The organism is Vibrio sp. HDW18, from assembly GCF_011306175.1.
In the GTDB taxonomy this organism is placed as follows: Bacteria; Pseudomonadota; Gammaproteobacteria; order Enterobacterales; family Vibrionaceae; genus Vibrio; species Vibrio chanodichtyis.
This window is the reverse complement of the sequence record NZ_CP049913.1, coordinates 2421229-2478899: the sequence shown is the minus strand read 5'-3', so window position 1 is coordinate 2478899 and position 57671 is coordinate 2421229. Positions and strand designations below refer to the sequence as shown.

Genomic DNA, 57671 nt, shown 5'->3' with positions numbered 1-57671 from the left:
CACCGTTGGCCTGATAGAGTTCAAATTCTTTCATCTCTTGCCTAACTGAGCTAGGCCACGAAAACAGATTTAATGGCTTTCTCTGATCCGGACAAAGCGCGCAAATCTTGGCTTGCCCTCACTCGTTACCCCGTTATAACGATAAGTCACTAAACTACCAATTTCCGGAGGCGTAGCACGCTCCTGATCACTAAATCCGCTGCCGATATAAAACTCGATTCCATCCACAGCCCGCACCAAAATCGAGCCCATTTGACCATGATATTTACCCGCGCCTAAGCGATAACCGATCACGGTAGCTTCCGCATCTTGGTATTTTTTCAGTTTGAGCAAAGTATGACTACGTCCAACGTGATAACGAGTATCAATTTTACGCAGCATCACGCCCTCCCCCGACTGTTCAAGAATCCCATCCAGATAAGTAGTGAGATCATGCTCTGATTGGATGGGCGTCTGCGCCACATATTGAATGTAGGGCTGATTAAGATCGCGGACTAATGCCACCAAATGATCGTAGCGCTGCCGATAATCGCCGGCGGTTTGTGGCAAATCAAACAACATAAACTGAATGCGTCGCCAAGCAGCTTCCGCGGGTTGCTTATCTAAAACGGTTTGTTGTACCAATGAAAAATTGCCACGGCCCGCCCACAATTCACCTTCCAATGCATAAGGGGGGAGTGATTGGGTAAACCATTGAGGGGCCGAGATCGGTTTGCCGCTGCGGGTTATCAACTGCTGGCCTGTCCAAATCGCACGAATTCCATCGAGTTTTTCACTCTTCCAGTAATCGTCAAGATTGATGCCGGGTTGATAGTGTTTAGCAAAGGTGAGCGGGATAGCGGAGTGCGGCTCATCGTTAGCTGCAGTGTGCTGCGCCAGCAAGATTGCCGTAGCAATAAATGTCAGTCGAATTAGCATGATCATCTCCTTGATGAGTAAGCTAATTCATTCTGATCAGACGAGGAGATGGGTAACAGTTCGATCCACTCATGCTGCGAAGCAGTTCATTAAATTCCGCTATTGAGTCGCTTGCATGTTACATCTCAGCTTGCTCAAACCAGCAATTCTATACACCACTTGCCATCAATTAAAAGGTTGCAACTATCGTTTTAACCATTTGATCTAGATTGCGCTTGCCGCAAGTGAGAGAGATATTTAATCCATTGTTTCGCACTGTCGGAAGCTTGCAGAGTGTCGGCGCGCTTAGCTTGCACTAATGCAGCCTCTAACTGATTCAACTTATACAAAGCGCGGGTTTTTGCCAACGCCACTTGTGCTTGTTGGTCAGGCTCCTTGACCAGCTCAAACTCGGTTAATGCTTGCTGATAATGCCCTTCTTGCAATAACAACTGGGCGACTTGCCAATGGTATTTCGCCTCTTGCTTGGCCGCCAAACGCCAAGTGGCAATCGCTTTATCCCACTCTTTCGCTCTCTGCCAATAAATGGCGCGTTCAGTGATCAGTTGCTGATTACTCGTGGCATCCTCTAAACTGTCTAACACTTGCGCGGCACGTTCCGGCACGCCATGTTGAGCGTAGAGTTGGGCCAGTAAACGTAAGTCTTGCTGAGTCAGTTCTACTTTCTGTAGTTTCGCCAACGCGAGTGTGCTCAATGCATGTTTAGGCTGGCCGACACGTAATTCCAAACTGACTAATTGACGCCACCACTCGCTTTTTTGCGGTTCGAGCACCAATAATCGCTTTAAACTGCGAATGGCTGGCTGCCAGCGTTCTAAATTGAGTTCGGCACCCAATTGCAGCGAAAGCGGCAACACCGCATCTTGCTGCGCATACTGGGCAGTGTGTTCTACAGCTTTGAGTACCGCTGGCCACTCTTGCAACTGGAAATGTAGCTGCGCAACTCGCAGCCAAAGATCGGCGCCGTTTTGCTCACTTGGAATCGCTGCAGCCAGTTGATAATAATGTTGAAGTGCTGGGCGGAACTGTTGCTGACTCGTTAATAAATCCGCCAGCATTTTGCGCGTGGTCCACGCTTGCTGATCTTGCAACTCCTCGCTTTCAACCGCCAATTTGAGTGAGCTGATCGCGGCGGGGATCTGATCATTTTGCCAATGAAACACCCCGAGCATCCGCGCAACATAAGCTCGGTCATAACTTCGACTGATTTCAGTTTGTTTAAGAACTTGGATCGCATCATTGAGCTTATTCTGCTGGGCAAGTTGATTGGCTTGCATGACTCGATTAGCCGTATAGGGGCTTAATTCAGCGGCATAACTGGCAACAGATAAGCAAGACAACAATATATAACTTAAAATTCGTCGTTTCATTGATTGAGTTTAAACTCCAGTCGAACCGTCTGACCTAATTGACTAACCGCTTTACCATCCACCATTTTCGGTTGATATTTCCAGTTACGCAGTGCCATCATCGCTTCGCGCTCAAAATAGCGTTGTGGGTTAGCTTCCACCACTTCGATATCTCGCGTTTTACCGAGTTCATCGATACTAAAACGCAAAATCACATAACCTTCCACTCGACGTTGTAACGCTCTGGCTGGATAGTTTGGCTCGACGCGATGCAGCGGCATCACAGATTGATTCACCGAGAAATCACCAAATTGTGGGGCGTTGACCGCCACGCCTTGAATCGCGGTACTAAGGTTTAAATTGACCTGTGGAGTGAGTGATGAGATCGCTAACGCGGCCGTTTGTTGCGCTTTTGCGGGTGCTTGGGTGGGTATCTCAGGCACTGGCGGCGGCGGCGGAACACTGCGCTGTCTGCGCTGTACATCTTGCTCTTGCTCAACCATCACCATAGCAAAGCTCAGTGCCGCCGTCGGCTTGGCAATACTTTTTCCACCATTATCCACCATCCAAGCCATCAAACTAAACAGAGCTAGCGTGACAGCAAGGGCGATGGGGCTCGCCAGTAGTAAGCGTCCCATTAAGATGGCTCCGCCGCTAAGGCAATACTTTTCACCCCTGCACCTTTGGCGGCATCCATCACTTTAACCACAGTGCCATTAAACGCATGCTCATCCGCTTGGATCACTAAAGAGGCTTCCGGTTGATCAAGCAATAAATGCTCTAATGTCGCTTGCACTCGTTCAACATCCACTTGGCGTTTATCAATATAGATATCATTGGCCGCAGTAATCGCCACAAAAATCCCCGCTTGTTTTTGACTAACCGCGTGAGAGGCGGTGGGCCGATTGACCTCCACCCCAGATTCACGCACAAAGGAGCTGGTGACAATAAAGAAAATTAACATGATAAACACGATGTCGAGCATTGAAGTCAGATCGATCTGTGCTTCATCTTGCTTTGACGTTCTACGCCCGAGTCTCATGATTGGCTCCTTAACGCTTGTTCTAATTTCATTTCTAATCGACGACAGGTTTTACTTAAACGAGCGTGTACAAATAGTCCGGCTAATGCCGCGACCATACCGGCCATGGTCGGCAGAGTCGCTAGCGAAATTCCCGACGCCATTAATTTCGGATCGCTACTGCCCTGAGTGGCCATCACATCAAACACCGAGATCATTCCCGTTACCGTACCTAGCAGCCCTAACATCGGACAAATAGCCACCAGCACCTTAACCAAATTAAGGTTTTGATTTAAAGCGTTATGTGCCTCACCTAGCCACTGCTGGCGAATCGAATGGGCAAACCAACTGTGTTGATCCACGCGCTGCTGCCATAGCGTGACCCAGCGTTGACGCTGTTTTGGAAAGGTCAGGCTCAAAAACAGCAGCCGCTCAATCACTAACAACCAACACAGCAATACCACCGCTGCTAACCACCAAAGTACGGCTCCGCCTTGCGCCATAAACTCGGCCAGCGGTTGCCAGTAATCCAATAGCCATGAGAATGCTAAATTCATCGCTACCCCTTATGCGGCCGATCCAACTTGAACTGGCGATGAAGTCACACAATCGCGTTCAGCTTGTTGTGCAACTAGACCAATGCCTTGTTTTTCCAAAATATTACGAATCGCCTCAGCTTGAGCACTGAGAATATTGTGGGCCAGCAACAGTGGAATGGCCGCAATCAAACCTTCAACCGTGGTGACCAAAGCCATCGAAATCCCGCCCGCCATCACTTTCGGGTCACCATTACCAAATTGGGTGATCACTTGGAAGGTTTCAATCATCCCCGTTACCGTACCAAGCAGCCCCAACATGGGTGCTAACGCCGCGAGCAGTTTGAGCATGGATAAACCGGTTTCCAGATGATTTTGTTCATCAACGACCGCTTCTAATAAACGCAACTCAAGCGCTTCGACACTGCGTTGCTGCTCTTTGTTGTAAACCGCTAAGATGCGGCCGAGTGGGTTATTACCTAGCTCAGCAGGATTTTTTAGCTGGGCAGTGATTTTGTGGCGCAAAGTAAGCAGTACCATGCCACGATACAAGGCAATTATCAGTCCCACGCCGAGCAAGACTAAGATCACATTACCAATTACCCCGCCAGCTTGCAGACGCTGACTCAGTGTCGGCGTAAGAGCTAATTGATCTAAGAGTAAACCACGTGTGGGGTCAATATTCATAGTGACAACGTCACCATTAATCAAGGATTGAGTGCGCGATAAAGTTGGAAAATGGCTTGGTAGCTGTTGATAGCTTACCGCTTGTTGCCGTGTATGATCCCATTTGACATAACCTTGATCGGTGATCAGTCCAAATGAGCCTAAACGCAGTGCTGCGACAGATTGTGCTTGCCCTTGCCCAGTGAGCCAATTCATCTGAGTTGGCTGAACTTGACCACTGGCTTGGATTTCGGTGGTGAATGCTTGCCATAACCCACGCAATTGGGTCATTGAAGGCAAGGTTTTCGCCGCCACCACTTCCTCGATGGTTTGCTGTTCAGTACGAGTGTGAACGCCAGTCACTGATTGAGCTAATTCGCTTTGTAGCTGCTTGGCATTTTGGCGCACGACACCAAACATTTCCCCTAAGCTGCCGGTTTCTAGACGCAGCGTTTCTTCCAGTCGCGCCAAGCTATTTTCGTTAGTGCTAAACTGAGCCGCTAATGCATCGGCCTCTTTTTGTAAGCGAGTACGCTGGGCAAGCAATTCTGTTTTCAGCGCTTGTAACTGCTGCTCAGTGTGGGTAAAGCCCGCTTCGCGTTGCTGATTATGTTGTTGCTGCTGAGCTTTGCTCTGGGTGGCTTTCTGCACTAGGTTATCATTGGCGATAGCCGAGCTGATCCCCAGCATCAATGGCAGACTCAGGGCCAGAGCCAGTCTCGTGTGTTTCAACATCATTATTTTGTCTCCGCCACAGTCAAAGAGACCGGTAAATTCAATAAGGTAGGTGCAATTTGCTGCTGTGCCAATTGGTAGGCGGCGGTCAAATCACGCTTATGCGCCTCTGACAATGGTTGCCACTGCTGCGCTTTGGCATTCCAATTCCAAAACTGTTCACCATCTAAACTGCGCGCTAGCAGCACTAAACGGCCTAAATACAAAATATCAACCTGCACTTGCTGCCCCGAAGCTAAAGAGATGGGGGCAGAATAGGTACCGAGCTTATTACCGTAATCCAGCTCGATTTGGTACGCCTCGAGAATGCGGCGGTATTTTTCCGCATCACTCACATCGGCACGCGGCATCAGCGCTCGTAACGTTTCAATCCGTTGTTGACGAGCGGCGAGACGGATCGGTTTATCTTGCCCAACCCACTCCTCCAGTCCTTCAATCATGTCATACATCAAAGGAACTATGCCTTGGCGGGTACGTTTGATCTCTTCGGTCTGCAGAGCTAGGCTGGTCATCTCTTGTTGCTGATTGGCCACCAGAGATTGCAGATGATCGCGATACACCTGTAGATTTTTGACTTCCTCTTGCAACAGCTCAATATCTGACCGCAGCACTAGACTCTTTTCTGCACTGCGGTCAATTTTTTGCTGGCTGTTAGCCGCCGCTTGATGGGTACTGGTTTGAATCGCCTGCGCCTGATCGAGCGAAGCGGCCTGCACTGGCAAACATGCCAAGCTACAAGCAATTAAAAGACATCGTTTCATGAGTTGGGATTGGCCATTTAAGGAATAGTGGCAATTCTATTGAGAAGCGCTCTCATTATCAACCAGATTGAGCAATTGTTTGTCGTATCGGGGCAATTCAAGTGAAGAGAGGGAGCAAAATGCTCCCTCTCTTTATTGATTGGCTCGCCAGTGATTGACTTGCCTAGCTTGTTTACGGTTGACTTGGCGCTAACACTTCGCTGTGGATCACGCTATTGATACCGTCGGAAAGACTAAAATGTAGACTACCGCCATCCAATTGGCGCGGGTCAATCGCCAGTTCGCCGCCAGTTACATTCAAAGCAAGCGTTTGACGACTGCCCTCTTTCTTGGTGTAAACCAGCGTGAGCCAAGGGTACTGCTGATTATTCCAGTAAACATAATCACCCGTGAAATCGATCGTTGGCCCAGTAAAGCGGCGGGGGGCCTGCAACGATTGCTCTTTCAGTCCGTTAATCTCTAACGCCAGCTCTTGCTCACCATCAAAGAATTTGATGGCATTGATGTGAGCCGATGCTGGGATCTCGAGGCTAAACAGTTGGCTGTTACCGTGATCCAGTTTCACCATGGGGAGTTCGCGCATGATGACGCCATCATTGGCATTGATTAACATCGTATAGTTATGTTGACTACTTACCTCTTGGGCAAAATGATCTTGATTACCCAATGGATTGTTAGACGCAATAATTGGCTCTAGCAGTACTTTGTTATCAATAATTTCCCCTGAAATCAGTATCATGGGTTCAGCTTGCTGGATCATCTTACGGCGCAATGACTGATCGCTAAACCAAGATTTTGAGTTTACATAGCTCGCCAGACGCTGGTAATTATACTCGCTGAAACGATCGCCAAAGCAGTAGTTCATCGCATCAGAGTCAGCATGAATGCGCTGATCTTTTGGCGAAATCACACTGCGATCCGTTTGCTCAAATAGCGGAGCTGGACTTAAGGCCGCTCTTGATACTCCTTCCCAAACATTGGATGCCCAAAATGGATCGCTCGATCCAGTACCACAGCCAGGGGCATGCGGCAGCCCCAAGTTATGGCCAAGCTCGTGGACAAAGGTTGAACGCAGATACCAAGAGCAAGCAGCATCACGCCCTACCGCTGAGGCACCCGGAATATAGCCAAGTCCCACTTCCCCATAACAGATCCCCGGAACCAAACCATAGAAGTAGGTCAAGCCATCGGTTTCTAGCTTACGCAGTTGCTCGACCTGTTTCAGGGCTGGGGTGAGCTCGCTACCCAAATCCACCGCTTCACGTACCGAAATATTGGTTTTGCTCAATGGATAAACCTGACGCAAAGTCTGATCAAAGGCTTCTACATCTGGCGTTTTCGCAACCCCATTGCTATCCAATCCTGGAACCAGTTTTAAATTTAACATGCCGTGCTGGTTAACCTTGGGCTCACTGATTAATGCTAACCCATCATCACTGCTCACCGTCAGTTGCATGCCGGAAGTGATGAATGTTTCCGCATCCGCACCGTCAATAATCGCATAGCACACTTCATCGAGTTGGTAGCTTGGCGAGTCAAAGCTGCCGACCTGAGCGTTGCTAGGACACGTCATCGCTTTACTCAATTGCTGACCATTCGCCGTGATGCTGAGCATAAGTGCCGGCATTTGAGTCTGGCTCTGTTGGCGAGCATAGGCGTAAGCCCGTACCATGGTCGTACCTTTCGGCGACAAGATTTGGTGTGGCGCCCCCGGTGAAAATAGTGTTGCTTGACCAATTTCCAGACGCTGAAGGACGATAGGTTGCTCATCGCCAGCAACATTCACTTGATATTCTAAAATGTTCTCAACGTCATAATACTCTGGATTAGCGCGAACTTGAATGACGGCCTTTCCGACACCGATTAAGGTAATTTTTCCCGTATCATCAACGGTTAACACATTTTCATTAAGGGAGAGAAAATGAAAATCCGATGAATCAATCCATTGATTGTCTGAGCTGCGATACAGCGAAGGCTTAGGCAGGTAGTATTCAAAATTATCCGCGAGGGCCAAGTTCAGTTCGTCCTTGAGATTGGAGACTAAAGTTGCCTTGGTCATACAATCGATAACCACTTCCGCATCTTTACCGCCAGTGCGTTTATAGCTAGGCACGCTCGTGGTACACAATTGACCATTGAGCGGTTGGCCATAAATGGTTGCACGGTAGCGACCGCCATCAACGTGAGCGGCAGAGTAGATCTCCTTGTTGTAACGATAAAGATTGTCAGCAGAATAGCTCACGTTAGCACTAAACATCACACTCGGCGCATTTTCGGTGTGAACATTAATGCCGATAGACGCGGTGGTGGGATCTTTATGCTGCACGCGGATATCAAGTTTATCGCGCTCAGTGGTCGTAATCATCACGCTTTCACTCGGCTGCGAACAGCCATGCTCATTGCAAGCAAGCACTGCATACTCATACTGAGAGTTAATCTCTAAACGCGAGTCGGTAAAACTGAAGGTCGTCAGTCCATTTGAAAAGAAAAAACAGCGGCATGCTGTTGCTTAGGGGTAGCTCCGCTGCCATAGGAAATTCCCTTAGACCGGCGGCTTTGCGTCGCGCCCTTTCGAGTCACTTTGCCTTTGTCACCCAATTACCGCGAATGACCGATAATTAAGCGATTCCATAAATGGAAAATAAATACTATCTTTAACCCTATAGGATTCAATGACTCATGTGCATTTTTGGCACGAGGTCGGCATTTTTGAATTCACACCCTGCGTCCAAACTCGTCATTTGAGAGCCATAAATCTTTCATGATTTAGCCACAGCACTGTAACTTCATATCGCCACTATGCCTTCTAACGAAACACACATGGTATCGTTCGAAACTTACAAGGATTGAAGCAATGAATAAGGTATGGTTAACAGGCTTGCTGACAGCAACCGCTTCTGGCATCTTTTCCAGCGCAACCTATGCAGCAACCGAAATCACTTGGTGGCATGCCATGGGCGGACAATTGGGCGAAACGGTCAATCAGCTTGCCAACGAGTTTAATGGCTCACAAACAGACTATAAACTCACCCCCGTTTACAAAGGTTCGTATACCGAAACCCTCACTGCAGGTATCGCCGCATTTCGTGCAAAGCAAGCCCCCAATATTTTGCAAGTGTTTGATGCCGGCGCCGCCACCATTATGAGTAGCAAAGGCGTGGCTAAGCCCGTACAAGATTTAATGGTCGAATCCGGCTACTCTTTTACCCCGCTGGATTATATTGCTGGGGTGCGCAACTTTTATGCCGATAACACGGGAAAAATGGTCGGCATGCCATTTAACAGCTCAACGCCTGTGCTGTACTACAACCAAGATATGTTGGCTTCCGTTAACGCAACTGCCCCACAAACTTATGAGCAGCTAGAGCAAGTCGCTGCTAAGTTAGCCGAAAAAGGTCAAGCGGGATTTGCCCAATCCTTAACGCCGTGGATCATGTTTGAGAACTTCAAATCTCGCCACAACCTACCGCTTTCTGATAAGCAAAATGGCTATCAAGATCTCTCGACGAAAATCATGTTTAACTCTGACGATATGCTGATGCATGTGAAAAAACTCAAAGAGTGGTCAGATAAAGGCTATTACAAGTATTACGGCAGTGATTGGGATGCCAACCAAACGCCATTCGAGCGTGGTGAAGTGGCGATGTGGATGGGCTCTTCTGGCTCATTCGGTGGCCTACGTAACCGCGTGAAATTCAATCTCGGCACCACTTACCTGCCTTACTGGGAATCGGTCACCAAAAACCCAACCCATACCTTTATTGGTGGTGCTGCGCTGTTTGCACTGCAAGGTCACACTCCAGCCCAAGATAAAGGCGTCGCCGCTTTCTTTGCTTATCTGACTAAGCCAGAAACACAAATGTACTGGCATAAAACCACAGGTTATGTGCCCGTCACCAATGCCGCTTATGATTTAACCAAACTATCGGGCTACTACCAAGAAAACCCTGATGCAGAAGTCGGCGTAAAACAGCTTAGCTTGCCTGAGGGTGAATGGACCAAAGGCTATCGCCTCGGTTACTACCCGCAAGTGCGTGAAGTGATGCATCGCGAGTTCGATAACATTTTCTCTGGCCGCTCAACCGTCGAGAGCAGCTTGAATAAAGTCGAAGATGAAAGCGCTAAGCTACTCAATCGCTTTGCTCGTACCGTGCAATAACCCTAAACGCCGCCAGCATTATCCTGAGATGTTGCTGGCGGCTGGTTGTTTTTACTGTCTAATTTGAGTTTTCCTGTGCAACGTCGACAACATTTCGCTCACACTCCACTGCCCTATTTGCTGCTTGCGCCGCAAATCGTGATCATTGCTGTGTTCTTTATTTATCCTGCCGCACAAGCGATTTATCTCTCTTTTATGTTGGAAGATCCTTGGGGGCTCTCCTCAACTTTTATCTGGTTTGAAAACTATCAAACGCTGTTTAGCTCCGCCGACTATCTTGACTCACTCGGTTTTACTCTGCTGTTTTCGGTGGTTGTCTCTTTTCTTTCGCTGGCACTTGCGCTGTTACTCGCGGTAAAAGCCGACAACATCATTCATGGCCAAGGTTCGTATCGCGTGACTCTTACTTGGGTGTATGCCGTTGCGCCTGCTGTGGCTGGCATCATTGGCGGTTTTCTGTTTAATCCGCACATTGGTGTCCTGTCCGACTTTTTCCAATACATCGGCTGGCAATTTAGCTTTCAAACCGATCCTGTGGATGCCTCGCTGGCGCTGATTTTGGTCTCAGTCTGGAAACAGGTTTCGGTCAATTTCCTCTATTTTCTGGCCGGATTACAGTCAATATCTTACGCGGTACGTGAAGCGGCACTACTCGATTGCCAAAGCGACAGCAAACGCTTTTGGAGTATCACCTTCCCGCTGCTCGCCCCCACCGGATTTTTCCTACTGGTGATCAACCTCACTTACGCCTTTTTCGATACCTTCGGCGTGATTGATACCATGACCAATGGCGGCCCTGGCGGCAGCACAACCTCACTGGTGTACAAAGTCTATCGCGATGGTTTTGTCGGTGCGGATCTGGGTGGAAGCTCGGCACAATCGGTGGTGTTACTCGTGTTGGTACTGGCGCTGACTTGGTTGCAGTTCCGTTTTGTTGAAAAACGTGTTCACTATTAAGGGATTAGCATGAAAAGTAATCGACTCTCCGATCATTTGATCCTTATCGCTGGTGCACTGTTTATGCTAGTGCCGCTATGGCTGATTTTTGCCAGCTCAACCCATCAGCCAAACACCATTGTCTCGGAAGGTTTGCAATGGACTCTTGGCGATAACCTAAGCGCAGTTTATCGCGAAGCATGGCATAAAAGCCTCGGTTTTACCGGTAATGTCACCGCGCAAACCATGATCGTTAACTCGATGATCATGGGCTTGGGCTTTGCAATTGGCAAAATTATAATTTCGATGATGGCCGCTTACGCTTTGGTCTACTTTCGTTTGCCTTATGCCAGCGCGTGGTTTTGGCTAATTTTCATTACCCTACTGCTGCCACTGGAAGTGCGGATTATTCCCTCTTATGAAGTGGTATCAAAATTGGGCATGCTCAATAGTTACACTGGCTTAGTGCTGCCGCTGATTGCCTCCGCTACTGCGACGTTTTTCTTCCGTCAGTTTTTTAAAACCATACCGGATGAACTGTTGGAAGCAGCTCAGCTTGATAACGCAGGACCGGTGCGCTTTTTTATCGATATTTTATTTCCCCTCTCGAAAACCATGATGGCCGCGATTTTCATCATTATGTTTGTGGTGGGATGGAACCAATATCTGTGGCCGATCATGATGACCACGGATGAGCGCTACAACACTATCGTGATGGGGATTAAACAGATCCTCAATAACATCAATGAAACCAGCTTGCCGCGTTATGACTACGCGTTTGCCATGGTGATCCTCGCCATGCTGCCACCGGTTTTGGTGGTGGTAATTTTCCAACGTTGGTTTGTTAAAGGACTCGTCGAAAGTGAAAAATAATCAAAACACCAAAATTCATCTGCTACGCAGCGCCAAACACGCGGAGCCTGTTATGTTAGACATCAAACAGTTGGTCAAAACTTACGATAACGGCCATCAAGCGGTGAAAGGCGTGGATCTGTCGATTCATCAAGGGGAATTTATCGTCTTAGTCGGCCCATCGGGTTGCGGAAAATCCTCTATTCTGCGCTCTATCGCGGGCCTAGAGAACATTACTTCCGGCGAAATTCATCTGGCGGGACGCCGCGTCGATAACGAAAAGCCGGCTAATCGCGACATCGCTATGGTGTTCCAAAACTATGCGCTCTATCCGCATATGAGTGTGTACGATAACCTCGCCTACGGCCTTAAAAATCGTGGCGTGGATAAACAAACCATCGCAGCAAAAATTGCTAAGGTCTCGAAAACCCTCAAAATTGAAGAGTATTTAGACCGAAAACCGGCCAAACTTTCCGGCGGACAACGCCAGCGCGTGGCAATGGGGCGTGCGATTGTGCGCGATCCACAGCTGTTTTTGTTTGATGAGCCGCTGTCGAATTTAGATGCGGCGCTGCGCGCGCACATGCGCTTAGAAATCAAAAAACTACAACGTGAACTTGGCGTAACCAGTGTTTACGTAACCCATGATCAGGTGGAAGCGATGACGCTTGCCGACCGAATTGTCGTGGTCAAACAGGGCAAAATTGAGCAAGTCGGCACACCCGCCGAAGTTTACCATCAGCCAGCCAGTACTTTTGTGGCGAGCTTTATCGGCAGTCCTGCCATGAATTTCCTCCCAGCGTCCATCAAACAAGGACAACTGCAGATTGCGGGCAAATCCTGCTCGTTACCTCAGCTTGCATCGGAAGACCATCACACCATCACGTTAGGTATTCGCCCTGAACACGCCTCGCTGCAACCGCTAGCCAATGCGCTTGAATTAAAACTGGATATTCAAGTGGTAGAGCCGCTAGGCCCGAATCAGCTCGTGCATGGCAAAATTTTAGGCCTAGAGAGCGAACAGGATTTCATTGCGGTGACCGCGGAAATTCCGCTTGATGTGCATCAAACCCTGCCGCTTTGGATTGCCTTTGATCAACTGCATCTTTTTGATCAAAAAGGAAAAAGGCTTGCTACTCATCCGCACGCTTGTTCTTTAAACAGTAAAATAGCCACACGTTAATAGCGACAATAAGGAACCTTGTGAGCCTCTTATCGACCCGCCAAAAACAGATCTTGGACTATTTGCAACAAACCCACGGGGTGCTTTCGAGCGCCCTACTTTCGGAACGCTTTGAGGTGTCTGTGCAAACCATTCGCAAAGACATGAACGATCTGAGCGACAAAGGTATGGTACGCCGCGTACATGGCGGCATTTCTCTGCCCAGTCCGAATGACAATTTCTCGTTCAGCAATCGCGATCTGATCAACCTCTCGGCAAAACAGCGAATTGCGCAGAGGGTGGCGCAAGAATTACAGGAAGGATGCAGTATCTTTCTGGGGATTGGGACAACCCCGAAACAAGTGGCGCAAGCGCTGCTCGATCATCCCGGTTTGACTGTGGTGACCAACAACCTTAATGCCGCACTGACCTTAAGCCGTAACCCCAACATCAATTTGCACCTTGCGGGCGGGCTGGTTCGCCATTCCGATGAAGATACCGTCGGCGAAGCGACAACCCGCTTTTATCGTAGCTTTAATATTAAGGTTGGAATTTTTGGTGTGGGCGGACTCAATTCACGTGGTCAATTGCTTGATTTTACGCCAGAAGAAGCCAATTTAACCCGCGCCATCATAGAGCATAGCGAACAGTGTTGGTTAGTTGCAGACAAAAGCAAATTAGAGCGTTATGCTCCCGTGGTCAGTGGTGAACTGTCTGAAATGCATCGCCTCTTCGTCGATAAAAGTACGCCTGCTTTTCAACAGTTGTCCCTTTTGCACCACGTCGAACTTATTGAATCGTGATTTGAGCGTGATCCTCACTAAGGAAGCATAATGCCTTCTATCATCGTCGGCCACCGTGGAGTGGCTGGTAGCTATCCAGAAAATACCCGCGTCAGTGTACAGGCTGCAATCAACCTTGGATTATCTTGGGTTGAAGTGGATGTGCAACCGACTAAAGATAATATATTAGTGGTGTGCCACGACCATACGATTGACCGTTGTAGCAATGGCAAAGGCCGTGTTGATGAGTACACACTTGCTGAGTTACAGCAATTTGATTTCGGTGCTTGGTTTGATCCCCGTTTCGCGGCAGAACCTATCATGACGCTGGAAGAGCTGCTGGGGCTCGCCGCTGAGCATGATTTAGGGCTGAATATTGAAGTCAAAGTCGATAGACACGATGTGGCCATTGTAGTGCAAAACCTCAAAGTCCAACTTGACCAAAGCCCACTGGTTGCCGACAAAATCTTATTGTCGAGCTTTAGTCACGAGATTATTTTGCAACTGCATCAACACTGTCCGGGCTATAAATTAGCGATATTAAGCGAGCGGTTAACACAGCGCGATCGGCAGGTGCTGAAACAGGTTAATGCGTTTAGCTGTAACCTTAACTACCGATGGATCACCGAAAAGCATATTCGGGATTTGAAAAATGGCGGTTACCAGATCTGGTGCTACACCCTCAATCAAGTGGATAAATTTCGTTATTTGGACAAAGTGGATGCGATTTTTTCTGACTTTCCAGAGCGCTTTATCAACTAGTTTTCCCGCTGAATTAATTTCAGCAAAACGCCCATTTTAAATGGGCGTTTTTTCATGGTTTCACTTCAGCGACTCAACGTTTTATTCAAACAAAGCTTTATCCACCTTAATCACCACTTTGCGCACGGGCTCGCCCTCGCCTTCTACCGCTATCAATGGGCGATGGGGTTGACCCGGATAAAACACAATGAAATCCCCAGCCGCCAAATCGACAAACCGCTCTTCGGCCAACTGTTCACTGAATGCCAGATCGCGGCTAGCCAATTGATCATCATCCAATCCATTAAATGGAGCCAGACTGTAACCAAAACGCTCACGCCCTTGCAGCACAATTTGCACATCCAAATAGCGGGCATGGCATTCACTGCGACGCAGCGCCAGTGGCTGAGTATGATCTTCCATCACCAGAAAAAAGGCGGCATCACCTTGTAATTCATGCTTACCTGCCGCGAGCGGAGTCGCTACGCGCTGTAACACTTCACTGATCAAGGTTTGCAATTTGGGTGATAATGCAGCGCAAAATTGGCGCTGAGAGATCTGACCAATAAACATCATGTTTTCCTTATACTGAATACGATTCGAAGTTATTGATACTGCGCGCCAGCGGCAGCAACAAAGGCCATTTCAACCCGATAGGCCGGATCCGCCAATTCTGCTTTAACGCAGGCACGGCTTGGCGCGCAGCCGACCGGGAACCAAGCATCCCAGATTTGGTTAAGCGCTGGGAGGTCGGCAAAATCGGTGACATAAATCGTGACCGAGAGAATGCGTGTGCGATCACTGTCAATTTTGGCCAATTGGCGTTCTGCCTGCGCCAAAATCTGCTCGACTTGGCCTTGCATATCAGCCGAGTTGTCGCTATCGGCTACTTCGACAAAATGGGCAATACCATTAAAAACAGTAATGTCAGACCAACGTGGGCCAGGGTTAATGCGGTGTATGGTCATCAGTAATAATATTCCGTTGTTTTGGTTAATATTTTATCTAAGCTTACCCCGTTTACACACTAAGTGCTAATGTCGATTCACGGGTGATCAACTGCCCCTGATAGAGTCGATGCTGCGCTGGTTGCGGCTTCTTATTGGCAATTTCAATCGCCAGAGCCATCGCCTGCTTGGTTAAATCAACGATGGGCAAACTGACACTCGATAAACTTGGGATCGCGAAAGCGGCGGCAGGTTCGTTATCAATCCCAATGATACTCATCTGGATGGGAACCGCGATATTGTGCTCATACATGGCACGTAGCGCGCCAAGGGCCATATCATCGTTACAGGCAAACACCGCGCTGATCGTCAGCTGACGCTGTAACAATTGCTGCATCGCCTGATAACCCCCAAGCAAAGTATTATCCCCCTATACACTCCATGCTGAATTGAGGGTTATCTGATGTTTCGCCAATGTTTGTTGATAGATTTGATGGCGAATTTTGCCCGTTTCACTGTTCAGTGGCGAACTAATACAAGCGATATGACGATGGCCTAAGCGTAATAAATGCTGCATCGCTAATTGAGCAATTTGTGCTTGATCAAGCGCAAAACTGTGCAGTTGAGGATGCGTTAAATGACGATTAAGAATAACTAATGCCGGAGAGTGCTGTTGCAATTCCAGCAACTGCGCCTCACTTAAGTGACGACTGTAGTCATCGTTGATCGAGCCATCCGCTTCCAGCTCATCCACTGCGCCGAGGCCGTTTTCTACCCCACAAAAATCGGCTTTTGATAACGCTCGTATAACTCTGAAAGCGCATAGCGCAGACCTTGAGGGTCAATCTGCCAGCCCCAATCCGAAGCAGGAAGGTACGGATTTAAGCAGCTAGCACCAAATAAAGAAGTATTTTCACTCTCTGGCGCTGACTTGGCAGACACAATGTTGCTCATGTAATAGCTGATCGCTAAATAGTCGGCACAACCTTGGCGCAGGATCTGTTCATCGCCCGCTTGCATCGCAACCATCAGTTCAAATTATCAGCACTATATCGTAAAAAAACACAAGCTGTGACCGGTTTCTGTAACCGGTTTCTTTGATAAATGATAGAAATATGAACAAGATCAATATCGCCTATTACAACTATCGATGATTCTAATTAGTGTTACCGCAAAACAACGTCTAGACTCAAAACGTTAACCAAACATCCGTATTTATTCGAATACCCATCAATTTTACGTTTCGAATCAAACATTCAATAACGCTAAGCAAGGAGCAATAGAATGGATAACCATAAAACGGGTTCAAGCGGTCAATGTCCTGTGATGCATGGTGGCTTGACTTCGGCGAATCAGTCCAATATGGATTGGTGGCCACAAGCGCTCAACTTAGACATTCTTCACCAACACGATAGTAAAACCAATCCACTCGGAGCAGAGTTTAATTACCGTGAAGCACTGAAAACACTGGATGTCACCGCTCTAAAAAACGACCTCAAAGCTTTAATGACCAATAGCCAAGATTGGTGGCCAGCCGACTGGGGACATTATGGTGGCTTGATGATCCGTATGGCTTGGCACTCTGCTGGTACTTACCGTATTGCCGATGGTCGCGGTGGTGCAGGAACTGGTAACCAGCGTTTTGCCCCACTCAACTCATGGCCAGATAACGCCAACTTAGATAAAGCACGTCGCTTGCTGTGGCCGATTAAACAGAAATATGGCAACAAAATCAGTTGGGCTGATCTGATGATCCTGGCTGGTAATATGGCTTATGAATCGATGGGGCTAAAAACCTTTGGTTTTGCTTTTGGCCGTGAAGACATCTGGCATCCAGAAAAAGACATTTACTGGGGTTCTGAAACTGAGTGGTTAGCCAAATCTGGTGGTGAAAACAGCCGCTATTCTGGTCAGCGTGACTTAGAAAACCCGCTTGCAGCCGTGATGATGGGCCTCATCTACGTTAACCCAGAAGGGGTGGATGGTAATCCTGACCCACTCAAAACAGCGCAAGATATGCGTGTTACCTTTGCTCGCATGGCGATGAATGATGAAGAAACGGTTGCTTTGACGGCCGGTGGCCATACAGTGGGTAAAGCGCATGGTAACGGTAAAGCGTCTAACCTAGGGCCCGATCCAGAAGCGGCCGATCTGCATGAGCAAGGTTTAGGTTGGAACAACCACACTAGCCGTGGCGTTGGCCGCAATACCGTCACCAGTGGTATTGAAGGCGCGTGGACTACGCACCCCACCCAATGGGATAATGGCTTTTTCCATTTACTACTGAGCTACGAATGGCAATTAACTAAGAGCCCAGCCGGTGCATGGCAATGGGAACCCGTGAACATTAAAGAAGAAGATAAGCCAGTTGATGTGGAAGATCCGAGCATTCGTCATAATCCAATGATGACCGATGCGGATATGGCACTAAAATTTGATCCTGAGTATCGCAAAATTTCTGAGCGCTTCCACAACGATCCCGCTTACTTCTCTGAAACCTTTGCTCGTGCCTGGTTTAAGCTGACTCACCGTGATATGGGGCCGAAAGCGCGTTACTTCGGCCCAGAAGTACCCGCTGAAGAGCTGATTTGGCAAGACCCTGTTCCAGCAGGTCGTAAAGATTATGATGTGCATGCGGTGAAAGCGAAAATCGCCGCGAGCGGCCTAAGCATCAGCGAAATGGTCAGCACAGCATGGGACAGTGCACGCACGTTCCGCGGCTCTGATAAACGCGGTGGAGCCAACGGAGCACGTATTCGCCTTGCGCCACAAAAAGATTGGCAAGGCAATGAGCCTGTACGTCTAAACAAGGTGCTGAATGTACTGGAAAAAATTGCTGCTGAATCAGGCATCAGTATCGCCGATACGATTGTTCTGGCAGGTAACGTTGGTATTGAACAAGCGGCCAAAGCGGCAGGCGTCAATGTGACTGTACCTTTTGCACCAGGACGCGGTGATGCGACACTAGATCAAACCGATGTTGAGTCCTTTGAAGTACTTGAACCTCTTGCGGATGGTTTCCGTAACTGGCAAAAACAGCATTATGTAGTCAAACCGGAAGAAATGTTGCTTGATAGAGCGCAATTAATGCGCCTCACCGCGCCAGAAATGACGGTGTTAATTGGTGGGATGCGGGTGCTTGGCACTAACTACGGTGGCAGCCAACACGGCGTGTTTACCGACCGCATGGGTGCGTTGACTAACGATTTCTTCGTTAATCTCACCGACATGCAATACACTTGGAAACCAACGGGCCGCAACTCTTACGATATCGTGGAGCGTAAGAGCGGTAAAACCAAGTGGACCGCAACACGAGTTGACTTAGTGTTTGGTTCAAACTCCATCCTGCGGGCTTATGCAGAAATGTACGCTCAGGATGACCATCAAGAGAAGTTTGTTAAAGACTTTGTTGCCGCTTGGAGCAAAGTAATGAATGCAGATCGCTTCGATCTCATTTAAACATTTATCTTGATTGACTTAGCCTTGCGCAATGGTGCGCAAGGCTATTTTTTAGCTAACCATCCGCCCCTTGCTTGATTGGTTTCTTATCGCGCTACGCAAATTTGCTGCGAAAGGCAAAATACACAGCGCCAACTAAACACAATCCCGCCCACAGATAATCAAGTTTGAGCGGTTCGCGTAAATAGAACACCGAAAATGGCACAAACACCATCAAGGTGATCACTTCTTGCAAAATTTTTAACTGCCCAACGTTTAAAGCCGTATAACCAATTCGATTGGCCGGAACTTGTAAAAGATATTCAAACAGCGCAATACCCCAACTCACCAGCGCCGCAATAATCCACGGTTTATTATTTAACTCTTTAAGATGTGCATACCACGCAAAAGTCATAAATACGTTGCTGCATACCAGCAACCCGACACTGACCATTAACGGATTCATGGCTTATTTTGTCCTATTTAACTAACTGGTAAGTAATCATATAAAGCTGATCGATATTGGGGTAAATCTGTTTAATTAACGATTTCAGCTTAGGCAATTCCATCGCTTCCTGCTCGGCATGAAATTGATTGATATCATCAAATTTCAATGGCTCAACCGCGATGATCTCGATATCGCATACTTTACGATCGGTTTCTAGGGTAAACACTTCAACCCTGCTGCCCGGAACGTAATGGCTTTCTGCGTGATCACGGATAGTAATGGTCTTTTGACCAGAAGCCACTAACGGGGTCAAAAATTCAAAAAAGGTGATTTTGCTTGGGATGGATTGGCTAGGGATAGACATCGCATTAGGCCTCAATAACGGGCGGATCAGGGATGGGGTTTATGCCGGATTATCTGTTTTAGGTCAAGCTCAACACCATAGTAACTTTTGGTAGCACATCACATTAATACAATTGTCATAACAAACTACTATTGTTTGACACATCTAATACTTAAGTACCAATCGGCAACCATGAATGGCATTTCCTCCTACCCACGCGAACTGGATGATATTTTGCACCAGCAACGTATTACACCGCTATTTCAACCAATAGTCGATGTAGTACGCCATCGGGTTTTCGGTTATGAGTCTTTAAGTCGAGGCCCACAGCTCAGCCCACTGTATGGTGCTGGGCCACTGTTTGCAGCCGCTACCCAATATCAGCGTTTAGCAGAGCTTGAGCAACTCTGTGTGCAAAAAGCGCTGGCGGCATGGTCAACCTTTGAGCTTGAGGCACAGTTATTCATCAATCTCAGCCCCGATATGTTGTTGGATACACAGCAAGAACAATGGCAGCTGTCACAGTTAATGCAACGCCATCATTTATCGCCTCACCAGATCGTGTTTGAAATTTCCGAACGGACTCCGGTAGTGCAATTCAGCGCGCTGAAACAATCAATTCAGCATCTGCAAGCGCAGGGATTTTCCATTGCACTGGATGATATGGGTTCCGGTTATTCAGGACTTAAACTTTGGTCTGAGTTGCAACCTGATTTTATCAAAATCGATCGCTACTTTATCCATAACATCGACACGAACCCAATCAAATTAAAGTTTGTACATAGCTTAGTTACACTGGCACAACAGCTAGAGTGCCAGTTGGTTGCAGAAGGAGTGGAAACTTATTCAGAGTTGCAAGCCTGTATGGATGTGGGCGTTGAATTAATACAAGGTTTTTTCTTTGCACAACCACAAGCGATTCCGCTCTCAATATCGCAGCAGCAACTTGCTTGCAAAATCGCGCCGAATGTTAGCCAACATGCGCGGAGCGTTGCTCCCCCTCTTTTGTGCCAGCTTGCTCAAGGGTTTCGTTAAGCTTATGGAAACCGTTAACCGTTGGAAAATAGCGCTGCGCTCGATAAAGGGAGAATTGATCATCATCGGTATGATCATGGTCAGCATCGTGTTGATTAATACGCCCAAACTATTATTTGAAGATAAAATCCGCGCCTATGAAAAAGAACAATTACTGCTGACGGTAGCTTTGCAACAAGCTCGGATTGATTATGCAAGCCTGATGTTAGAACATCTACAGCTCAACGCCCCCACCGCTAGCCAGCAAGAGTTTATCGAACAATATCATGGCAACCTGTGCGTGATCGGCGCTTCTGTTGCAGCAAAATGTCCACCCAGTATTATTAATGCAGTGCACAATGCAGCCTCAAATATGGAATTGCCGCCCGAGTCCAAGGTCAAGGTCGCTTTTGCAGAAGGCTCAACCCTATTTTTTAAACCCTATTATCAACAGTTCCAAGTCTTGTGGTTTAACCACGCCTCATTTTGGCCGGCACCACAAAACAATATCAGCTTAGTCTTGGTTAGGGGCAATCGAGTACAATTCCTTGATAACCCGATTGCTCACTATAAACCGCTGCTCAACTACACCATTTTGAGCCATCGCAATAATTACGGCACGATTCAATTTGAAAATACCGAGATGAGCTTCTTACGTTGGAATATTAATAACCACCAACTGATCAGCGTATTTAGCGATAATGTTAGCCTATTCCATCTAATTTATTGGGTAATGTCTTTCTGCTTAACCATATTATTAGTATTAGCTTGGGTATTAACACGAATTAATTTGCAAAAATTAACCGAACAGCGACGAGTTTATCTAGATAATTTAACTCGGCTGCATAACCGCCATTATCTGAGCAAAATTAGTCACAAGTTTATTGAAGACCCACGCTCAGTTGCCGCGATGATTGATATTGATCACTTCAAAAAAATTAACGATAAATATGGCCATATCACGGGCGATCGGATCTTACAATCTGTCGCCATGTGCCTACGCAAAAATATCCGCGATAGTGATGTGATTATTCGCTTTGGCGGTGAAGAGTTTTTAATGCTATTTCAAGCCACTTCCCTTAATGAAGCTTGGCACACCTTAGACCGACTACGTCAGCGGATAAAAGACGATCATCAATTGTACGACACCACTATTTCCATCGGCTTTAGCGCCATAAACGGTAATTTATCCGCCGCCATTGCGCGAGCCGATAGCGCGCTTTATCAAGCCAAGCAAGCCGGACGTAACCAAGTGATCCATGATGGGGAGAATGCCACAGACTCAGCGACCGACTGTTCGGTATCCTACTAATCCCATCACCACAGCTTATACTCAGTATCAAGAGTCAAACGTGTAATCATCGAGCTGGATCCTTGGGGCGCGTAACGCATTTAATGCACCTAACAAGGCCAAAATAGCAGCTACCGCAAAACCGAGATGGAACGCCTGTAATACCTCATGCGCAGGCAAAGCAGCCATCGCTTGCAACTCACTGTGTGGCGAAAGCCCAGGCAATAACGAATAAATCAAAGTACCAAAAAATGCGGTTCCAACCGATGCTCCTAACGAACGGCTTAATGATGCCATCGCGGTAATGCGTCCCAAATTAGCCTTACCCGCCACAGTTTGGATCAATACCTGCGTTGAGGGCATTACCGTACCTAATCCCAAACCGCATAAAGCGGCAATCACACTCACCTCTAGTGCAGAAAGCGTAAACAGTGCCAACATAGCAAATGCCGCGCTGCTTAAACTCATGCCAAACACAGGCAAAAATTTTGGCACGCCAGTTTTAGCAATCACTTTACCGGTAATATAGGCTCCCGCAATAATTCCACATGAAAGTGGGATAAGCAGTAACCCCGATTGCGCGGCGTTCACACCTAAGCCTAATTGCAAAAAAATCGGTAAAAAGAAAATCAACGCAAATAAACAGGCGGCAAAAATAAAGGTTGAAAGCAGAGGTATATGAATCTCGCGGCGCACTAACAAATGGAGCGGCAAAAATGAGGCGCAAACGCGTCGTTGCTGCCACACCAGCAGCAGCGCGGTGCCAGCAAAGAGCATTATCAATGTCACACTGGTACTCGATAGCCACGCAAAATAGTGCCCACCAGCAGAAAGCCAGTAGATGATCAATGTCATCATGCAAGGAAATAGGATCAGCCCAAATACATCAATCGATGACTTAGATTTTGGCGAGCTTTGCCGCAATGGAAACCGCGCTAAGCGATACAAAGCGAATCCCACTAGCGGCAGATTAAACCAAAACAACCAGCGCCAAGAGAGATAAGTGACAATCACCCCACCCAACACTGGCCCACCAATACTCGCAATGGCAAATAACGAGGAGAAATACCCTTGAAAACGGGCACGCTCACGGGGTGGCACTAACTCACCAATCAAGGCTTGTGACAAGCTCATTAAGCCACCACTGCCAAGTCCCTGCACGATGCGCCCAGCAACCAACCACGGCATACTGGCCGCAAACGCACAAATTACCGAACCGAATGCAAAAATAATTAAAGAAATCATTAAGATCGGTTTTCTACCGTATTGATCACCCAACCAGCCATAAATAGGCACACTGGCGGCACTGGCCAACATATAGCCAATCATAATCCAAGATGAGAGTTGCAGATTACCAAGATGACCCACGATGGTTGGCGTCGCGGTCGCCAGCAAAGTTTGGTCGACTGCGGCCAAAAACATTGGTAAAAACACCGTAAAGAAAATCGCCAGAAAGGTTTTTCTATCCACCGTCTGTGCCATACATCCTCCATTTACGCTCTAATTCTGGCTCGTGATCGTACCGTAAATAGGCAAAAAATCATCACGCTAGCTGTTTCGCATCACAGCTTACTCTTTAACTTTGTGTAACTAAACTAAAAAAGCCAATCACCGCTAACGCTTTTCTGGCCTAGCGCTGGACCGAGCTTAGAGCGATAATCCCGCCTTTAACGAGCGTGAGGCTCGCCAAAAACCAACAGAAGTAGAATTACAGCGATGACAAGCAAACAATCAACAGTCATTATTGGACTACATAACCCGAAAAGCCCAACCAATGTCGGTGCCGTCATGCGCGCGGCAGGCTGTTATAACGCGACTCAGGTACGTTATAGCGGCACTCGTTATCAGCGCGCCGCAAAGTTTCAAACCGATACGCAGAATATTCAACAGCGAATTGAGTTAGTCGCGATGGACTCGCTCAGCGCAGATCTTGATAACAAGGTGGAAATCGTATGTGTTGAATTGGTGGTTGGAGCCACGGCACTGCCTGAATTTGTTCACCCAACCCACGCAATGTATCTTTTTGGCCCAGAAGATGGCTCACTGCCGCAAGATCTGGTCGATCAAGCTCAGCATGTGGTTTACGTGCCGACCTACGGTTGTATGAACCTCGCGGCAACCGTTAATGTCGTGTTGTATGATCGTTTGGCGAAAAATCTAGGTCCGATTGATGATCGCCAGCAAGTGCTGGCCAATCGTGATAACAAAAATCGCTTAAAAGTAAAATCTGGCCTGTCGATGCAAAATGAGGAAGAGACCGCGAATCACGGGATAGAATAAGGGAATGGCCAAAATAGCGACGGCGAACAGACGCTATTTCGGCCTTTTCAATCAAATGATTAATGCATGCTAATTCGATCGACCTTTAACGGATCGCGCTGTGGTTTTGGATATGAGAGTGCTTGTACTCGTTTAACCCCAGCATCGCTCACACCCCCTTCATAGTAGGGATGAGGATCGCCTGGGTATACAAACGCTCGACTACCGGGATTCCAAGCTTGGAAAAACTCACTGAGATCGGTTTGCGTCGCGTAAGAAGCGCACAGCATCAACTGATCACTTTTACCTAAGCCACTCAGTTGGCATAAATTGTCACCTTTTAGGCTGATCGCATCATCTTGCGCGTTGCGGGTCAAACGGTGCATCAGCTTAAATAAGTTCCAACCTTTCACGCCATCTTGCGCCGAGTAATAACTTGGCAGCTCTCCGGGATACCAATCGGCAATCTGGAATTCGCTTTCTGCCCACTCCTTAAGTTGGGCAAACATCACCAAGCGCTCCCCTGCACCACCGGCGGCCCACGCATGACCTTGTTCTAGTCGCACAAATTGCGGTGCAATTTGAATATCCTGCTCAACACGCGCCATTTTGCCTAAATGGCGATCTTGCATATACAGCGCCAATAAGTTGTTAACCACTTCGGTCGCCCCTTCAACATTAAACGGGGCTTCTGCGGCGTTGTGGCCAATTTCATGCCACAGTAACCAACTGTTGAGTGGGTTGGTATTCAGTTTATTACTCGCAGCATTAAAACTGGCATTCATCACCGGATAACCCGAGTGCGCCGCACCAATGCTAATCGCAATATCATTGACAAAATGGTGACGGTTATTCGGATTGCTGGCACTGGTTGCTTGGCGATTCAGTTTGCCTTCAATGCCTTCATCACGGGCGTAGAAATCGCTAAGATCTAAGGCAAACTGATCCAGATCTTGCGCAAATTGGGCAATTCCGCCTTCATAGCCATTGGCCTGCAAATTGGCTTTCGGTGCGGTAAAGATAAAGCTATCTGACACCACTTCACCGATCGGGGCCGGCGCATCCAGTCCGTTGATCCACTCTTCACCTTGATATAACGGTGCATCAATCGTACCTGCAAAAGTCAGCGAAACTTGCTCACTATTACCACCTTGGGCATAAATCAAACCACCATAAGGAACCGTAAAACTCTGGCTACTGTTTTGCCCCCCACCAATCACGAAAGATTTGGTCATGCGTGGTGGACGTTGCAGGCCCAGCTCATGTTTTTCACGCCCAGTGAGATCATCGGCCAGCGCAATCGTGATAGTCACTGGCTGGCTTTCGCCAGTCACGCTGACCTGAAAGGGTTGCTGAGCCACCGCCCATTGCCCCGTAGGCTGACGATTACCGGCAAACCAAGCGCTGGTTTGGTTACGCATATCAAGCTGCACCGTTTTGCCATTCGCTCCTTTGGCTTCACCTGGGAATTGGCGTACATCGACGTTCACATCCAGATCCCAGAACGAGCGACCGAGCATTAAACGCGTCAGAGGCTTTTCCATATAGTTGAGCGGATAGCTCGGGTTCATTTGCCCAGCATACTCACCCTCTTCAGCGCCATACACCATCTGCATCTCCGTCAACTGCAATTGCAGATCCTCAGGGCAGACCGTATTGCCGCCAGCAAGATTGCGGGTATAGCAGTTAAGAAACTCGGTAAAGCGTTTAAAACCCAGCTCATCGTCATAAGTAGATTCATAGCGATAATCGAGATCATTCCACAGCCACACCGTCATATTTTGATAAATGCGGTTGAGATCGACACTGCTTAAGCGCTCACCCTGCTTACCTTTGGTACGGAAATAACGTTCATGTTGATACAGGGCTTCAATATTGGTGCCTAAGTTAGCCGCTTTAATCATCGCTTGGGCTTCATCGTTACCCAGTTTTAGCTCAGTATAACGTGGGCGATACATTGACCCAGTCACGGGAATGCCGTTACCGGGACGATATTCCAAACAGTTAACTTCGTAATTGAACTGATCATCGCGACACTCTTGATACGCCAGACCCGTGGAGGTAGGAAACGCATTCAGAATGCGCTGCTTAGCCGTCGCTAAACTGGCCTGATTGAGCACTTCTACTCCATCGGCATCCTTTTGCAGGTGATCGGCTTCATCAATAAAAGCAACCTGTCGGCTTGCATTGCCTTCATCATCGACTTGCGTCCAAGTCGCCATTTCAAGGCTCGGCTTATCGCTCGGTTTGTTATGAAGAATAAAATACCATTCAACGCTACCGTCTTCGTTAATGGTGTAAGGCAGCATAGGTCCACCATCCCCATTCACGGCGGCATAACGCTCTAACACCCAAATACCATGTTGACGTTGGTTACGCACCCGATCAGGATAGCCACCACTTGGACCATTGCCATCGGCCACCACACTTGACCCCATGCCAAACGCAATGCCGGCACTGTCAAGCAAGCGATCAATCTCGCCCAAGCTGGTACGGTTGACCACGGTTTCCATCATTAAGACATTTCCGCCCCAAGTCACATAGTCAATCAAGTCACTAACGTCTTGTTGGCTCAATTTAGGACGGCTGAGATCAGCGCTCAGCGGTAGATCATAAGCACCCATTGCAGTATGGCCGCGATATTCGTACGCATTGATGATCACCACTGGTATGGTTACTGGATCTAAATGACTAAAATCAGTAAGTTGGACAGTCTCCGCCGCAAAGCGCGAGTCGAGTACAAATGGAGCAGAGCTACCCATCACTTGACCCGCACGTTTAAAATAAACCGACGGTATATTAGTACCGATGGTCATTTGTGAGCCCGTGCCAGCTTCACTTGATGCATTTTGCGTCAAATAACGCAGCACATTCGTGAAGAAATTGGCCATATCATCGCTATCACTACCCGCGGTACAATTGCCTTGCTGATCAACACTCCCACCCCAACTAAAGCCATTCGGGCAAACCAGTATGCTGTTATAACGGGCATTGCCCAGCACCATCACTTTACCTTGGCCAAGCTCACCAAGACTGATAAACGGCAAGTTAAAGGTCGCTGTTTCGGCGGAAACCTTTTCCGGCTCGACTTGGGAAGGCGCTTCGGTAATAAAGGCTAAACCTTGAGCATCCCACGCTTTGGGCTTACCAAAATCAATCCAATAGTTATTGTCATTGCGTGCCATCAGTACAGGAAAGGCCGAGTTGGCAATATTAACCGCCGCTTGTGCGCGTGCAGAACCCGTACTACCGTAAAAATTGGTACTGTCATGGAACACATGGAACCGTTCAACTTTTTTCCAGCCATCTTGCCAAGCGGTGCTCGTGCTGCCCCAAAGCTTTTCAATATCGGCTTGAATACGGCTCGCTTCTTGATCGACCGCCGATCTCGGCGTCGCCTGCGATCTCGTTTGGTACAAACTGGTCGGCTGTAATGCCTGATCAATCTCTGCCGCGATCCCTTGTGAAAATTGCTGGGCAAATTCACCCAGCACAATTTGGGTTTGCTCAGCACCGATCTTTAATTCCACGTCCTCATTGCTCAGCGAGAGCGAAATTGCCTCATTCACCACATTCGGGTACTGGGCAAAAACTTGGGTCACCTTATCGCTAATCGACACCGTATCCTCAGTTTGCTCAGCATAACGCAGCACCAGTGCTTGCGCATTTTTACCGGCATTCTCACTGCCAAGATCGGTCAGTTGAAATGTGGTTTTGTTGCCACGCAGTGTACCAAGCTCAAAAGTATCAATCGCAAAGCTGATCGAATCCCCCCACGAGAACTCAAAGCCTCCATCCCCCATCGCACGACCAGATTGAGAAACGCCCGTGACACCACGGCTGTTATTACTAAAGTAAGCAATGCCATTCACCGCACGGCCGTCACTATCAAGTAGTCGCCCTTGGCTCAAAATCACAGAGGTTGGTTGATACTGTAAACTCTCTTCCGCATTGGCGGAGACAAAACTGCTGTTTAAATCATTCGAGCTTCCAGTGGTTAGCGCTGGCGTAATATCCGGCACATGGGTGGATGGTTGCTTATCCACTTGGTTATCATTGCTGACTTTTTCAACAATCAGTTCACGAAACTCTGCGCTTGGCATATCAAGATGGTTGAGATAATTCTCAAAAGTTAATGCATCTCGAGATGAGGTAAAATTCAGTTCAATCGTTTTGCCCTGCACATTACCCATATTATTGATCAAGATTTGTAGATTACTCTGGCGCACTGCCGAGTCTTTATATTCATCGGCATCAATCAATTTCATTAATTCAAAAGAGCTAGAACGTTGATTAACATTCGTCGATTGACTCTCCTCTCCCACAAAAGGAGCAATAAACGTCGCCAGCGTTAGCCCCTCAACGGTACAGATCACATTGCCTTTTTGTGGCACTGTAAATTGATTGGCTGGCGCATCATTACACAATACTGAACCACCAAAGATCAGGTTACCATCCAAAGAGAGCTGAGCCGCAATAATCGGGTCATCAACCCCTATATCCGGTAATTCGCCACCACCCACACTAGGGGGGTCGATTGGCATGGAATCATGATTGCATCCAGACAGGGCCAACATAACCATTGCTGAGATCAATTTAAGCTTTGTATTTATCATTCTGACCTATTGTTTTTTAATAAGGGATTCAAATGAAATGGTTGATTTTTCAATGCGATATGTCAACAAGCAGAAACGTAGGAATTTCCTTACAAGAAAAAGGAGTCAATACCACAACCAATAACCATCAAGACAATCATAAGTAAGCTGGGCGGTTTTGCATGATCGGTGATAACAATGACCGATGTTACTTTCTAAGCTGCCTGTGCGGCAGTGAACTCAAATCAAGCAGAGCATGGAGCTAGACCGCATTTCTAAGCTGCCTGTGCGGCAGTGAACACTATGATAGGCACGGTAAAAACCGCACTGATTTTCTAAGCTGCCTGTGCGGCAGTGAACTCTGATCGTTTTGTGATCCTTTTAGCCTGTCCTTTCTAAGCTGCCTGTGCGGCAGTGAACAAAAACCGTGGCTTTGCGAGTGTTACCCGCAATTTCTAAGCTGCCTGTGCGGCAGTGAACCGCGCCTTTCATAGCTGTTGTGAGCGCCTTTTTTTCTAAGCTGCCTGTGCGGCAGTGAACAAAGACGTTTTCACGCTTTTCACCAACATCATTTTCTAAGCTGCCTGTGCGGCAGTGAACATAAAGCTTCTTCTGGTCTTTTGCTAATGCTTTTTCTAAGCTGCCTGTGCGGCAGTGAACACCAAGTATGTGACAGTGGTGTATGCCATTGATTTCTAAGCTGCCTGTGCGGCAGTGAACGTGCGGCCTCAATCGCTTTTTTAGGCACAATATTTCTAAGCTGCCTGTGCGGCAGTGAACCATAAGGCCACATTAAAGCATCATCGGGATCTTTTCTAAGCTGCCTGTGCGGCAGTGAACTAATCCGACCCTTCCGGCGCTGGGTCATAGTTTTTCTAAGCTGCCTGTGCGGCAGTGAACACATAACATTGCTGTGTCTGCGAGCGCGTTCTTTTCTAAGCTGCCTGTGCGGCAGTGAACGTGGATTTCCGTGCCAAGCATGGTCTATGGCTTTTCTAAGCTGCCTGTGCGGCAGTGAACTTCGCGTCAACCACCGAGGCTTACGATTGTGTTTTCTAAGCTGCCTGTGCGGCAGTGAACGTAAGGGCCCGGTGCTGTCAGCGGTTCGAGATTTTCTAAGCTGCCTGTGCGGCAGTGAACAGTTTTCCTCTGTATACTCAGAGCTATCTGCATTTCTAAGCTGCCTGTGCGGCAGTGAACGCAGTATTCGCCGCTTGGGGCTTTCGTGCTTTTTTCTAAGCTGCCTGTGCGGCAGTGAACGCGTCTTCACAAGCTGCGTCTCTTGGCGGGTATTTCTAAGCTGCCTGTGCGGCAGTGAACAGGAGTGGTGTTGATTCCTCTTGTGATTCTAATTTCTAAGCTGCCTGTGCGGCAGTGAACGTTTCCGCACCAATGCTAACCACTGTAGGGTTTTTCTAAGCTGCCTGTGCGGCAGTGAACCTGGCATTCAAGAATACCTAGCGTGCGAGCTGTTTCTAAGCTGCCTGTGCGGCAGTGAACGCGGTCAGGATTTCACGGTTGTTACAGCAGCATTTCTAAGCTGCCTGTGCGGCAGTGAAGAATATGTTATTTCAGCCATTGTGCTAGAGCTTTTTCTAAGCTGCCTGTGCGGCAGTGAACATAATCCGAAATATGAGCATGATTATGTAGGCTTTCTAAGCTGCCTGTGCGGCAGTGAACAAAAGCCCTAAAGGTATTTTAGGGCTTTTATGGTTTCTAAGCTGCCTGTGCGGCAGTGAACACTGACCGCCAAACCCATGAATGCATTGGATATTTCTAAGCTGCCTGTGCGGCAGTGAACCAATGGTGTGCTACGGCGCTTATGACAACTCATTTCTAAGCTGCCTGTGCGGCAGTGAACGCCTGCGTCCATCATAAACGATAGACCGGTTTTTTCTAAGCTGCCTGTGCGGCAGTGAACCACGGTAAATGGTTAATTTGGTGGCTATAGTTTTTCTAAGCTGCCTGTGCGGCAGTGAACATGTTATTTGATGACGAATCACCGACGCTACTTTTCTAAGCTGCCTGTGCGGCAGTGAACGCGAGCGCACCAGTGACGCTAATGCATATTGGTTTCTAAGCTGCCTGTGCGGCAGTGAACCGAACTTACCAAGTCGATTTGACCCCAAAGGCTTTCTAAGCTGCCTGTGCGGCAGTGAACCAGGCTGTCGAGCATCGGCGAAGCTACATACATTTCTAAGCTGCCTGTGCGGCAGTGAACGGCTTTGTGATCAGCGGCGTTGAGGTATTGCGTTTCTAAGCTGCCTGTGCGGCAGTGAACCGTTTGAATTCAGCGTGACTGACTTCCAGCGTTTTCTAAGCTGCCTGTGCGGCAGTGAACGCGTGTTTGTCGATGGCGGCGTGCTGCTGCTTTTTCTAAGCTGCCTGTGCGGCAGTGAACAGTCGAGAAATATCATGCCGCCAACACTGTTCTTTCTAAGCTGCCTGTGCGGCAGTGAACGATTCCCGATTGGAATTCCGACGCCATCTGCTTTTCTAAGCTGCCTGTGCGGCAGTGAACAGTTTTGACCAGCTAAATGATGAGTTTGGAATTTTCTAAGCTGCCTGTGCGGCAGTGAACATCGATCTGTCAACTGTGTACGCTGACTGGGATTTCTAAGCTGCCTGTGCGGCAGTGAACCCAAGGGTTAAATAGCGCACTCGAAGCGCTTGTTTCTAAGCTGCCTGTGCGGCAGTGAACGCTGCTTGCAGCCGAGCGCGGCGTCGCCGATTTTTCTAAGCTGCCTGTGCGGCAGTGAACTTGGTGAGAATTGGGACGAATCAGGCCGCGCATTTCTAAGCTGCCTGTGCGGCAGTGAACAATAGAATAAACCGATAAAAATAATCTGCAACAAGCTGTTAGGGTAAAAATCATCTTTTTACCTTGTTAAAAACAACCCGTTGCAACCATTTGTTTTAAATGCACATTTTTAAAGAGCAAAAATAAAGGGTAAAAACTACCCTTTTTCGTTCAATTTAAAAGTGCGGTACGGTAGCCAATGCTGATTGTCCATTCGCTTTGCTACTCAAACCATAGCAATCAAAGCTCCCATCTTGTGATGTGCTTTGCTGCTGCATCTCAATAAACAGCGGGAACTTGCTGTTTTTATCTGGTGAGCGCTGCTTGGTTTGCTGGCTATGCAAGTAAATAAACGGCAAAGAGCACAATGCTGTCGGCTTGCTTTGTTGCAAATCCGCTAGACATTCCACCAGCGGTTTACCGGATTTTGCTGCCCATAGTTCGGCTTTTTGCTGCATATCCCGCTCTATCCGTTCGGGCGATTTCACCTGCTTGCGTACAAAGCTTACGTAAGTTACATCGCTTGGTACTGGCTTGATCCCTTTGATGTGCACATAGTCTTCTAGCCGAGTTAGCCATTGGTGGATGACTAGCTTTTCCAGTGTCGCCTGTTCTTGCGCAAAGAGACGCAGCTTAGCGCCGAGCGGAAACTTTGCTTGACGGAAATCTGGAAAACCGACCGCAACCAGAGATTGATTGCTACCCACTTTGTGCTCCACCAAAGCAATGTGGACTTGTTGAAAGACGTTTTGCCAAAGAAAGCCTAAGGCAATGTCGGCATCAGGTAATAAAGTGATCTCTTGGTAGTAGTTCATCACTGCCCCTTTTTGTCACTTTCGCCAAACACACCACCGCGCACCAATACCGCCATAACATAATGCTCATCTTCTTCACGAGGCAAGCTCTCACCACGCGCCCATTTATCAAAAAAGGTGTAAAAGTCATTTTTTTTAGGTGTTCGGAATGCCTTACCTAAATTGGTAACTGCACCATAAACCTCTATTGCAATAGCACCTGCACTTTGCTCCTCAGATGCGTAATCTGGGTACCAAGTATCAATGGAACGCAGTGCGTTACCAATTTTTTGTGAGTGCATCGCAGCATGCTCATTAACCGCATATAGGATTTTACTTTTCTTGGATTTGCTGTTGCCTTTATCCATTACTAACTCTTCACTTGGGTAAACTTCTTGGGCTTTACCCACCTTCGCGTAGCAGTCAATTTGCAGCATCAAATGATCAGTTTCACTGGCTAGCACCTGAGCAATTCTGTCGGCCAAACTATTGATCTGTGGATCGTTATGATCAAAGTGTTTAGTACTGAATTGTTTGGCATTAAAAGTCCACGCCTGCTCAGTCCCTTTGTTTAATGCCCTGACTTGCACTTCAATCTCTTCTGCGCCAACGCGGTTGCGCCATAGAAAGCGGGCATTGGCAAGATTGGTGGCATAGCGTTTCGCCAATTCGAAACAGCCATATTTGGTAATGTACTTTGAAACCGCAGCACTATAGCTCTGTTTGAACAGCGCATTGTTACACGCCGAAGGTTGGGCAAGCCCCCCTAATACTTTGAGTGTGAAATGTAGCTTCAGGGTATCTTGCTCTAGCCCCAACGCACAGGCATCCACCCGCTGCGGGTTTGGAGATGCAATATCCATATCCAGCTTCATAATATCCTTTTCACCACCTTTATTAAGGCGGTGGGAAACTGTGCCACGCACTGATTTTTCTTGTAGGGCTAATGGGATTGCTTGCTCTTTGGTTTCCCACTGGCATCCAAAGAGGTAGCCATCGGATGGGACTAGTTTTTTTTCAAATGCGAGTACTGATGCGATGTCGTTATTTTTAGCCATGAGGTTGTTCCTTATTGATGTTCGTTGATAGCGTTAACTGGCTGACAAAGGTAAAGATCGTTTTCTAAATCGGGGTGGTATTGCCAAAGGATGTCATCGAGATGTTTGATTTTGTGCACCATGACAAATTCACCCAGTGTGACCACACTTTCGGCAAAGCGGTGCGGCACTGATGGATCGCGCTGATTTTTTGCTTCACCTAATGGTGAGATACCCTGAAAACCAGTGGCAATCGGCACAATCCAGCCACTCGTCTTGCGCTGGCTATGCCAAACAACACTTTGGTCTTCAAGCTGCTCACAATGGTGGTGTACGGTGAGGTAACCAAGCAGCGCATCTATTGCGTCATCACCTTGCTGCATGGCGTCAATCATTAAATCGCGGCGTTCGATCAGCACGTAGCCTGGCATTAATTGGCGCAGAACTCTGCCAGTATCATCCTCAGTTATCACAGATTTAACTGAGGGCTTCCCAACGGCAAGAACGTCGCCTCCTGCGACTTTCATCGTCGCGATAACTGCTTGCAACTGCTGGATAAAGTCTGGCTGCTGAACTTGCTCTTCATTACCACTCCACTCAATGACAAGTGAGACATCCAAATGACAGCGTGCTTCCTCGATAAATGCCGAGCGTGAACCATCCTTATCAAGTGGATTGCCAGTACCGATAATTGAATGAACAAAGTCACCTTCGCCTTTATGAGTCTGTACATCACAACGGTGGCTCACTACAGCAGCACTATGCAGCATGAGATCAGATAACCCTGCTTGGCTGAGCTTGCGCTCTAAGGCATGCACAAAGCCTAGCCATGCCGTCATGGCAGGAAAGCCAATAGTAAAGGGGCTTGAAAGTGCATTGGCGTTGTGAATTTTAAGATGCGGTAAGATCAATACGTTCATCGCAAGTTCTCCTTATTGCTGGCAACCACCTCTTCTATCGCCAGCAGCTCTTGGTCTGCCAATGTGACGGGATTAGTGATCACTTTGCTACGGCTGTAATGGTTGATTAAGCCTCGCGCAATGTGGCGAATGATTTTATCGAGCCACTCATCCTCTTGCTGACGCTGCTCAGCAAACTCTGGATAGAGCCAAATTTTTTGCTCCAAAGGCAACGCACTCGATAATTCACCGGAATACGCTTCAAGAAAAAGACGTACTTGCCACATTTTTTCAATCACTAAATCAACGTATTGCTGAATGCGGTAGTCACGGCCATCACGGAGATTGATGTTGTTGTAGTCGGTTTGAAAGAGTCGATGCAACGATTCAAGTACTTCTTTGGCTTGCCTAGCGGTAAAACTCTCTTTGAAAAAATCCGTTTTCGGCAGCCGGATATCGCGAGGTGTTAACTCCGGTGGAATGGAGGCCAGCAAATGTGCTTTACCTGCAAATTTATTGTTTAGCACACTTATATTTGCGGGTTTAGTTCCACCAAATCCTATCGTAGTTAGGCCAAATATTTCTTGGTAACCAGCGGGATGATATTGATTTAACTTTTTGTACTCTCGTACTCTATTTGTCTCTCTACCAAGCTCATCAAGACGTTGGCGGAGCTCAAATAAGTGACCAGAATGCGTCAATAAAGAAAGTAAGTGATACTGCTGATCTGCGACCGGAAAATAAACCTGCTTGATTTTTGAGTTCGTAGATGTTCCTTCACTTGTACTTTTAATAGCTAAGAAGCTTGACCGGAGTTGTTCATAGTCAACACCTTTTACTGTTAAAAGCTCTCTAGCTACTTTAGTTTCAGACTCGATGTGTTGAAGAACACTCATACCATCAGAAAGAGTAACGCGAAGGAAATCTTCAGCGGCCAACGCGCCAGCATCTCCAACTGAATCAGTCAAATCAAATCTAACATTGCCAGATCTGACAAAACCATCATTGCGTTGATTTCCTGCAAATAATACAGGAGTTACAAATGTGCCATCCTTAATATTTGTTTTTCCAACGCCTGTACTTGGATGGCTAAATTTACTTGGATGAGTAGTTAACGCCCTACTACATATTCTACGCGCCGCATCAGGCAACCAATTGTCTAATAGAAAGTTTTGCTCACACTCCTGTTGTTTTTCCAATACTTTTGTATCAGACATTGCTGCACTGATGTTTTTCTTTAGCCATGCTTCTTTACGCTCAGCAAAAAAGGCGGCTATTGCTGGATCTAACACGCGACTCCCCTCCATTATTTAACCTTAACCAACCCTAGTTGGTCGTTGTAGCTGTATTGCTGATTACCTTCACGGTAGATAAAACTGATTTCTCCATAGCGCACTGAGGTGGCGAACTCCTGCTCAGGGCTTGGACTGTATAAACTGACTAGCTCGCTGTAATCACGCTGTAGCCAGAGCTTCTGTTGCTGCGTTGATGCCAGCGGCAGGTGTTTAATATTTAACACTTCATCGATTGAAGGCATCCCCTCGTCAGGCAAACAAAACTCGATGCTGCGCGCTTTTTTGACTAAGTAGATTTGCACTGTGGGTTCACTTTTACGAAAGCGTTTGAAATATTGCGGCAGTGCAGTAAGCCACCAGTAGCCGTGAATATGACCGTGCAGATGCTCATACCAACATGACTGCGGCGAGCTACTGCGACGATTACGGCTGTATCTATCCTGACGGCTAGTATTGGCTTGCTGTGGTTTGCCAAGGTGATCGGTGCCAAGGGTTTTCGCGGTGGCAAAGTGCTCTAAATCCGCCAAGTTGTTGCGCGGTTCTAGCACTGCTCGCTTTTGAATACGAACAATGGCATTGACCGCTTGCAGCAGCGACTTTTCATCCACCAACTCACATAAATCATGAGTGACGAGCTGAGTGGTGCTGTCTGTTTCGTAACCTGGGTAGTTAAATACTCGATCTGAGCCTCCCTTAAAGCCTTTGAGGTTGTATTGCAACAAGCCAATATTGGGCTCTTTAATCTCGCCATCGCGATGCCTGCGTACCCGACCTGCCATTTGAATAATCGAACGAAAAGATGAGGGTTCAATCACCGCCCAGTCAAAGTCATGGTCGCGCCCCACTTCCTCGACCGGAGTTGCAACCAGAATAAAAATCAGGTTTTTCACTTGGCAAGTGGTTAGATGTTCGCGGATCACGGGATGAGCAAATGCACTAGGTAATTCACCCGCTTTCTCTTTGCGTTTGAGAACTTCATCCAAATGCTTTTCTTGCACATGACGCAGCAACATAACTTGCTGGCTGTGATAAGCCATACAACGCACTTCGATATCGGCAGGCCAATCACAGCTCAGTAGATATTGGGTTAATTCGACGCAAGGTTGAATATTGGCAACCCGAACCACACCGAACGACACCCTTGTTTGGCTTTCTGGTTCTAACGTGTTGTGGTGCTGGTGTTTGGCTAAAACCCCTTGCTTCACAGTCTCGAAGTACTGTTTCTCCAGCGGTTGCTCACCCTGTTTAATGCATGGAATGATATCGGCCTTTCTCTTCGCGACCTGCTGTTTGAGCTTATCCACGCGTTTAGACACAAAGCGTTGCTGGAAAGCCTCATAAGCAGCTAAATCAGGATCATCGCAGCCCACCATCTGAACATCAGCGCTAAATTCATCGACATAAACACAATTGATACTGCTTACTCGATCACGGCTGGCAGCAAACACTGCCCACCCTTGACGATAGGCATTGTATAAACCCAATGCTAAATCCGGCGGTATGGTGGCAGAGGAAATCATCACTTTGCGCCCCAGCATGCCAGCCAAATGCACTAATCGGCCAATTGCAATCAGATCATCGCCGGTAAAGTCGTCAATTTCATCAATCACTAAGTCGGATGACATTAAACGCAAACAAGGCAAAATATAACGGCCACCGCGTTTGGTTTCTGTTGCGGCCATAATGTGATCTATCGTGCACACCAGTACTGGGGCATACAGAAGTTTTCGGTCTTTTTCTTTGGTTAAAACGGTCGTGAGCTCTTCTTCAGGCAGCACACCTTGCCAATCCAGAACATCGTTTTCATCTTGAAGACTCTCCAAAGACTCAGAACCAGCGTCAGCTTGTTCGGGTTCAATGTCGTCTTTTTCAACCGCCTTACCCGATTTATGTAACTCTGAAATGGCTTTAGAGCCAATCAGCACTGCTAAATCGCTCTCTTGCAGTTTGAGACGTTCTTTATATTCGTCTCCGGTTTGCAAAGTGAGTGTGCGCAAGCCAAGTGCCAGAATAAAACGCAAACTTTCACCCTCTTCAGATAACGCCTGCATAATTTTGGCGTTGGCGATAGTTTTGCCACAACCAGTACTGGCCATGTTCACCACAAAATAACCTTGGCTTTTATCTTCCGTGTGTTCACGCCACTCATTGATTTTGCGTACCGCTTTGTCTTGCCAACGGAATGCTTTAGGCGTATTGGCCTTAGGTGCCAGTTCGTCGAGATCGGAGGCGCTTAGCGGCTCTGATTCAAAAAACGGCAGTAACTTGACTGTGTTCACCGCGACTTTGGCAACATTCACTAAGTGCTCATCCAGCTTTTGTTTACGCGCTTTGGTAGTGGGATCGGTGTTGGCGTACAGCTCTATTGACGTTTTCCATTGATGATCATTAGGCTGTGAAGAGTAATAATGATCACCTAGCATAAGGCACAACCTTGCATGGTGGAGGATCCCCCGCCAACTACCATCATTCATCGCCCGCTCTAACAAAGGCAGGTGATGCAATAAGTCTTTCGCACGGCGTTTTAGCTCAGCAAGCCAAATCGAGGAATTAGAAAGTAGCCCCAACGGAAACTCAAAACATTTCGGCAGCAGCGCGTTGTACTCATCAAAGCGGTTTTCATAACCCCATGCTGGGGTAATTCTGGCAAGTAAATCCGCCAACGACGAGTTATCAGCTTCTCGTTGTCTATCACACAAGTCTTTCTCTTTGGGTAGAGGCAGGCGGTGATGAGAAACGATCAGCCAAGCGATCAAAGCCGCCGCTGTCGGTAATTCGGCAAGTGCTTTCTCTTTTTGTAACACGTTGGTATTAAAGCAAGTTTCATCAATGCCTTGATGAATGAGTGCGTTTAACCAAACCTCATCAAGACGTTCATGAGTTTGATTGGAAATCCATTGCTGAAACAGCAAACAAGATATCCACTCATGGCGTAGCGGGTCACCTTTGTGCTTGGTTTTAATTTCTGGATTTAACTTTTCCTGAAAAAGTAAAGAGGCTTTACCCCAATCGTGCAGCAAAGCGGCCATTCCGGTTATCGCTTTAATCAGGGGTAAATATTTCCAATCATTTTCAAATTCACTGTTCAACAGGTCTTTCTCTGTACTGTTTACTGGCACATATCCTTCTGCATTAAATTTCTTCTTGTTACCTACCACCCACAAAAACTGGCTGCGCGAACGAGAGCGTATCCAGTGGCAACTCACCGCCGTACTGCGGCTGGCGGTTTGGCGAAGCATTTTTTTCACCGTGAGTAGCCCTTCTTCGGTGATAAGGGTTTGCCAGGTGTTATCACCAATGCGGTTGGCGAAGGCATCGAGTACACGGCGGGTTTTCTTGAGGGCGTTTTTCTCGCATTGACTCACAAAGGTGACCATCATAATTGGTATGCCTCGCGCTCTTCTTCCTCTTTACCTTGCAGTGCAACGTATTTCACTGTGTCGAACATGAAGTCGAGCGCTTTGTGTTCGATGAAGGCTTGCAAAATTTGTTGGCGAAACTCTTGTTCGCTGGCGTTCTCTTTGGCGCAAACAAAAGCCCACGGCAGCACAATGGCATCTTTGATTAAGTCCGCGACATCAAATACCAAAGCGCCTCGGCGGGTTTTGCCATGCATCACGGCAAAGCCGTGCGGAATGCCAAGCACCCACAGGCAGCTTGCCGCAAGCCCGTAGGCTAAATAGTTGCCGTGATTGAGAAAATCGTTGGCTTTGTCGGTGCATTTTTTGTCTGGTTGATGTTGGCGAGTAAAGCCTTCTTTGCCAGTGTTATTGGCGGCGTACTTGTACAGTGCTTTAGTGAGCTGCGCTTCAGTGAGGAGCAGATCGGCTGGTTTACTCGCGGCTTCAGTGCGTTGGTGAAAAGTATCAAGGGATTGCTTTATTACTTCATCTTGTAGATTAAATTTCTCAAGCGTTAATTCTCGGTCTGATCGCCAAACACGCTGCAAGTAATCAATCCGTGCGTTTTGGAATTGTTTGGCGGCGGCCAAGCGCTTTTCATCATCAAACCAGAATGAGAGCCAGCCTTGTAAGTATTCTGTCGGGCGATATTCGCTTTGTGGTGTGAACCATTCGACGTCGGTTGCCATATGCAGTGGCGTACCGCCGCCGCCACAAAATCCAACCAATACGCCAGCCTGTGAGAGCATGCGCATGGCCGCTTGAGTAATGGAGGTGCCATTGCCGAGCATGAGTACGGTGGTATTGGCAATCGGAATATTGAAGTAGAGGTTTTCTTTGTCGGCTTCGGTCAAATAGAGTACGCGACCATCTTTTTGCATTACTCGGCAATATTCCAAGTAATACATGTTGGCGCGCTTTGAGTGCAGGATGACTTTGAGATCGGAGGGAGATAAATCGTCCATTATTTGCTCTACTCCTAACGGTTAGGTTTCAGATCACCATATTGGGATGTCATACAGGTTAATCATGCTAAATAGTTGCGCTTACGGCATTAGTATCAATGCGCAAAGTAGCATAATTAATTAGATGAGTTCGTGATTCAACCACAAGTTGTAGCTAGCGGTGTATTTTTATTAACGTTGAGCCGGTATCGCTATGGGATATTGAGTTGATGTAATACGGGAATAAGCAGGCAGAGAAAAAAGGAAATGGGCACAAGTGCCAGAAACAACAAAGCCCGCTAAAAATAGCGGGCTTTGTTTAAAATTTGGTGGGTCCGGGCGAACTCGAATCGCCGACCCCTACCATGTCAAGGTAGTACTCTAACCAACTGAGCTACGGACCCAAATTTTTTGTTCTCGCATAACCATTCAGTAATGGAATGGTGCGTCCGAGTGGACTCGAACCACCGACCCCCACCATGTCAAGGTGGTGCTCTAACCAACTGAGCCACGGACGCATCGCTTGAGAACGAGGTGGATATTAACGGCAGATTTTGTGGTGTGCAAGCCCAATTTCTTTATTTTTAAATCAGTTGGCTTTTCTATCATCAATTTGATGCTTTTTTACCCTCAATTGAGGATCGTTTACTATTTCTGTTATCAAGATCATTGAGTTAGCAAATATCGATCAAACTCTAATTTTGTGATATGCATTCAAAAATGATATTGAACCCGTAAGGTAACACTGTAGTATACACACCAATGCTTATATTTAGCCCCGGAGAGGGTCGTCGCATGAATGCTAGGTTATTTGATAATACACAAACGTTGCGAGCTTCGGTCTTATGCAGCTTGAGTTTTTGCTGGGCGCTGATTGCCTTATCAATGGCATTATTCAATTTCTGGTCATTTGCACAAATTGAATTGGCCTTACTAGAAATGCTCTGTGCCTTGTATTCTTTTTACATCTATTCACAGACAAAGCGACAGATTCATACGGCAAGACAAGTGGGTATTTATCTGCTGCTGCTCACGGTTACAACACTATTTGCGACCTATATTAAACCATTAGCAATGGGGGTTTATGTTTGGAGCTGTTTTGTACCAATCCTGTTTTATATTTTTACTTCAGCCCGTTTTGCCTTTTTAACCTGCAGTGTTTTTTTCCTGCTCCAAATTACGATTGTATATTGGCAATTACGGATGGAACCACTGATTAATTGGCCGGTACTGCTTCACTTAACTTTTGCTTATGTGGGTCTTTGGGTCGTTGCCCATATCTATGAAAAAAATCGCCGCAAAATTGAAGACTCCCTACTCTACCTAGCCTCACGTGATGCTCTTACTGGCGCACATAATCGTTTATCACTGGCCACATCTTTCCAACATTTTGAACAAGTGAGTCAAGATACATCGCTCTATTTGTTGGTTATTGATTTGGATTTTTTCAAAGCGATCAATGATCAACACGGGCATGATACTGGCGATAAAGTGCTGGTAGAAACCACCGATTTACTGACCCAAATGGTGGGCGACCATAATTTGTATCGGATCGGTGGTGAAGAGTTTTGTGTCACGTTATTTGATCAATCACTTGAACAAGCAGAGCGGATCTGTGAACGACTGCGAACGATGATCAGCCAACATTCGTTTACTGCAGGCGATGTCCCGATACAAGTCACGATTAGTATTGGGGTATGTCAATATCACCTGGGCGATAAACTCAATGACCTGCTGAAACTCGCCGATATTGAACTCTATCGAGCGAAGCAAGCGGGTCGCAATCAGGTGCGGCTTTGCCAACATGTCAAAGGGAAGGCCACTATGAGCTGTCCTCGGCAAGCCGATATAGCTCACTAATATCCGCCCTGAATTAGCGGTTATCCACGGCGTTTTCTTGCTCAAATTCGTAAACCACATTGTAATTTTCTGTATAGGGGCAATGAGGCTGGCGACTGCAAGTAAAAAACCGTCGACCGCGGTATTCACCTTGCGTGGCCACTTTAATCACCATCGGGCTGCCACAACGCTTGCAAAATCGGACTTCTTGATCAGCTTGAATCAGGTCGATATGGGCGGCTAATAGACGGCGTAATTTGCTCACTTGATAGCTCATCCGAATATTGGTGCCAATAAGCGGAATATTGGCGGATTTACAAACGTGCAGTAGCAATTTTTCCCGTTCAACTTTGCCCTTTTGTAACTGCTTACCATCATTCAGTTCAATCGCGACTCTTGGCTCTAACGTTCGAGCATCACACACTAAAAAATCAAAATAATTTTTTGAGATTTTATGATAAGCAATGAACCAATGCTTCTTGCTGGCAATATTATGCGGGGTGATGACATTCGCCATATTGACTTTTGCCAGCACCACGCCATGTTCACCAACAGCACTGACCAGCGCATTGTAAAAAGCCCCCTCTTGCATATTGAGCAATGGCCCTTTCTTTTTATAGGCATACTCTTGGTGGGTATCTGGCCGAATCACATATTTCTGGATAACCAAAAAAAACACCACTAACAGTATGACAATAAGGAAAATTTCGAGCATAGGTTATTTAGACCACAGTCAATATAGAGATGAATGTATGGGGTAAACGATTGAAACAAGAAGGCGGATTAAGCTCCGCCTTTATTGGCTCATACGCTAAAAATGTATTTATCCATCATTGTGACCATGCGGCCAATTTCCGGCTTAGTGATGGTGTCATTCGCGCCAAGAGATAACGCTTTAGCACGGTTATCATCACTCATCAGCGATGAGAACATCACAATCGGCATTGAAATATAAGCCTCATCATCGCGCAGCAATTTCACTAAGTGCATGCCATCCATGCGTGGCATTTCAACATCAGTGACCAGTGCATCGATCAACTCGCTAATCGCAATATTTTCCGCTTTTGCCACTTGTTTAAGTTCCATCATTTTTTCAAATGCTTCACCACCATCTTTACACGCAATGACGTTATAACCCGCAGAACTCAAGGTATCTTGGATCAGACTACGGATAAAAGCCGAGTCATCCACCACCATCACGGTTTTGGCATTACGTTTTGTGATCATTCGCTGATTTAAATCGACTTTTTTATCCAGCGTGACATTATATTTTTCCATGCTTAATTCTGGGTTGATGTCGGCAATGATTTTTTCGAAATCAAGGATCATGATCAGTTTGTGGTCTTGGCGCACGACCGCGACCACACAATCCTGCTCGCCCGCTTCAAGAAACTGACTTGGTGATTCGACATCATTCCAAGAAATACGATGAATACGGCTAATACTGTCAATGAGGAAACCATTAGTCATCCGGTTGAAATCGGTGACGATAACATATTTATTGCTAATATCATTCGACGTCGGTACACCGAGCCATCCTGCCAAATCCACCAACGGAGTCAGAATTTCACGGGAAGAAAACACCCCGACCATATGCGGTTGAGCATTAGGATAATCGGTGGTGTCTGGCACTCGGATCACTTCGCGTACTTTAGCGACGTTAATCCCGTAGTAACAGGTTTTGGTTCGCCCATCCGGTAAGATTTTTTCTAAATGAAATTCAATGATTTCTAATTCGTTGGTACCGCTTTCGGTTAAAATTGTACTACTTGGGTTACTCATAATGCTCACATCTTCTCAGGATGGTTATTGATACTTGTCCAGTATGGCTTGATATCGATTTATGCCATTTTCATCAACACTGTTTTTGATCAGTTCAATGCCTTTTTGTAAATCATCCAATACTGACTGCTCGATATTTTTGTTAAATGCGTAATACAGTGAACCTTGCATTAAAATGTACACCGTTTCAAACTCTTCCAACGGATAGTGCTTTTGACTCATCCACCAAAATGCGGTTCGCTCATCATAGGCAAGCAAATCAATGCGCTTTTTCAGTAATTGCTCGGCCAACGCGCTGACGGAAGTCCCTTCCACCATCGACTCTCTTGGCACTCCCAACTGAAGCAGTTGTTGCTCACCAATATCATCACGCAAAACACCAATTCGGTATTGACCTAGTTCCATCGGATCGTTGACTTTAATTTGACTCGATTTGCGTGCCAACACCGCTACTTTAATATCGGCAATCGGGCCGACCCAGTTGAATAAATGTTCACGATGAGCTGTGCGAGTGGTCGAAAAAAGTACACCGTCGGATTTTAACAACGATGTTCGATAAGATCGTGCCCAAGGTTGCACTAAAATTTGCTCAGCGCTGATCTGTGTATGCATGGCGACTGCCGCTTGTTGCAGCAATTCAACCGCAATCCCCGCAGGTTTATCACCTTGGGCAAAATTCATCGGTGGATAATTTTCGGTGTAATAGGTTAATGACTCTAAGCCTTGGACTTGCGCGTTAACACCAAAATTGATCCCCCAAACCACACCGAACACAGCGGCTAAACCAATATTCCACAGCATCTGTCGATCCTCATTCGCTAGCTATAATCGACTTAAACTTTAGATTGCATTATGCAATACGTCTAATAGATGCAGAGATCACGATTGATGAGTTTGGGTTTCATTACACAACACCCAAATTAGGTCTGTGGATTTTGACGCTCACCGTACCATAACTCGGATCGGCATCCAATTATTTAGCATGAAGAATATGCGCTAGATAACCAAACGTATGAGTGAGAGCAACCGCTTTTTAAGTGATGATTTTGCGCATCAGTACATCATGCGATTGACCGTACTTGATTTTTTCATCTTACAAGACTTGCAGCAACCAACTGATAATAAACAACAAAATACACAATAAATCATAAAAAAAACCGTTTTATGGCACCTATCACAACAAATCTCCGCTCAGCGACCACATTGGCACCGTTTAGTGAGTATAATTAATCCACAATTCGTAAAGTGTTACTTGGATACCATCATACCCAATCCCGAATGCCCCTTTGGTAGCCAATTTACCAACAACATGTGACAAGGAGTCGCAAGATGAAAAGAGATACTTTGGGAATTTGTCTATCCAAAGACATGTTAAGTGATCATTTACTTTCGACATTCACTCGGGTAAGAGCTTATGAAATGGAATCGAGAGCTCACGATGAAATGCGCGTGTTATTTGCTTTCCCTCAGATGCTGGGCAAAGACCTACTCACCACGATGCAGGGCAGCCGCAAATTAGTGTGGCGTGCTGACTACCATTGCCCTAACTACCCGTATTGTTAACGTTATCTCTCACCAATCCACCAATAAATATATACCCAAACAACTTGGAGTTGCAGGTAGGCGGCAAGTGAGTGAGTCCCCATGAGCATAGACAAACTCTGTGATTGGGGTGAAAGAACGTAGCCAACACCGCTGCAGCTTCAAGTAGGAAGGGTATAAAGGCTATTGCACGGAACTGTAGAGGCTCTTTAAGTAGCAACTACAGTGAGAACCTAGACGATAGTTAATCCCGTTTTCTAAGGTCGTGGTTAACTTGATCAGATCAACTCTTTGTTTGACTTCGGCGATCAAAAAATAGAGTATTGGCTCTAAATTTATTCGATTGAGCTCACCATGAAAGTAAAATTTCTTTCTCTAATGGTCTACTCCTTGCTGTGTATACCAACCGCCCAGGCGGCATCGCTTTCATTTCAAGAAGCTTGGGGAGTACTGCAGCAACAAAATCATTCACTCGCCGCGCAAAGAGCCAATGTTGAACGTTACACCCATCTAAAACAGGCGACCGACAATCTCAACTTACCGTCGCTCACGCTGGGAGCTAATTTGGTACGCCTTGATCAAAATGTCACGCTTTCCGGCCAACAGTTGTTTGAGAGTACTGGGCATGCATTACCAGCCTCGCTGGCTAGCTTAGGCTCAATTAAATCAACCATCACTGAGCGCGATATTTTTACTTCCTCAATTCGGGCCATTTGGCCGATTTTTACCGGTGGCCGAATCAGCGCAGCGCAAGATGCCGCAGTAGGCCGAGAGCATGAAGCACAAAGTCAATTGGCAATGGAAGTACAAGCCCGATATGAAGATTTAGCCAAATATTACTTCAGTGTGGTACTTGCTAAAGAAGTGTTAGCCACCCATAAAGCGGTAGAACAAGGGCTGGCCCAACATCGTGACAACGCATTAAAGCTTGAGCAGCAAGGACAAATTGCCCGTGTAGAACGCCTACAAGCCGAGGCATCACTGGATAAAGCCAGCGTTGAGCGCAAAAAATCCCAGAAAACATTAGCCATTGCACAAAGCGCCCTCACCCAAATTTTAGGGGCCGACCAAACTGTTGAGCCGAATGAGCAACTGTTTATTAACCCCCACCTACCACCGCTGCACGCGTTTATTGATCAGACTCTCAAGACCTACCCAGGTTTACATTTGCTTGATGCCAAAGAGCAGCAAGCCAGTAGTCTGATTAAGGCCGAACAAGGCAAATACTATCCTGAAGTCTACCTGTATGGTGATTACAGTCTGCATGAGAGCGATTCGCTCGCCAGTCAGCTGAAACCCGATTGGCTGGTTGGTGTTGGAGTCAGCATTCCGCTGATTGAAAATACTGGCCGTAGTCAGCAAGTTAAAGCCGCCAATAGTGCGCTCAATCAAGTACGCTATTTAAAAGCACAGGCGAGACAAGATCTTAGCGTGTTGGTGGAGAAAACCTATCTGGAAGCAGAACAAGCGCTTGAAGAAGTCGCTGGTCTAAATTCTAGTCTTAATTTGGCACAAGAAAATCTACGTTTACGCCAAGCGGCATTCAAGCAAGGTTTATCCACTTCGCTAGAAGTGGTGGATGCTGAGCTTTATCTAGCCAGCATACGCACTCAGCAATCATGGGCCAGTTTTAACTACCTTATTTCACTCAACAAACTGTTAGCGCTCTCGAGCGAGATGGGCAGTTTTTCAACCTATCATCAATCGGCAGTTCCTATTACATCACTGCCACAACACGTCACTGCTAAGTAAAAGGAACCACCATGAAAACGGTCAAAACCACCTTAATCACCCTTAGTGCTGTCGTTGTTGTCGGTTGGGTTGGCTATCGCTTTTATCAGGCCTATCAACCACAACCGCTGATATTACAAGGTCAGATTGAATCTCAGCAGTACAGCATCTCCTCCAAAGTACCAGGACGAATTGATCAAGTGATGGTACGTAAAGGCGATCAAATCGAAAAAGGGCAACTGGTTTTTACTCTGCTGAGCCCAGAAATTGATGCCAAATTAGAACAAGCGATCGCTGGGCAAAAAGCCGCTGGCGCACTGGCGCAAGAAGCGGAGAAAGGGTCACGCGGGCAGCAAATTCAAGCCGCGCACGATCAATGGTTAACCGCTAAAGCAGCCGCGGATTTAGCCGAAAAAACCTATTTACGGATCAATCGTCTTTACCAAGATGGCGTAGTAGCTGAGCAAAAACGGGATGAAGCACAGACCCAATCACAAGCAGCCAAATATACCGCCAGTGCTGCGTTACAGCTCTATCAACTGGCCCAAGAAGGGGCGCGTGAAGAAACCAAGCAAGCGGCGTTAGAAAAAGCGCGCATGGCTGCTGGAGCGGTCGCTGAGGTGCAAGCTTATGCAGCCGATACCACCATCCATAGTTGGTTTAGCGGTGAGGTAGCGCAAGTGTTGATGCACAGCGGTGAGCTGGCTCCTCAAGGGTTTCCTGTGGTTACCGTCATCGATACTCAGGACTCTTGGGCGGTGTTTAATGTGCGTGAAGATCGGCTTAAACACTTCACGAAAGAGACTCAGTTTGAAGCTTATTTACCTGCATTAGACATCAGCCTCCCTTTTAAAGTGACACATGTGGCAGTGATGGGTGATTTCGCAACTTGGCGCTCGACCGATGCCAGCCAAGGCTTTGATCTGCGCACTTTTGAAGTTGAAGCACGCCCGCTGACCCCGAGTAAAGATCTACGCATGGGTATGAGCTTGGTGGTTAAGCTGTAGCATGAAAGCGATGATCCCCGCGCAGTGGACGTTACTGCGTCACGATAAATGGCTACTCTCCTGCTTAACTTGGGTGCCGCTGCTATTGGCAGCCTTGATTTGGTGGATTTTTTCACAAGGCATCGCCCGTGATTTACCCTTTGGGGTGGTGGATTTATCACACAGTCAACTGTCGCGCCAATTAATCCGAGAAGTGGATGCCACTGCAACACTGCAGGTATTTGACCATTATCCAAGCATCGCTGAGGCCAGTCATGCGCTACGCAGTAGCCAAATCTATGGTTATATGGTGATCCCAGCACAATTCGACAAGTCGATTTATCGTCAGCAGCAGCCCGCCGTGACCACCTTTTACAATAGCCAAATGATCTTGGTCGGCAAGCTGGTCAATAGCGCAGTAGTACAAGCACAAAGCACTTTTAATGCGCAGGTGGAGGTGATGAAAAATCTCACTGGTCAAAGCCAAACCACTCTCGCCGCAATGGGGCGCGCAGTGCCAATACGCACCCAAATCACGCCGCTGTTTAACCAAAACAATCACTATGCACAATTTTTAGTCAGCGCGATTGTGCCCGCATTGTGGCAGATCTCGATCGTGGTCAGCACCATTTTGATTCTGGCGGCCAACTATCGCCATTACGGTTTGCAAAAGTGGTTAGCGGATGCGCCGTTACGTCAGTTAAGTCGCACCCTATTACCCTATTTGCCCATTTTCCTGTTGCAGGGGTTGGGATTTTTGATCTGGTTTTATGATGTGCTGGACTGGCCAATGTTTGGCCATTTCTCCATATTATTGATTGCCCAAGCGTTCACCGTCATGGCCTGTGTGATCATGGCGGGATTTTTTTACTTCCTAACCTTAGATCCGGCTCGCGCGATGAGCTTTGCTGGAGCATTCACCGCCCCCAGTTTCGCGTTTATGGGGATTACTTTTCCCGCTAGTGATATGAACTCGCTCGCTCACCTGTGGCGCAGTTTGTTGCCCATCAGTCATTATATTGAAGTACAGGTCAATCAAGTCAGTTATGGGCTTGATGCGCTCACTTCGCTACAGCCGCTGAGCAACATGTGGGGATACCTTTTTCCTCTCGGGATAACCCTACTGTTGATCCGTAAACATTTAGCCCGTGCAACTGGAGCCGCATTATGACGCTATTTGAGCTGTTAAAAGCGGAGCTGAAAGCGCTATTAACCAACCCGGTGGTGGTGATCACTGTATTCGGTGGTGTGGTGTTTTATTCTTTTCTCTATCCGCTGCCTTACGTACAACAAGTCCCACGCGAGCAGAGTATCTCGGTGGTCAATCTTGATAAAAGCCAAACCAGTTACCAGTTTGAACGTATGGTTGATGCCACGCCACAGGTCAAGATTGTTCGCCGCGATCACACCATCACGCAAGCTAAACAAGCTTTTTTAGCCAAACAAGTGGCCGGTATTCTGGTCATCCCTGAGCACTTTTATCGCGATCTCTTACTCGGCAAAAGCCCCACTCTTGCTTATGCTGGAGATGCTTCCTACTTTTTGGTGTATGGCACGATTGTCGAAGGCTTAGCGCAGGCAGGTGGCACCTTAGCCGCGCAGACGAAAGTCAGCCGTTTGCTGGTTGAAGGTGAGCCAATGGCATTTGCCAGCCAACATTTTTCGCCCACCAGCACTAACCTAAAACCAACCTTTAACCCGCGGCTAGGTTATGTTGATTACGTGGTACCAGCCGTTTTTGTCTTGATCCTACAGCAAACCTTGGTGATGGCCGCCGGTTTGATGGTCGGGAGTCAAAAACAAGGTCACGGCTACTGGAGCCGAGTCTCGACGGCAAAATTACTGTTGGTGCGTAGCTTAGTATTGGTCGCCATCTACTATTTACTCAGTCTGTACTACTTCGGAGCCAGTTTTGAGCAACATGGGATCCATCGCTTCGCTGCGATCCGTGATCTTTTGAGTTTATTGTTGCCCTTTTTGCTCGCCTGCAGTTTTGTTGGGATCGCATTAGGCGCGCTCACACCAAGGCGTGAGCTCGTCACCTTGGTGGTATTAATCAGCTCAATGCCGCTGATCTTTACCGCAGGGTTTATTTGGCCAGTAGAAATGATCCCCTCACCGCTATTGTGGTTAGCTAACGGCTTTCCCAGCACTCCGGCGATCCAAGGCTTTCTCAGCTTAAACCAAATGGCGGCGAATTGGTCAACCCTAGCACCACAATGGACTCTATTATGGCTACAAGCGGTATTATGGGGCGCTATCGCTTATTACCTACTGCAGCGTGATCGTCAGGCTAACACTCCCGTTGCACATTAATACCGGTTGCTAACGACAATACGGGTTCCTAACGACGGTCGGCTTATCCAACCGTCGTTACGGTAGTGTCTCACCGCGTTAAAACTTTCTATTCCGTTCCACTGATTTGACTGACTGGATTAATTTCCTATCGACAATCATTTTCGACTGAGTTATAAGTCTAGATGTTTAGACGTCTAAAGCTACGCTTAGGGAGAAAGCAGTGCCGATTAGAATCCCCGATCAATTACCAGCCAGTGATGTATTACGTGCCGAAAACATTTTCGTGATGTCCGAATCGCGGGCTGCCACGCAAGAGATCCGTCCACTCAAAGTGTTACTGTTAAACTTGATGCCGAAAAAAATTGAGACGGAAACTCAGTTTTTACGCCTATTGTCTAACTCGCCATTGCAGATTGATATCGAGCTACTACGCATTGATGATCGGCCGAGTAAAAATACTCCAGAGCAACATCTCAATACTTTTTATCGCCAATTTGAGTTGGTTAAAACACGCAATTTCGATGGTTTGATCATTACGGGAGCACCACTTGGCTTAGTGCCATTTGAGGATGTCGCTTATTGGGATCATCTGCAGCACATCATGAGTTGGGCAAAAGCCCATGTCACCTCGACGTTGTACATCTGCTGGGCAGCGCAAGCGGGGTTAAAGCTGCTGTATAATTTGCCAAAACGCACTCGTGAAGAGAAATTATCTGGCGTCTACTACCACACCACTCATCAGCCATTTCATTCACTACTACGCGGATTTGATGATGTTTTTTTAGCCCCTCACTCACGCTATGCCGACTTTGCCGCTGACTATTTGGCTGAGCATACTGACCTTGACATTCTTGCCTCCTCTGACGTGGCTGGCGTCTATCTGGCCGCCACCAAAGATAAGCGCAATGTGTTTGTAACCGGACATCCGGAATATGATGCATTGACACTACATCATGAATATGTGCGCGATTTAGGCGCAGGGCTCAACCCTGCTTTGCCAATCAACTATTACCCCAATGACAACCCAGATAATAAACCTTGTGCCAGTTGGCGTAGCCACGGCCATTTATTGTTTGCCAATTGGCTCAACTATTGCGTTTATCAACAAACGCCATACGATCTTGAGCAGTTTAGTGAAGCCAACTTCACTAAAGACGAATAATCATGCTGGCCGCACTATGCGGCCTTTTGAGGTGCCAAGCGCATCTTCGCCTGAAAACAAATATGCGCCCTACTCACCCGTGCTTACCTGCTAGGCATCGCGTTTATTTGCCAACTGACTCGCAGACTTCATTCACATTGCTCGGCCTTGCAAGTGAATTGCCTATTATTGTGGCGTCCAAAGGAGGGGTGTATGAACAAAGGGTTACTATTTGGCGTGCTATTCGCACTCAGTGGCTGTGTGACGGTCACCGAAACCGCACAGCGTACTCTACAAAGCGATCCTACCGAAATGGCCGAAGCGCGCATCGCCCTCGGTCTCGGTTATTTAGACAATGGTAACATGATTAAAGCGCGTGAAAATTTAGAAAAAGCGCTACAACATGCGCCAAGTTACTACCGTGCGCAGCTTTCGATGGCACACTATTTTGAAGCGGTGGGAGAAAATGATGCAGCACGAAAAATGTATCGTACGGCATTGAGCCAACACACTAAAAATGGCAACGTACTCAATAATTTTGGTACTTTTTCCTGTAAACAAGCCGAATATGATGCGGCCGATGAATACTTCCGCCGCGCCGTCGAGCAACCTTATTACTACCTGATCTCCGCCAGTTATGAAAATGCCGGATTGTGCGCCTTAAAAGCCGGCAAGACTGAGCAAGCGCGCGACTATTTTAAGCGGGCGATTGACCACGAACCTAGTCGACTGCGCTCTATCTTACAGCTGTCTAAAATGGAAATTGAAGCGGGTGATTATGCCCCTGCTCGCTTACGTTTAATGACCTTAAATCAACGTTATGGCTACCAAAAAGCCTCGCTTCGATTATTGATTGAACTGGAAAAGCGCGCCGGTAATCCTGCGTTAAAGCAGAAATACCAAGCGCTACTGGCCTCACTCTCTTAATCTTTACTTAATATTCATTACTTATTTAATATTGGTTGGCCGACCGCTACCTTTACGATCTCGATAAGGAGTACGGCGCAGGCGGCGAACCTTGCTTGCGCGCTGAATTTTTTGATATTCGCGGTAAATAATTCGAATAAAAAAACCGAGTCCAATCAACAGTAGCAGCGTAAACACGCTCATAAAAGGTACGCATAACCAATGTGGTTGGCAGGGCGCATAGAGTGGAACATCTTCGATTCTCATCTTGCCTCTCCTTCTGTTGGATCTTGGAACAGATTGAGTCTATGGCGGGCCCGATTTGGGTTACCAACAGTTTAGCACGTTGTTTGCCACCACAGCTTGCGTTGCTCAGCATTTTGAAAGCTCCACGCGATAAAGCGGCTGATTTTCTGGCCTTGTGCCATCTCGATGATCTGTATCGCCTGAGCGCCTAGTTTTTCAAGCTGTTTTTGCATATCGCGTACATTATCGCCTTTCGAGATCAAACAGCTAAACCACAGTACCTGCGAGGCAAAATCACGACTTTCCATGGCCATCTTGCCAATAAATGCCGCTTCGCCACCGGGACACCATAATTCTGCTTTTTGACCACCAAAGTTTAAGGTCGCGCTTGTGGTTCCATGTCCTTTTGCAATAGCAGCGCTGCCGATTGGCTGGCCTTTTTTGCGGCGATTGATCTGTAAATTATGCTGTTTACGCCGCGTACCTTGCTCGGCTTGCGCCAATGACGCATGGAATGGCGGATTACAAGTAGTCAGCGTATAGCGCTCACCGGCGCGGATCACGCCCTCAAAAATACGTTGCGGATCCGTTTGTAGCCGACACTCAATGTTGCCGTGTAGCGATGGATTACTGCGGGCAATCACATTGGCCTGTTTAATCGAGATAGGGTCAATATCGCTGCCAACCCAGCGCCAACCATATTCAGCCACACCGATAATCGGATAGATACAATTGGCCCCCACACCAATATCCAACGCGGTGACTTGGGCTGACTGTACCTGCGGATTATCGCGCTGTAATAGATCGGCAATACGATGAATGTAATCCGCTCGACCAGGGATCGGTGGGCACAAAAAGCCGGCTGGAATATCCCAATAGGTGACACCGTAATGTAAAGCGAGTAACGCTTTGTTCAGTCGTTTTACCGCCAGCGGATCAGCAAAATCAATAGTCCACTGACCATGGGGATTTTTGATCATGTGCGCAGTGAGCTCTGGTACCATTTTGCTCAAAGCTGGGAAATCATATTGACCACGGTGGCGATTACGTGGATGTAAGCCCGACTTCACTGGACTGGCTGGTTGCTGGCTGGGTGACGAAGGATGTTTAATTCGCTTTACCGTCGGCTGAGCCAATGAGCGTTTGGGGTGAGCGGATTTTTTTATAGTCATAGGGCTGCTTAACTTACTGTTATCGGTAGAGAGTAGATTTTTCGGCTCGCAAAAATACTCAGACTTTGCCAGCTTTCAGCTCGGTCACTATCATAAATAACCGAGCATCCAGTTCTAACTGGTGATAATTCGGCTCCATATGGCAACAAAGTTGATAAAACGCTTTATTGTGTTCTTTTTCTTTTAAGTGAGCCAATTCATGCACAACTAACATACGCAGTAATGGTTCAGGGGCTTGTTTAAACACACTGGCAATTCGGATCTCATTTTTCGCTTTAAGCTTACTGCCATGCAGACGCGACACATAACTGTGTAGACCGAGCGCATTGTTGATCAGGTGTATTTTTCCGTCATACACCACTTTACTGAGCGGTGCCGTTTTCTTCATATAGTGATTTTTGAGCGCCATAGTGAAATCAAACAGCGCTTTTTCACTCTTAATCACATGCCGCTCTGGGTAGCGCTGCTCGAACCAGGCCACCAATTTGCCACTTTCGATCAGTTGGGCAACTTGCTCTACCAGATGTGCTGGATAGCCTTGAATGTATTTTAATGCAGGATGAATACTCATTTCACGCGCTCAGTTTGACTGATGGATCAAAAAGGTCGGCAAGTTTACTCAATTTCTGGCTAACAATCATCTTTAGCGGTGAACAGCGTATCTTCAAATCAGCTGAGATTTGCATCCGTAAGTAACTCTCGCTACACTTTGCGCCCTTTTGCTTGATGAGAGAGTTCAATGAAACGCGTGGTTTTGTACATTAAAGATAAATGCCCACACTGCAAAGATGCTCAGCGTTATTTAGCCTCAAAAGGCATTGCATATCGCTTATGTAACGCCAAAATGGAGCGTGGCCGCAAAGAACTCGATGCGCTGGGCGCACGCAGTCTTCCGGTACTGAAAATTGGTGATCGCTTGATGATCGGCTGGAATGCGACCAACTTTGATCGTATCTATCGCAGCAAAGATTAACCTTGCCAGAGTCACTAAACTCACTATTGAGCAACAACAACGGTTACCCTATCTGTTTCGCCAATATCGTTAGCGGTGATGATCTGCAATATGCTGAGAACGGCAAAGATCAATCACCTTCAGCCCTGCATCATCCCCTCTGAGAGAGTCGTTCGCCGCGATACTCTCAATGACAGCCCCCTCCGCTGGCCCACAATATTCTCATTCATCCTCTCCATCAAGTGCGTAATCAATCACTACACCCTCACCAAAAACACACCAAACATCACAATTACCATCAAACTTAATGCAACAATATTTACAAATTGGATCTTATAGCACTTTGGAATTACACTTTTACAACCAATTGATATTGTTTTATTTACACCATAACAGCTATGCACATTTCACCAGAGACATCAGCCAACATCACGACTGGCGCGTTTTATTACCGGATGATGAGTCTGAATTGAACGAAAAGCCGCTCAAAGTAGCGGCTAACATTGGGAGAGCGTTCTTTTGAAAGGATTAACATTAACAGTGATTGCACTGGCGATTGCCTTAAGCAGTTCGGTTGCTGCGCAAACATTAGAACAAGCCGTAGCCATCACCCTTGCCTCCAATCCGGAGTTAAAGGAATCATTTAATCAGTTTAAAAGTCGGTTATATGATGCTAAAGCCTCATCAGGTGCCTACCTTCCCAAACTGGATCTTGATGCGGGTATTGGCTACGAAGGCATTAATCCGGCGCAATCGAGTGGCAATAAAAGTACCGATTTAACCCGTAAAGACGCCTCCTTAACGCTGACTCAACTGATTTGGGATGGTGCAGCCACCCTCAATGATATGGATAGAACCGCAGCTGAAGCGGAAGCGGATCGATTCCAATTATTAGCGGATGCCTCTGACATGGCACTGGAAGTGACCAAAATTTATCTCGATGCCACTCAAGCCTATGAAGTTTTGACGCTCTCAGAAAAAAATCTTGCGATCCACAAAGACATCTATCGGGATATTAAAAAACGCGCCGATGCCGGTATTGGTTCAACGGCCGATGTGACGCAAGTGGAAGCTCGTTTAGCCAAAGCGCACGGTAACTTACTCGCTGCACAAAATAACCTGTTTGATACTTATACCCAATTTCGCCGTATCGTCGGCCAAGAACCACTGGGGCTCGAATATCCACGGGCAGATGAAGATGCGCTCCCGCTAACCTTAGAAAAAGGCTTGCAGCATGCACAAGACAATCATCCCGTGATCAAAGTAGCACAGGCCGATACCGACGCGGCACGCTTCCAATACAAGCAATCGAGAGGCCCCTACTACCCAACCCTTTCCTTGGAAGCCGCTCAACGTTGGCGTAACGATGCCGATGGCATCACTGGCAGCAGTGATGAATTAACCGCCATGCTGCGCCTACGCTATAACCTCTATAACGGTGGTAGTGACCGCGATCGCAGCAAAAGTGCCGCTTATCAAATGAACCGCTCTAAAGACTTACGTGAAAAAACCTTTCGCATGGTAGAAGAAGGCTTCCGTTTAGCATGGAGTGCATTAGATCTCACTTTGCAACAGAAAGAGTTTCTCGCCGACCATGTTGACTCTACCTCCAAAACCGTCGTGGCTTATCGTAAACAGTACCAAATCAGCCAGCGTACCTTGCTCGATTTGCTCAACACCGAAAATGAGCTGTTTGAAGCGCGCAAAGGTTATCTGGACGCCAAATACGCGGAACAATACGCCAAATATCGTTTAATGAACGCAACCGGTAACTTACTGGATGCTTTGCGCGTCGATATCCCTCAGGAATGGACCGTTAAGGTGGAGTACTAATATGTCAATTACATCATCGGCCGTAACACAATTTGTCAGCACGGTTGCCCTAGTGCTGTCTTGTAGTGTGACAACGGCTGCATTTGCCAATCCAGATCTGCAAAATCAACAGGATGAGTTTGCTTATCTGCCCATTCCGCTCGCCAATCAAGTCGCCGATCTGCAAGATAATGACGATGATGGTGTCATTAATGCGCGCGATCGCTGTCCTGATACTCCAGAGGGCTCTGAGATCGATAATCATGGTTGTGGCAGCATGGTGAATACATCACACACCAAACAACTATATATTCTGTTTGCCAATAACTCTCCAGGCATTGAGGCGGTATTTTTAAGTCAGATACGCGAAATGGCGGATTTTTTGCAAGCCTACCCGACCACATCGATTGAACTGCAAGGCTATGCCAGTCAACTGGGTAGCCAAGCCCATAATTTAGCCTTATCTAAACAGCGATCAGAAGCGGTACGTGATCAGTTGATCAGTGATGGGGTTAGCGCCAAGCGAATTAAAATCGTTGGCTACGGCAATAGCGTGTTAGCTGCTGAAGGTGACGATGAGGTGAGCCAAGCGCGTAACCGTCGCGTGGTTGCGACCGTGGTCGGTGATCAGGAGGAGCCACTACTTGAGTGGACTATCTTCACCACGCTGGCTAAATAGTTGAATGCCGAAGTAATCGATCCCCAAACCACTTGGAGCTGCAGCTTCAAGTAGCAAGGGGATAGCGCGATAAAGGTATAGCGCGATAAAATAGCCGTGATTAATCACGGCTATTGGCGAGTGAGCTGACCGATAATCACAGCAAGCCAGCCATAGCTCACTTGCCGCTCTCTTTTCATCACCGACTAAGCGATTTAAATGAAGCGATTTAAATAAGGCTATTTAATCGACCACAAAGATAAGGTGCGTTTGAAATCTTCATAACCAAACTGGTTAATTGGCTCAATCGTACCATTTTGGCGCTCACAATAAACCGCAGGCATTTTAAGTCCGTTGAACCAATTGAGTTTGACCATGGTATAACCGGCGCTATCCAGAATGTGCAGTTTCTGGCCAACGGTTAATGGCTGATCAAACTTAGCCACACAGAACTGATCACCAGCTAAACAAGAGCAAGAGCCG

Annotated in this window: 48 protein-coding genes, 2 tRNA genes, 2 pseudogenes, 1 CRISPR repeat array and 1 riboswitch (1 of these 54 running past the window's edge); of the genes and pseudogenes, 21 read left to right on the top strand and 31 right to left on the bottom strand. The window is 47.2% G+C overall.

Annotated elements, in window-relative coordinates; all coding sequences use genetic code 11:
- Positions 1-69: 69 nt before the first annotated feature.
- The 8 genes from G7083_RS11735 to G7083_RS11700 all read right to left on the bottom strand — a co-directional run bounded on the left by G7083_RS11735 (position 70) and on the right by G7083_RS11700 (position 8351).
- Entirely contained in the window at positions 70-918 is an 849-nt protein-coding gene (locus G7083_RS11735) for a DNA ligase (RefSeq protein WP_166014941.1), read from the bottom strand.
- A 191-nt stretch (positions 919-1109) separates the two neighbouring features.
- Positions 1110-2288 carry a hypothetical protein gene (locus G7083_RS11730; RefSeq protein WP_166014940.1) on the bottom strand — a complete coding sequence of 393 codons (1179 nt, stop codon included), beginning with the start codon at positions 2286-2288 and terminating at the stop codon, positions 1110-1112.
- Positions 2285-2905, bottom strand: a complete 621-nt coding sequence (locus G7083_RS11725) for an energy transducer TonB (RefSeq protein WP_166014939.1) — start codon at positions 2903-2905, stop codon at positions 2285-2287. Before G7083_RS11725 ends, G7083_RS11730 begins: the two co-directional genes overlap by 4 nt.
- Positions 2905-3309 carry a biopolymer transporter ExbD gene (locus G7083_RS11720; protein WP_166014938.1) on the bottom strand — a complete coding sequence of 135 codons (405 nt, stop codon included), beginning with the start codon at positions 3307-3309 and terminating at the stop codon, positions 2905-2907. The genes G7083_RS11725 and G7083_RS11720 overlap by 1 nt, the downstream gene beginning before the upstream one ends.
- Positions 3306-3845, bottom strand: coding sequence for a MotA/TolQ/ExbB proton channel family protein (locus G7083_RS11715; protein WP_166014937.1), 540 nt, complete (start codon positions 3843-3845; stop codon positions 3306-3308). Before G7083_RS11715 ends, G7083_RS11720 begins: the two co-directional genes overlap by 4 nt.
- 9 nt (positions 3846-3854) lie before the next feature.
- Positions 3855-5228, bottom strand: a complete 1374-nt coding sequence (locus tag G7083_RS11710) for a MotA/TolQ/ExbB proton channel family protein (protein WP_166014936.1) — start codon at positions 5226-5228, stop codon at positions 3855-3857.
- Positions 5228-5986, bottom strand: coding sequence for a DUF3450 domain-containing protein (locus tag G7083_RS11705; RefSeq protein ID WP_166014935.1), 759 nt, complete (start codon positions 5984-5986; stop codon positions 5228-5230). Before G7083_RS11705 ends, G7083_RS11710 begins: the two co-directional genes overlap by 1 nt.
- A 172-nt stretch (positions 5987-6158) precedes the next feature.
- On the bottom strand, positions 6159-8351 hold the full coding sequence (locus G7083_RS11700) for a hypothetical protein (protein ID WP_166014934.1): 2193 nt from the start codon (positions 8349-8351) through the stop codon (positions 6159-6161).
- Positions 8352-8497: 146 nt separating this feature from the next.
- A riboswitch (cyclic di-GMP riboswitch) is annotated at positions 8498-8582 on the bottom strand.
- A 258-nt stretch (positions 8583-8840) separates the two neighbouring features.
- Here G7083_RS11700 and G7083_RS11695 point away from each other — a divergent pair.
- The 6 genes from G7083_RS11695 to G7083_RS11670 all read left to right on the top strand — a co-directional run bounded on the left by G7083_RS11695 (position 8841) and on the right by G7083_RS11670 (position 14639).
- Positions 8841-10145: an extracellular solute-binding protein gene (locus G7083_RS11695; protein ID WP_166014933.1), complete on the top strand. Its 1305-nt coding sequence runs from the start codon at positions 8841-8843 to the stop codon at positions 10143-10145.
- Between the two features lie 75 nt (positions 10146-10220).
- Positions 10221-11102, top strand: a complete 882-nt coding sequence (locus G7083_RS11690) for an ABC transporter permease subunit (protein ID WP_166014932.1) — start codon at positions 10221-10223, stop codon at positions 11100-11102.
- Positions 11103-11111: 9 nt separating this feature from the next.
- Complete coding sequence (gene ugpE, locus G7083_RS11685; RefSeq protein ID WP_166014931.1) at positions 11112-11954, top strand: sn-glycerol-3-phosphate ABC transporter permease UgpE; 843 nt, start codon at positions 11112-11114, stop codon at positions 11952-11954.
- Positions 11944-13116, top strand: coding sequence for a sn-glycerol-3-phosphate import ATP-binding protein UgpC (locus tag G7083_RS11680; protein ID WP_166014930.1), 1173 nt, complete (start codon positions 11944-11946; stop codon positions 13114-13116). The genes ugpE and G7083_RS11680 overlap by 11 nt, the downstream gene beginning before the upstream one ends.
- Before the next feature lie 20 nt (positions 13117-13136).
- Positions 13137-13898, top strand: a complete 762-nt coding sequence (locus G7083_RS11675; RefSeq protein ID WP_166014929.1) for a DeoR/GlpR family DNA-binding transcription regulator — start codon at positions 13137-13139, stop codon at positions 13896-13898.
- A 30-nt stretch (positions 13899-13928) separates the two neighbouring features.
- Positions 13929-14639, top strand: a complete 711-nt coding sequence (locus G7083_RS11670) for a glycerophosphoryl diester phosphodiesterase (RefSeq protein WP_166014928.1) — start codon at positions 13929-13931, stop codon at positions 14637-14639.
- Between the two features lie 81 nt (positions 14640-14720).
- Here the strand turns inward: G7083_RS11670 and G7083_RS11665 are convergent, their stop codons facing one another.
- The 4 genes and pseudogenes from G7083_RS11665 to G7083_RS11650 form a co-directional block, all read right to left on the bottom strand.
- The gene (locus tag G7083_RS11665) at positions 14721-15191 is read right to left on the bottom strand and encodes a YhcH/YjgK/YiaL family protein (RefSeq protein ID WP_166015055.1); all 471 of its coding nucleotides are present in this window, start codon (positions 15189-15191) and stop codon (positions 14721-14723) included.
- Between the two features lie 32 nt (positions 15192-15223).
- Positions 15224-15586 (bottom strand): RidA family protein, encoded by a 363-nt coding sequence (locus G7083_RS11660; RefSeq protein WP_166014927.1) that lies wholly within the window; start codon positions 15584-15586, stop codon positions 15224-15226.
- Positions 15587-15638: 52 nt separating this feature from the next.
- Positions 15639-16280 (bottom strand): annotated as a pseudogene (locus tag G7083_RS11655) (substrate-binding domain-containing protein); the annotation flags it as partial.
- Positions 16260-16597 (bottom strand): annotated as a pseudogene (locus G7083_RS11650) (family 1 glycosylhydrolase); the annotation flags it as partial. The pseudogenes G7083_RS11650 and G7083_RS11655, both read right to left, overlap by 21 nt.
- Before the next feature lie 252 nt (positions 16598-16849).
- Between G7083_RS11650 and katG the strand changes: the two are divergent.
- Complete coding sequence (gene katG, locus G7083_RS11645) at positions 16850-19024, top strand: catalase/peroxidase HPI (protein ID WP_166014926.1); 2175 nt, start codon at positions 16850-16852, stop codon at positions 19022-19024.
- A 94-nt stretch (positions 19025-19118) separates the two neighbouring features.
- On the opposite strand, the gene G7083_RS11640 is transcribed toward katG, so the two are convergent.
- Positions 19119-19469, bottom strand: coding sequence for a DMT family protein (locus tag G7083_RS11640; protein WP_166014925.1), 351 nt, complete (start codon positions 19467-19469; stop codon positions 19119-19121).
- Between the two features lie 13 nt (positions 19470-19482).
- The gene (yqfB, locus tag G7083_RS11635) at positions 19483-19815 is read right to left on the bottom strand and encodes a N(4)-acetylcytidine aminohydrolase (protein ID WP_166014924.1); all 333 of its coding nucleotides are present in this window, start codon (positions 19813-19815) and stop codon (positions 19483-19485) included.
- 171 nt (positions 19816-19986) lie between these two features.
- Between yqfB and G7083_RS11630 the strand changes: the two genes are divergently transcribed.
- Together G7083_RS11630 and G7083_RS11625 are read left to right on the top strand one after the other, a co-directional pair.
- Entirely contained in the window at positions 19987-20829 is an 843-nt protein-coding gene (locus tag G7083_RS11630) for an EAL domain-containing protein (RefSeq protein ID WP_166015054.1), read from the top strand.
- A 70-nt stretch (positions 20830-20899) separates the two neighbouring features.
- Positions 20900-22120, top strand: coding sequence for a GGDEF domain-containing protein (locus G7083_RS11625; RefSeq protein WP_166015053.1), 1221 nt, complete (start codon positions 20900-20902; stop codon positions 22118-22120).
- A 27-nt stretch (positions 22121-22147) separates the two neighbouring features.
- Here the strand turns inward: G7083_RS11625 and G7083_RS11620 are convergent, their stop codons facing one another.
- On the bottom strand, positions 22148-23581 hold the full coding sequence (locus G7083_RS11620) for an MDR family MFS transporter (RefSeq protein ID WP_166014923.1): 1434 nt from the start codon (positions 23579-23581) through the stop codon (positions 22148-22150).
- A gap of 234 nt (positions 23582-23815) precedes the next feature.
- On the opposite strand from G7083_RS11620, the gene G7083_RS11615 reads away from it, so the two are divergent.
- A complete protein-coding gene (locus tag G7083_RS11615; protein WP_166014922.1) occupies positions 23816-24379 on the top strand; it encodes an RNA methyltransferase in 564 nt (187 codons plus the stop codon).
- A 59-nt stretch (positions 24380-24438) separates the two neighbouring features.
- On the opposite strand, the gene G7083_RS11610 is transcribed toward G7083_RS11615, so the two are convergent.
- From G7083_RS11610 to G7083_RS11570, 9 genes are all read right to left on the bottom strand, one after another.
- Complete coding sequence (locus tag G7083_RS11610; protein ID WP_166014921.1) at positions 24439-28974, bottom strand: SslE/AcfD family lipoprotein zinc metalloprotease; 4536 nt, start codon at positions 28972-28974, stop codon at positions 24439-24441.
- 191 nt (positions 28975-29165) lie between these two features.
- Positions 29166-31774: a CRISPR direct-repeat array (repeat unit 28 nt; unit sequence TTTCTAAGCTGCCTGTGCGGCAGTGAAC).
- A gap of 155 nt (positions 31775-31929) precedes the next feature.
- Entirely contained in the window at positions 31930-32568 is a 639-nt protein-coding gene (gene cas6f, locus G7083_RS11605; RefSeq protein WP_166014920.1) for a type I-F CRISPR-associated endoribonuclease Cas6/Csy4, read from the bottom strand.
- The gene (csy3, locus tag G7083_RS11600) at positions 32568-33605 is read right to left on the bottom strand and encodes a type I-F CRISPR-associated protein Csy3 (protein WP_166014919.1); all 1038 of its coding nucleotides are present in this window, start codon (positions 33603-33605) and stop codon (positions 32568-32570) included. The genes cas6f and csy3 overlap by 1 nt, the downstream gene beginning before the upstream one ends.
- An 11-nt stretch (positions 33606-33616) precedes the next feature.
- The gene (gene csy2 / locus G7083_RS11595; RefSeq protein WP_166014918.1) at positions 33617-34504 is read right to left on the bottom strand and encodes a type I-F CRISPR-associated protein Csy2; all 888 of its coding nucleotides are present in this window, start codon (positions 34502-34504) and stop codon (positions 33617-33619) included.
- The gene (locus tag G7083_RS11590) at positions 34501-35790 is read right to left on the bottom strand and encodes a type I-F CRISPR-associated protein Csy1 (protein ID WP_166014917.1); all 1290 of its coding nucleotides are present in this window, start codon (positions 35788-35790) and stop codon (positions 34501-34503) included. Before G7083_RS11590 ends, csy2 begins: the two co-directional genes overlap by 4 nt.
- Entirely contained in the window at positions 35790-39158 is a 3369-nt protein-coding gene (gene cas3f, locus G7083_RS11585) for a type I-F CRISPR-associated helicase Cas3f (RefSeq protein ID WP_166014916.1), read from the bottom strand. Before cas3f ends, G7083_RS11590 begins: the two co-directional genes overlap by 1 nt.
- Positions 39155-40144 carry a type I-F CRISPR-associated endonuclease Cas1f gene (gene cas1f, locus G7083_RS11580; protein WP_166014915.1) on the bottom strand — a complete coding sequence of 330 codons (990 nt, stop codon included), beginning with the start codon at positions 40142-40144 and terminating at the stop codon, positions 39155-39157. Before cas1f ends, cas3f begins: the two co-directional genes overlap by 4 nt.
- A 306-nt stretch (positions 40145-40450) precedes the next feature.
- Positions 40451-40527: transfer RNA gene (locus G7083_RS11575), tRNA-Val, on the bottom strand.
- A gap of 37 nt (positions 40528-40564) precedes the next feature.
- A tRNA-Val gene (locus G7083_RS11570) sits at positions 40565-40641 on the bottom strand.
- A gap of 277 nt (positions 40642-40918) precedes the next feature.
- Here G7083_RS11570 and G7083_RS11565 point away from each other — a divergent pair.
- Positions 40919-41983 (top strand): GGDEF domain-containing protein, encoded by a 1065-nt coding sequence (locus tag G7083_RS11565; RefSeq protein ID WP_166014914.1) that lies wholly within the window; start codon positions 40919-40921, stop codon positions 41981-41983.
- Between the two features lie 13 nt (positions 41984-41996).
- On the opposite strand, the gene G7083_RS11560 is transcribed toward G7083_RS11565, so the two are convergent.
- From G7083_RS11560 to G7083_RS11550, 3 genes are all read right to left on the bottom strand, one after another.
- Entirely contained in the window at positions 41997-42677 is a 681-nt protein-coding gene (locus tag G7083_RS11560; RefSeq protein WP_166014913.1) for a DUF2726 domain-containing protein, read from the bottom strand.
- A gap of 89 nt (positions 42678-42766) precedes the next feature.
- On the bottom strand, positions 42767-43744 hold the full coding sequence (locus G7083_RS11555; protein WP_166014912.1) for a chemotaxis protein: 978 nt from the start codon (positions 43742-43744) through the stop codon (positions 42767-42769).
- Positions 43745-43768: 24 nt separating this feature from the next.
- A complete protein-coding gene (locus G7083_RS11550) occupies positions 43769-44545 on the bottom strand; it encodes a transporter substrate-binding domain-containing protein (RefSeq protein ID WP_166014911.1) in 777 nt (258 codons plus the stop codon).
- A gap of 528 nt (positions 44546-45073) precedes the next feature.
- Here G7083_RS11550 and G7083_RS11545 point away from each other — a divergent pair.
- The 7 genes from G7083_RS11545 to pilW all read left to right on the top strand — a co-directional run bounded on the left by G7083_RS11545 (position 45074) and on the right by pilW (position 52369).
- Positions 45074-45307: a hypothetical protein gene (locus G7083_RS11545; RefSeq protein ID WP_166014910.1), complete on the top strand. Its 234-nt coding sequence runs from the start codon at positions 45074-45076 to the stop codon at positions 45305-45307.
- Between the two features lie 333 nt (positions 45308-45640).
- A complete protein-coding gene (locus tag G7083_RS11540; RefSeq protein ID WP_166014909.1) occupies positions 45641-47038 on the top strand; it encodes a TolC family protein in 1398 nt (465 codons plus the stop codon).
- An 11-nt stretch (positions 47039-47049) separates the two neighbouring features.
- Entirely contained in the window at positions 47050-48024 is a 975-nt protein-coding gene (locus G7083_RS11535; RefSeq protein WP_166014908.1) for an efflux RND transporter periplasmic adaptor subunit, read from the top strand.
- Position 48025: 1 nt separating this feature from the next.
- Positions 48026-49174: an ABC transporter permease gene (locus tag G7083_RS11530; protein ID WP_166014907.1), complete on the top strand. Its 1149-nt coding sequence runs from the start codon at positions 48026-48028 to the stop codon at positions 49172-49174.
- Complete coding sequence (locus tag G7083_RS11525) at positions 49171-50319, top strand: ABC transporter permease (RefSeq protein WP_166014906.1); 1149 nt, start codon at positions 49171-49173, stop codon at positions 50317-50319. Before G7083_RS11530 ends, G7083_RS11525 begins: the two co-directional genes overlap by 4 nt.
- Before the next feature lie 202 nt (positions 50320-50521).
- Positions 50522-51463 carry a homoserine O-succinyltransferase gene (gene metA, locus G7083_RS11520; protein ID WP_166014905.1) on the top strand — a complete coding sequence of 314 codons (942 nt, stop codon included), beginning with the start codon at positions 50522-50524 and terminating at the stop codon, positions 51461-51463.
- 192 nt (positions 51464-51655) lie between these two features.
- Entirely contained in the window at positions 51656-52369 is a 714-nt protein-coding gene (gene pilW, locus G7083_RS11515; protein WP_166014904.1) for a type IV pilus biogenesis/stability protein PilW, read from the top strand.
- Positions 52370-52390: 21 nt separating this feature from the next.
- On the opposite strand, the gene G7083_RS11510 is transcribed toward pilW, so the two are convergent.
- From G7083_RS11510 to G7083_RS11500, 3 genes are all read right to left on the bottom strand, one after another.
- A complete protein-coding gene (locus G7083_RS11510; RefSeq protein WP_166014903.1) occupies positions 52391-52615 on the bottom strand; it encodes a hypothetical protein in 225 nt (74 codons plus the stop codon).
- A 71-nt stretch (positions 52616-52686) separates the two neighbouring features.
- Entirely contained in the window at positions 52687-53766 is a 1080-nt protein-coding gene (gene rlmF, locus G7083_RS11505) for a 23S rRNA (adenine(1618)-N(6))-methyltransferase RlmF (RefSeq protein WP_166014902.1), read from the bottom strand.
- A gap of 58 nt (positions 53767-53824) precedes the next feature.
- A complete protein-coding gene (locus G7083_RS11500; RefSeq protein ID WP_166015052.1) occupies positions 53825-54331 on the bottom strand; it encodes a M48 family metallopeptidase in 507 nt (168 codons plus the stop codon).
- Positions 54332-54505: 174 nt separating this feature from the next.
- Between G7083_RS11500 and G7083_RS11495 the strand changes: the two genes are divergently transcribed.
- From G7083_RS11495 to G7083_RS11485, 3 genes are all read left to right on the top strand, one after another.
- Positions 54506-54739 (top strand): glutaredoxin family protein, encoded by a 234-nt coding sequence (locus G7083_RS11495; protein WP_166014901.1) that lies wholly within the window; start codon positions 54506-54508, stop codon positions 54737-54739.
- A 498-nt stretch (positions 54740-55237) separates the two neighbouring features.
- Positions 55238-56551, top strand: a complete 1314-nt coding sequence (locus G7083_RS11490) for a TolC family outer membrane protein (RefSeq protein WP_166014900.1) — start codon at positions 55238-55240, stop codon at positions 56549-56551.
- Between the two features lies 1 nt (position 56552).
- Entirely contained in the window at positions 56553-57209 is a 657-nt protein-coding gene (locus G7083_RS11485) for an OmpA family protein (RefSeq protein ID WP_166014899.1), read from the top strand.
- Between the two features lie 218 nt (positions 57210-57427).
- Here the strand turns inward: G7083_RS11485 and nspC are convergent, their stop codons facing one another.
- Positions 57428-57671: the 3' end of a carboxynorspermidine decarboxylase gene (gene nspC, locus G7083_RS11480; RefSeq protein WP_166014898.1), read on the bottom strand. It continues 890 nt past the right edge of the window; 244 of the gene's 1134 nt are visible here — the last part of the coding sequence; its start codon lies beyond the right edge, outside the window; the stop codon is at positions 57428-57430.

Excerpts from the sequence above, each read along its gene's own strand:
- ugpE (WP_166014931.1), top strand. The coding sequence starts at position 11,112 with ATGAAAAGTAATCGACTCTCCGATCATTTGATCCTTATCGCTGGTGCA.
- G7083_RS11565 (WP_166014914.1), top strand. The coding sequence starts at position 40,919 with ATGAATGCTAGGTTATTTGATAATACACAAACGTTGCGAGCTTCGGTC.
- G7083_RS11710 (WP_166014936.1), bottom strand. The coding sequence starts at position 5,228 with ATGATGTTGAAACACACGAGACTGGCTCTGGCCCTGAGTCTGCCATTG.
- G7083_RS11705 (WP_166014935.1), bottom strand. The coding sequence starts at position 5,986 with ATGAAACGATGTCTTTTAATTGCTTGTAGCTTGGCATGTTTGCCAGTG.
- G7083_RS11495 (WP_166014901.1), top strand. The coding sequence starts at position 54,506 with ATGAAACGCGTGGTTTTGTACATTAAAGATAAATGCCCACACTGCAAA.
- pilW (WP_166014904.1), top strand. The coding sequence starts at position 51,656 with ATGAACAAAGGGTTACTATTTGGCGTGCTATTCGCACTCAGTGGCTGT.
- G7083_RS11720 (WP_166014938.1), bottom strand. The coding sequence starts at position 3,309 with ATGAGACTCGGGCGTAGAACGTCAAAGCAAGATGAAGCACAGATCGAT.
- G7083_RS11485 (WP_166014899.1), top strand. The coding sequence starts at position 56,553 with ATGTCAATTACATCATCGGCCGTAACACAATTTGTCAGCACGGTTGCC.
- G7083_RS11555 (WP_166014912.1), bottom strand. The coding sequence starts at position 43,744 with ATGAGTAACCCAAGTAGTACAATTTTAACCGAAAGCGGTACCAACGAA.
- G7083_RS11590 (WP_166014917.1), bottom strand. The coding sequence starts at position 35,790 with ATGGAGGGGAGTCGCGTGTTAGATCCAGCAATAGCCGCCTTTTTTGCT.
- G7083_RS11525 (WP_166014906.1), top strand. The coding sequence starts at position 49,171 with ATGACGCTATTTGAGCTGTTAAAAGCGGAGCTGAAAGCGCTATTAACC.
- G7083_RS11660 (WP_166014927.1), bottom strand. The coding sequence starts at position 15,586 with ATGACCATACACCGCATTAACCCTGGCCCACGTTGGTCTGACATTACT.
- G7083_RS11545 (WP_166014910.1), top strand. The coding sequence starts at position 45,074 with ATGAAAAGAGATACTTTGGGAATTTGTCTATCCAAAGACATGTTAAGT.
- G7083_RS11610 (WP_166014921.1), bottom strand. The coding sequence starts at position 28,974 with ATGATAAATACAAAGCTTAAATTGATCTCAGCAATGGTTATGTTGGCC.
- G7083_RS11620 (WP_166014923.1), bottom strand. The coding sequence starts at position 23,581 with ATGGCACAGACGGTGGATAGAAAAACCTTTCTGGCGATTTTCTTTACG.
- G7083_RS11715 (WP_166014937.1), bottom strand. The coding sequence starts at position 3,845 with ATGAATTTAGCATTCTCATGGCTATTGGATTACTGGCAACCGCTGGCC.
- G7083_RS11700 (WP_166014934.1), bottom strand. The coding sequence starts at position 8,351 with ATGATTACGACCACTGAGCGCGATAAACTTGATATCCGCGTGCAGCAT.
- G7083_RS11535 (WP_166014908.1), top strand. The coding sequence starts at position 47,050 with ATGAAAACGGTCAAAACCACCTTAATCACCCTTAGTGCTGTCGTTGTT.
- G7083_RS11640 (WP_166014925.1), bottom strand. The coding sequence starts at position 19,469 with ATGAATCCGTTAATGGTCAGTGTCGGGTTGCTGGTATGCAGCAACGTA.
- G7083_RS11625 (WP_166015053.1), top strand. The coding sequence starts at position 20,900 with ATGATCATGGTCAGCATCGTGTTGATTAATACGCCCAAACTATTATTT.
- G7083_RS11550 (WP_166014911.1), bottom strand. The coding sequence starts at position 44,545 with ATGCTGTGGAATATTGGTTTAGCCGCTGTGTTCGGTGTGGTTTGGGGG.
- G7083_RS11530 (WP_166014907.1), top strand. The coding sequence starts at position 48,026 with ATGAAAGCGATGATCCCCGCGCAGTGGACGTTACTGCGTCACGATAAA.
- cas3f (WP_166014916.1), bottom strand. The coding sequence starts at position 39,158 with ATGATGGTCACCTTTGTGAGTCAATGCGAGAAAAACGCCCTCAAGAAA.
- rlmF (WP_166014902.1), bottom strand. The coding sequence starts at position 53,766 with ATGACTATAAAAAAATCCGCTCACCCCAAACGCTCATTGGCTCAGCCG.
- cas1f (WP_166014915.1), bottom strand. The coding sequence starts at position 40,144 with ATGGACGATTTATCTCCCTCCGATCTCAAAGTCATCCTGCACTCAAAG.
- G7083_RS11630 (WP_166015054.1), top strand. The coding sequence starts at position 19,987 with ATGAATGGCATTTCCTCCTACCCACGCGAACTGGATGATATTTTGCAC.
- G7083_RS11560 (WP_166014913.1), bottom strand. The coding sequence starts at position 42,677 with ATGCTCGAAATTTTCCTTATTGTCATACTGTTAGTGGTGTTTTTTTTG.
- G7083_RS11665 (WP_166015055.1), bottom strand. The coding sequence starts at position 15,191 with ATGTTTATTGGTCAGATCTCTCAGCGCCAATTTTGCGCTGCATTATCA.
- csy2 (WP_166014918.1), bottom strand. The coding sequence starts at position 34,504 with ATGAACGTATTGATCTTACCGCATCTTAAAATTCACAACGCCAATGCA.
- katG (WP_166014926.1), top strand. The coding sequence starts at position 16,850 with ATGGATAACCATAAAACGGGTTCAAGCGGTCAATGTCCTGTGATGCAT.
- G7083_RS11615 (WP_166014922.1), top strand. The coding sequence starts at position 23,816 with ATGACAAGCAAACAATCAACAGTCATTATTGGACTACATAACCCGAAA.
- G7083_RS11695 (WP_166014933.1), top strand. The coding sequence starts at position 8,841 with ATGAATAAGGTATGGTTAACAGGCTTGCTGACAGCAACCGCTTCTGGC.
- G7083_RS11510 (WP_166014903.1), bottom strand. The coding sequence starts at position 52,615 with ATGAGAATCGAAGATGTTCCACTCTATGCGCCCTGCCAACCACATTGG.
- G7083_RS11670 (WP_166014928.1), top strand. The coding sequence starts at position 13,929 with ATGCCTTCTATCATCGTCGGCCACCGTGGAGTGGCTGGTAGCTATCCA.
- G7083_RS11735 (WP_166014941.1), bottom strand. The coding sequence starts at position 918 with ATGCTAATTCGACTGACATTTATTGCTACGGCAATCTTGCTGGCGCAG.
- csy3 (WP_166014919.1), bottom strand. The coding sequence starts at position 33,605 with ATGGCTAAAAATAACGACATCGCATCAGTACTCGCATTTGAAAAAAAA.
- G7083_RS11730 (WP_166014940.1), bottom strand. The coding sequence starts at position 2,288 with ATGAAACGACGAATTTTAAGTTATATATTGTTGTCTTGCTTATCTGTT.
- G7083_RS11725 (WP_166014939.1), bottom strand. The coding sequence starts at position 2,905 with ATGGGACGCTTACTACTGGCGAGCCCCATCGCCCTTGCTGTCACGCTA.
- cas6f (WP_166014920.1), bottom strand. The coding sequence starts at position 32,568 with ATGAACTACTACCAAGAGATCACTTTATTACCTGATGCCGACATTGCC.
- G7083_RS11540 (WP_166014909.1), top strand. The coding sequence starts at position 45,641 with ATGAAAGTAAAATTTCTTTCTCTAATGGTCTACTCCTTGCTGTGTATA.
- yqfB (WP_166014924.1), bottom strand. The coding sequence starts at position 19,815 with ATGTCTATCCCTAGCCAATCCATCCCAAGCAAAATCACCTTTTTTGAA.